This is a genomic window from Pseudomonas sp. P7758 (assembly GCF_013386485.1).
Classification (GTDB): Bacteria; Pseudomonadota; Gammaproteobacteria; order Pseudomonadales; family Pseudomonadaceae; genus Aquipseudomonas.
Map to the genome: position 1 here is coordinate 1 of NZ_JACARS010000011.1, position 57,671 is coordinate 57,671.

General features: G+C 61.4%; 44 protein-coding genes and 1 pseudogene (1 of these 45 running past the window's edge). 25 read left to right on the plus strand and 20 right to left on the minus strand.

Annotation, left to right across the window (positions count from 1 at the left end; all coding sequences use genetic code 11):
* The 5 genes from HX873_RS02125 to HX873_RS02145 all read left to right on the plus strand — a co-directional run.
* Nucleotides 1–2,232 (plus strand): BapA/Bap/LapF family large adhesin (locus tag HX873_RS02125; protein WP_256349553.1); only part of this gene is annotated, 2,232 nt, incomplete at its 5' end.
* Nucleotides 2,233–2,414: 182 nt separating this feature from the next.
* Nucleotides 2,415–3,812, plus strand: coding sequence for a TolC family outer membrane protein (locus tag HX873_RS02130; protein ID WP_177122299.1), 1,398 nt, complete (start codon nucleotides 2,415–2,417; stop codon nucleotides 3,810–3,812).
* Entirely contained in the window at nucleotides 3,809–5,992 is a 2,184-nt protein-coding gene (locus HX873_RS02135; RefSeq protein WP_177122300.1) for a type I secretion system permease/ATPase, read from the plus strand. Before HX873_RS02130 ends, HX873_RS02135 begins: the two co-directional genes overlap by 4 nt.
* 26 nt (nucleotides 5,993–6,018) lie before the next feature.
* A complete protein-coding gene (locus HX873_RS02140) occupies nucleotides 6,019–7,209 on the plus strand; it encodes an HlyD family efflux transporter periplasmic adaptor subunit (RefSeq protein ID WP_087693464.1) in 1,191 nt (396 codons plus the stop codon).
* Between the two features lie 35 nt (nucleotides 7,210–7,244).
* Nucleotides 7,245–8,108, plus strand: coding sequence for a S9 family peptidase (locus tag HX873_RS02145; protein ID WP_102368030.1), 864 nt, complete (start codon nucleotides 7,245–7,247; stop codon nucleotides 8,106–8,108).
* Here HX873_RS02145 and HX873_RS02150 read toward each other — a convergent pair.
* The 3 genes from HX873_RS02150 to HX873_RS02160 all read right to left on the minus strand — a co-directional run bounded on the left by HX873_RS02150 (nucleotide 8,105) and on the right by HX873_RS02160 (nucleotide 12,499).
* On the minus strand, nucleotides 8,105–11,158 hold the full coding sequence (locus HX873_RS02150) for a UDP-N-acetylmuramoyl-tripeptide--D-alanyl-D-alanine ligase (RefSeq protein ID WP_177122301.1): 3,054 nt from the start codon (nucleotides 11,156–11,158) through the stop codon (nucleotides 8,105–8,107). The two genes, HX873_RS02145 and HX873_RS02150, sit on opposite strands and share 4 nt — an antisense overlap.
* A 238-nt stretch (nucleotides 11,159–11,396) precedes the next feature.
* The gene (locus HX873_RS02155) at nucleotides 11,397–11,597 is read right to left on the minus strand and encodes a hypothetical protein (protein WP_003212332.1); all 201 of its coding nucleotides are present in this window, start codon (nucleotides 11,595–11,597) and stop codon (nucleotides 11,397–11,399) included.
* A gap of 557 nt (nucleotides 11,598–12,154) precedes the next feature.
* Nucleotides 12,155–12,499 carry a cupin domain-containing protein gene (locus tag HX873_RS02160; protein WP_003212331.1) on the minus strand — a complete coding sequence of 115 codons (345 nt, stop codon included), beginning with the start codon at nucleotides 12,497–12,499 and terminating at the stop codon, nucleotides 12,155–12,157.
* Between the two features lie 389 nt (nucleotides 12,500–12,888).
* Between HX873_RS02160 and kynB the strand changes: the two genes are divergently transcribed.
* Both kynB and kynA read left to right on the plus strand, forming a co-directional pair.
* Nucleotides 12,889–13,539 (plus strand): arylformamidase, encoded by a 651-nt coding sequence (kynB, locus tag HX873_RS02165; RefSeq protein ID WP_087693454.1) that lies wholly within the window; start codon nucleotides 12,889–12,891, stop codon nucleotides 13,537–13,539.
* On the plus strand, nucleotides 13,536–14,393 hold the full coding sequence (gene kynA, locus HX873_RS02170) for a tryptophan 2,3-dioxygenase (RefSeq protein WP_008436669.1): 858 nt from the start codon (nucleotides 13,536–13,538) through the stop codon (nucleotides 14,391–14,393). The genes kynB and kynA overlap by 4 nt, the downstream gene beginning before the upstream one ends.
* Nucleotides 14,394–14,570: 177 nt before the next feature.
* Here the strand turns inward: kynA and HX873_RS02175 are convergent, their stop codons facing one another.
* From HX873_RS02175 to antA, 4 genes are all read right to left on the minus strand, one after another.
* Nucleotides 14,571–15,971: an amino acid permease gene (locus tag HX873_RS02175; RefSeq protein ID WP_177122302.1), complete on the minus strand. Its 1,401-nt coding sequence runs from the start codon at nucleotides 15,969–15,971 to the stop codon at nucleotides 14,571–14,573.
* Between the two features lie 71 nt (nucleotides 15,972–16,042).
* Nucleotides 16,043–17,050 carry an anthranilate 1,2-dioxygenase electron transfer component AntC gene (gene antC / locus HX873_RS02180; protein ID WP_087693453.1) on the minus strand — a complete coding sequence of 336 codons (1,008 nt, stop codon included), beginning with the start codon at nucleotides 17,048–17,050 and terminating at the stop codon, nucleotides 16,043–16,045.
* Between the two features lie 170 nt (nucleotides 17,051–17,220).
* Nucleotides 17,221–17,712 carry an anthranilate 1,2-dioxygenase small subunit gene (gene antB / locus HX873_RS02185; protein ID WP_003212320.1) on the minus strand — a complete coding sequence of 164 codons (492 nt, stop codon included), beginning with the start codon at nucleotides 17,710–17,712 and terminating at the stop codon, nucleotides 17,221–17,223.
* Complete coding sequence (antA, locus tag HX873_RS02190; RefSeq protein ID WP_003212318.1) at nucleotides 17,712–19,103, minus strand: anthranilate 1,2-dioxygenase large subunit; 1,392 nt, start codon at nucleotides 19,101–19,103, stop codon at nucleotides 17,712–17,714. Before antA ends, antB begins: the two co-directional genes overlap by 1 nt.
* Before the next feature lie 313 nt (nucleotides 19,104–19,416).
* On the opposite strand from antA, the gene HX873_RS02195 reads away from it, so the two are divergent.
* Nucleotides 19,417–20,415 (plus strand): helix-turn-helix domain-containing protein, encoded by a 999-nt coding sequence (locus HX873_RS02195; protein ID WP_008436676.1) that lies wholly within the window; start codon nucleotides 19,417–19,419, stop codon nucleotides 20,413–20,415.
* Between the two features lie 139 nt (nucleotides 20,416–20,554).
* On the opposite strand, the gene HX873_RS02200 is transcribed toward HX873_RS02195, so the two are convergent.
* Nucleotides 20,555–21,430 carry a LysR family transcriptional regulator gene (locus HX873_RS02200; RefSeq protein WP_177122303.1) on the minus strand — a complete coding sequence of 292 codons (876 nt, stop codon included), beginning with the start codon at nucleotides 21,428–21,430 and terminating at the stop codon, nucleotides 20,555–20,557.
* Nucleotides 21,431–21,544: 114 nt separating this feature from the next.
* Between HX873_RS02200 and HX873_RS02205 the strand changes: the two genes are divergently transcribed.
* The 3 genes from HX873_RS02205 to catA are packed head-to-tail and all read left to right on the plus strand — an operon-like array spanning nucleotide 21,545 to nucleotide 23,948.
* Nucleotides 21,545–22,669, plus strand: coding sequence for a muconate cycloisomerase family protein (locus HX873_RS02205; protein WP_177122304.1), 1,125 nt, complete (start codon nucleotides 21,545–21,547; stop codon nucleotides 22,667–22,669).
* Nucleotides 22,670–22,685: 16 nt separating this feature from the next.
* Nucleotides 22,686–22,976: a muconolactone Delta-isomerase gene (catC, locus tag HX873_RS02210; RefSeq protein WP_003212310.1), complete on the plus strand. Its 291-nt coding sequence runs from the start codon at nucleotides 22,686–22,688 to the stop codon at nucleotides 22,974–22,976.
* 42 nt (nucleotides 22,977–23,018) lie between these two features.
* Nucleotides 23,019–23,948: a catechol 1,2-dioxygenase gene (catA, locus tag HX873_RS02215; RefSeq protein ID WP_003212307.1), complete on the plus strand. Its 930-nt coding sequence runs from the start codon at nucleotides 23,019–23,021 to the stop codon at nucleotides 23,946–23,948.
* A gap of 124 nt (nucleotides 23,949–24,072) precedes the next feature.
* On the opposite strand, the gene HX873_RS02220 is transcribed toward catA, so the two are convergent.
* Nucleotides 24,073–24,546 (minus strand): Lrp/AsnC family transcriptional regulator, encoded by a 474-nt coding sequence (locus tag HX873_RS02220; protein ID WP_003212305.1) that lies wholly within the window; start codon nucleotides 24,544–24,546, stop codon nucleotides 24,073–24,075.
* Between the two features lie 142 nt (nucleotides 24,547–24,688).
* On the opposite strand from HX873_RS02220, the gene kynU reads away from it, so the two are divergent.
* Together kynU and HX873_RS02230 are read left to right on the plus strand one after the other, a co-directional pair.
* Entirely contained in the window at nucleotides 24,689–25,939 is a 1,251-nt protein-coding gene (gene kynU, locus HX873_RS02225) for a kynureninase (RefSeq protein ID WP_134325689.1), read from the plus strand.
* 165 nt (nucleotides 25,940–26,104) lie between these two features.
* The gene (locus tag HX873_RS02230; protein WP_177122305.1) at nucleotides 26,105–27,511 is read left to right on the plus strand and encodes an amino acid permease; all 1,407 of its coding nucleotides are present in this window, start codon (nucleotides 26,105–26,107) and stop codon (nucleotides 27,509–27,511) included.
* Here HX873_RS02230 and HX873_RS02235 read toward each other — a convergent pair.
* Complete coding sequence (locus tag HX873_RS02235) at nucleotides 27,457–28,353, minus strand: LysR substrate-binding domain-containing protein (protein WP_177021608.1); 897 nt, start codon at nucleotides 28,351–28,353, stop codon at nucleotides 27,457–27,459. The genes HX873_RS02230 and HX873_RS02235 overlap by 55 nt on opposite strands.
* 190 nt (nucleotides 28,354–28,543) lie before the next feature.
* On the opposite strand from HX873_RS02235, the gene HX873_RS02240 reads away from it, so the two are divergent.
* The 5 genes from HX873_RS02240 to HX873_RS02260 all read left to right on the plus strand — a co-directional run bounded on the left by HX873_RS02240 (nucleotide 28,544) and on the right by HX873_RS02260 (nucleotide 33,605).
* Nucleotides 28,544–29,308, plus strand: a complete 765-nt coding sequence (locus HX873_RS02240) for a sulfite exporter TauE/SafE family protein (RefSeq protein WP_177122306.1) — start codon at nucleotides 28,544–28,546, stop codon at nucleotides 29,306–29,308.
* A gap of 117 nt (nucleotides 29,309–29,425) precedes the next feature.
* Nucleotides 29,426–30,016 carry an NAD(P)H-dependent oxidoreductase gene (locus HX873_RS02245; RefSeq protein ID WP_008436691.1) on the plus strand — a complete coding sequence of 197 codons (591 nt, stop codon included), beginning with the start codon at nucleotides 29,426–29,428 and terminating at the stop codon, nucleotides 30,014–30,016.
* 41 nt (nucleotides 30,017–30,057) lie between these two features.
* The gene (locus HX873_RS02250) at nucleotides 30,058–30,954 is read left to right on the plus strand and encodes a LysR family transcriptional regulator (RefSeq protein WP_017478506.1); all 897 of its coding nucleotides are present in this window, start codon (nucleotides 30,058–30,060) and stop codon (nucleotides 30,952–30,954) included.
* Between the two features lie 104 nt (nucleotides 30,955–31,058).
* Entirely contained in the window at nucleotides 31,059–31,952 is an 894-nt protein-coding gene (locus HX873_RS02255) for an NAD-dependent epimerase/dehydratase family protein (RefSeq protein ID WP_177122307.1), read from the plus strand.
* A gap of 207 nt (nucleotides 31,953–32,159) precedes the next feature.
* Complete coding sequence (locus HX873_RS02260) at nucleotides 32,160–33,605, plus strand: SulP family inorganic anion transporter (RefSeq protein ID WP_177021606.1); 1,446 nt, start codon at nucleotides 32,160–32,162, stop codon at nucleotides 33,603–33,605.
* A 129-nt stretch (nucleotides 33,606–33,734) separates the two neighbouring features.
* Here the strand turns inward: HX873_RS02260 and HX873_RS02265 are convergent, their stop codons facing one another.
* The gene (locus HX873_RS02265) at nucleotides 33,735–34,127 is read right to left on the minus strand and encodes a lysozyme inhibitor LprI family protein (RefSeq protein ID WP_003212286.1); all 393 of its coding nucleotides are present in this window, start codon (nucleotides 34,125–34,127) and stop codon (nucleotides 33,735–33,737) included.
* A gap of 193 nt (nucleotides 34,128–34,320) precedes the next feature.
* On the opposite strand from HX873_RS02265, the gene HX873_RS02270 reads away from it, so the two are divergent.
* From HX873_RS02270 to HX873_RS02285, 4 genes are read left to right on the plus strand one after another with little or no spacing between them, the layout of a single operon-like run.
* Nucleotides 34,321–35,724: a gluconate:H+ symporter gene (locus HX873_RS02270; RefSeq protein ID WP_177122308.1), complete on the plus strand. Its 1,404-nt coding sequence runs from the start codon at nucleotides 34,321–34,323 to the stop codon at nucleotides 35,722–35,724.
* Nucleotides 35,725–35,739: 15 nt separating this feature from the next.
* Nucleotides 35,740–36,600, plus strand: coding sequence for a MurR/RpiR family transcriptional regulator (locus HX873_RS02275; protein WP_102604479.1), 861 nt, complete (start codon nucleotides 35,740–35,742; stop codon nucleotides 36,598–36,600).
* A gap of 1 nt (nucleotide 36,601) precedes the next feature.
* The gene (locus HX873_RS02280) at nucleotides 36,602–38,065 is read left to right on the plus strand and encodes an amidohydrolase family protein (RefSeq protein ID WP_177067897.1); all 1,464 of its coding nucleotides are present in this window, start codon (nucleotides 36,602–36,604) and stop codon (nucleotides 38,063–38,065) included.
* 29 nt (nucleotides 38,066–38,094) lie between these two features.
* Nucleotides 38,095–38,463 (plus strand): glyoxalase superfamily protein, encoded by a 369-nt coding sequence (locus tag HX873_RS02285; protein WP_087693433.1) that lies wholly within the window; start codon nucleotides 38,095–38,097, stop codon nucleotides 38,461–38,463.
* A gap of 651 nt (nucleotides 38,464–39,114) precedes the next feature.
* Here HX873_RS02285 and HX873_RS31995 read toward each other — a convergent pair.
* The 6 genes and pseudogenes from HX873_RS31995 to HX873_RS02310 form a co-directional block, all read right to left on the minus strand.
* Nucleotides 39,115–39,978 (minus strand): methyl-accepting chemotaxis protein, encoded by an 864-nt coding sequence (locus HX873_RS31995; RefSeq protein WP_371132985.1) that lies wholly within the window; start codon nucleotides 39,976–39,978, stop codon nucleotides 39,115–39,117.
* Nucleotides 39,970–41,067 (minus strand): annotated as a pseudogene (locus tag HX873_RS32000) (methyl-accepting chemotaxis protein); the annotation flags it as partial. The gene HX873_RS31995 and the pseudogene HX873_RS32000, both read right to left, overlap by 9 nt.
* A gap of 151 nt (nucleotides 41,068–41,218) precedes the next feature.
* The gene (locus tag HX873_RS02295; protein WP_177122309.1) at nucleotides 41,219–46,963 is read right to left on the minus strand and encodes a membrane-targeted effector domain-containing toxin; all 5,745 of its coding nucleotides are present in this window, start codon (nucleotides 46,961–46,963) and stop codon (nucleotides 41,219–41,221) included.
* 64 nt (nucleotides 46,964–47,027) lie between these two features.
* Nucleotides 47,028–48,830 carry a CocE/NonD family hydrolase gene (locus tag HX873_RS02300; RefSeq protein ID WP_177122343.1) on the minus strand — a complete coding sequence of 601 codons (1,803 nt, stop codon included), beginning with the start codon at nucleotides 48,828–48,830 and terminating at the stop codon, nucleotides 47,028–47,030.
* Between the two features lie 19 nt (nucleotides 48,831–48,849).
* Nucleotides 48,850–50,289 (minus strand): YfcC family protein, encoded by a 1,440-nt coding sequence (locus HX873_RS02305; RefSeq protein ID WP_177122310.1) that lies wholly within the window; start codon nucleotides 50,287–50,289, stop codon nucleotides 48,850–48,852.
* A gap of 108 nt (nucleotides 50,290–50,397) precedes the next feature.
* Complete coding sequence (locus HX873_RS02310; RefSeq protein WP_177122311.1) at nucleotides 50,398–51,294, minus strand: LysR family transcriptional regulator; 897 nt, start codon at nucleotides 51,292–51,294, stop codon at nucleotides 50,398–50,400.
* Between the two features lie 172 nt (nucleotides 51,295–51,466).
* Here HX873_RS02310 and HX873_RS02315 point away from each other — a divergent pair, with 172 nt between their 5' ends.
* Nucleotides 51,467–52,690, plus strand: a complete 1,224-nt coding sequence (locus HX873_RS02315; protein WP_177122312.1) for an OprD family porin — start codon at nucleotides 51,467–51,469, stop codon at nucleotides 52,688–52,690.
* 6 nt (nucleotides 52,691–52,696) lie between these two features.
* Here the strand turns inward: HX873_RS02315 and HX873_RS02320 are convergent, their stop codons facing one another.
* From HX873_RS02320 to HX873_RS02330, 3 genes are all read right to left on the minus strand, one after another.
* Complete coding sequence (locus tag HX873_RS02320; protein ID WP_177122313.1) at nucleotides 52,697–54,154, minus strand: glycosyltransferase family 39 protein; 1,458 nt, start codon at nucleotides 54,152–54,154, stop codon at nucleotides 52,697–52,699.
* Between the two features lie 111 nt (nucleotides 54,155–54,265).
* Entirely contained in the window at nucleotides 54,266–54,820 is a 555-nt protein-coding gene (locus tag HX873_RS02325) for a nucleotidyltransferase family protein (protein ID WP_177122314.1), read from the minus strand.
* Entirely contained in the window at nucleotides 54,821–55,849 is a 1,029-nt protein-coding gene (locus tag HX873_RS02330) for a hypothetical protein (protein WP_177122315.1), read from the minus strand.
* A 428-nt stretch (nucleotides 55,850–56,277) separates the two neighbouring features.
* Between HX873_RS02330 and HX873_RS02335 the strand changes: the two genes are divergently transcribed.
* Nucleotides 56,278–57,024, plus strand: coding sequence for an SDR family oxidoreductase (locus HX873_RS02335; protein WP_003212263.1), 747 nt, complete (start codon nucleotides 56,278–56,280; stop codon nucleotides 57,022–57,024).
* A gap of 149 nt (nucleotides 57,025–57,173) precedes the next feature.
* Nucleotides 57,174–57,671: the 5' portion of a DJ-1/PfpI family protein gene (locus tag HX873_RS02340; RefSeq protein WP_003212262.1), read on the plus strand. The gene runs 357 nt beyond the window's last position; 498 of the gene's 855 nt are visible here — the first part of the coding sequence; its start codon is at nucleotides 57,174–57,176; its stop codon lies off the right edge, out of view.

The window sequence follows — 57,671 nt, forward strand, 5'->3', positions numbered from 1 at the left end:
GATGCCGATGCTGATGCGGACGCCGATGCTGATGCCGATGCTGATGCCGATGCCGATGCCGATGCCGATGCCGACGCGGATGCGGATGCGGATGCGGATGCTGACGCCGATGCCGATGCCGATGCCGATGCCGATGCTGACGCTGATGCGGATGCGGATGCGGATGCGGACGCCGACGCCGACCTCGAAGCCTTCGACGACCTCGCTACCGGCGAAGTAACCATCAAACCCGTAACATCCAACACCGGCCTGGCCGATATGCGCGTGTTCACCCTGTTGGGTGTCGGCGGCATCATTCTGGGCGATCACACCAAGCAGCAGGAGTTCTCGGTTGCCGAGGGTTCCAGCGGAACGCTGAACCTGCAGTTTGCCCAGGCCGACCTGGTCTCGCTGTTGGGCGGTGGCTTCACTGCCACGCTGGAAGTGAGCGACGGTGCCGGTGGATGGTTGCCGGTGCAACAAGGCAGCAACGGTTCGGGCTTGCTCGACCTGTTGGGGCTGTTCGGACAAAGCTCCAGCGCCAAAATCGAAGGCCTGGAAGCCGGGCAGTATCGCTTTACCCTCAAGCTCGACCCCAACCTGGTCAGCGTTGGTGCAGGGGCCACGGCCAAGTTGAGCGTCACCAATGACAGCCTCACCGACTTCACCGGGGAAGCAGGGCCGGATGTCACCGGCAACGTCATCACCGACCCGGGCATTGGCGGTAAACCGGATGAACCGGGAACCGGCGGGCCAGTGAAGGTGCAGGTCGAGGTCAACGGCGAATTCGTCGATGCCGACGCCACCACCGGCACGGTGCTGCAGGGTCAATATGGTCAGCTGACCATCTTCGCCAACGGCGAGTACAAGTACACCCCGAACGGCGATGTCGCCAGCATCGGCAAGGTGGATGCCTTCGAGTATCACCTGGTCAATGGTGCCGGTGCTTCGGCCTCGGCAACCTTGTATGTGCGTATCGACAGCCCGAGTGTCAACGTGGACTGGAGCGCTACCGATCCATCTGCGCCCGGCGTGATCAACACGGTTGCCAATGATGACCTGGGTTCGGCACAGATCGACATCGTCAACCTGGTCACCCAGGCCGACCTGGCGACCCTGAGCTACAACCTGGCACTGCTCGGCAGCAGTTCGGGTACGGGTGCCGAGATCAACGTTGCCACGGGCACGACCGCAGAGCTTGCGATCAACGTCACCGTCACCGGCATTGCGTTGTTGCCAGGCACGACCGTCAATCTGCAGAAGTTCATCGGTAACGAATGGGTCACGCAGCAGACCACTACCCAGGCGAACCACACGTTCCAAGGGTTGGATGCCGGGACCTATCGCGTGATCGGGACGACCGGGGCCGTGCTGTCGCTGAGTGCGCTGCACATTGCGCAGAAGCTCACTACCACCTCCCTCACGGAGTTCGTGACCGGTGCAATGAGCAATGCGACTGGCAACCTGCTGTCCGACAGCTTGTCCGGGCCGGATGTCCTCGGTTCGCCGCTGACGGTACTCAGTGTGCTGGTCAACGGGGTCTATGTGATTCCTGGGCAAACGGGGACGAAAATCAACGGTGACCACGGCACATTGACCGTGTTTGCCGATGGTAAGTACGTCTACACCCCGCATGCCGGGCTGACGCTGGACGAGATTGGCCAGGTGGATAAATTCACCTACAAGCTCACCACGCCAACCGGCCAGGAAGACACCGCCGACCTCTACGTGCGCATCGACTCGCCGGATCGCGACCTGGTCTGGGACGACGCCAACCCGGGTGCGCCAGCCACTGAAGGTGCCGGCATTGCCGCTGCCCACAGTGCGGTGGACCAGGCGGCGGATGACGGCGCCAACGTTGACGGCGATCACCACGATGCCGTGGTGACCGACGACACCGACTTCACCCATGTCGATGCTGGCGCGGGTGCAGACGGGTTGTTGTGGGAAGGCGGCGATGCAGCCATCAACCTCACCGACCTGATTGGCACAGTCAGCGGGGTGCACAGCATCGACCTGAACGATGTCAGCGCCGTCGACCTGACCCTGAGCCTCGAAGACCTGGTGTCCATCACCGGGCCTGAGTCGGATCGCTTGATGATCCAGGGCGACGATCAGGACAGCGTGCACCTGACAGGTGACTGGAGCGCCGGTGCGACCCAGGTAGAGAACGGTCTTGAGTACGTGATCTACACCAGTCCGGAAGATGAAACCCATCAGCTCTGGGTACAGAGCGGCATCAGCGTGGTGTAACGCCACCCTTGCCGGCCGGGCCGCAAGGCCCGGTTTTCCCTACCAACGGTAATGCAGCGATGGGCCGTGACGTCAGTCACGGTCCGTTGTTGTACTCATCAGGTTTGACAACAGTCAGGTGACTAGCAGTGAGGCAAAAGAGTTTGGCCAAGCAGCTGTCTGCCGTAATTCTGGCAGTCGCAATGATCGCGCCCGAGCGTGCGCCGGTCATGGCAGCGTCGTATATCGACGATGAAGAACGCGTCAACATCATCAGCCCGAGCAACCTGGGCACACATTTACCCGGCGGGCCAACGGGCGTCAGCGCACCGGTGGCACCCGAGCACGTCATACCGAGCAACCTTGACCTGACACGCGCCATTCAACTGGCGGTGGAATGGCACCCGGCAATTTCCGAGGCGATCGGCCAGCTGTACCAACAAAACGAGAACGTGAACATCGCCCGTTCCGGTTATTACCCGCAAGTCAGCGGCGGCTTCAACTCCGGCTACGACAGCGGCCTGAGGGGCAACGGCCAGAGCCGTGCGTTTTCGTTGTCGGCGTCGCAGATGCTCTACGACTTCGGCAAGGTCTCAAGTTCTGTCGACAGTGCGCTGGCGCGGGTCAGTGCCAGCCAGGCGTCGGTGTTGCTGTCGATCGATCAGGTGGCGCGCGATACCTCGTTCGCCGTGATCGAACTGCAGCGCTCGCAGTTGCTGGTGCAACTGGCTCGCGAGCAAATCGACGGCATTTCGGCGATTGCAGAGCTGGCCAAAAAGCGCAGCGACATGGGCGCCAGCACCCGTTCGGACCTGATCCAGGCCCGCTCGCGGGTCGAGGCCTCGGTGGCGACGCAATTGCAATTCACCGCGCAATTCAATCGCTGGCGCAGCACGTTGAGCAGCCTGCTTGGGTCGCAGGCGCCAGTGAGCGTGGCGCATGGTTTTCCGGCAAGCCTGGAGCAATCCTGCGTGGGCGTGGTACCCGATGCGGCAGTCACGCCGACCCTGCTGATCGCCCAGGCGCAGCGCGTCGATGCGCTGGCGCTGATTGCGCAAGCCCGTGCCGAGGCGTTGCCGACCGTGTCGCTGGACCCGTCCATCACGCACTACCTGGACAACAACGACGACAGCAACGTCCCCGGCGGCCGCGACCGTACCCGTTATGGCGTATTTCTCAACGTGAAAATGCCGCTGTACCAGGGCGGCGCAATCACCGCTCGCAAATCCGCCGCGCAACAGGCCCTGCGTTCCGCCGATGCCGCCAACGACGCCGCGCGCCTTGCGGTTCGCCAGGGGTTGCTGGAGGCGCGGGATCAAATCTCAAGCCTCAGCCAGCGGCTATCCACCCTGGATTTTCGTGAGCGCAGCATCTCCGAAACCCGCGACCTGTATCGCCAGCAGTACCTCGAACTGGGCACACGGCCGTTGCTCGACCTGCTGAATGCCGAGCAGGAAATTCACCAGGCACGCATGGACCGGGAAAACACCGCCGCTGACCTGCGCCGCCTGAAAATCGATTGCCTCTACAACACGGGCGCACTGCGCACGGCGTTCCACCTGGACAACAGCACCCTGCAAGGTGTGGAGATTCGGCCATGAATGATGCTGTGATGCTTGCGGACGAAACCAACGCAGTACAAACACCGCTGAACCCGGCGCCCGCAGTGGATTATGAAGTGTGGCTGGAGGCCGTCCTGAGCGTGGCCCGGCATTACCGCCTGGAATGCTCGGCCCAAAGCGTGCGCATCGCTGCACAATGGACCGAAGGCGCCTCGGTGGAAGAGGTGGTACGGCAGATGGCCCGCCAGGCGGGGTTGAACTGCGTGATTGCCGACTTCAGCGAAACCACGCTGATGCAGCGCCAATTACCGGTGGTGCTGCAATTTGCCGACGGCCAGGTGGGTGTGCTCGAAACCCTCGGCGACGGCGACAACCTGGGCATCGCCTACAGCGGCGACGGCGGCCTGCAAAGCCGGCTCACCCGCCAGGACCTGTTGGAGCAAGCGCGCAAGAGCGTGATTCTGCGACCCATGGCGGCAGTGCGTGACCGGCGTGTCGACGACTACATCAAGCCTTACGAGAAGGCGTGGTTCAAAAACATCGTGCTGCGCGACCTGCGGCCCTATGGCTATGTGATGCTCGCTTCGCTGGTCACCAGCGTGCTGGGGTTGGCCGGGGTACTGTTTTCGATGCAGGTGTACGACCGGGTGATCCCGGCCGAATCCATGCCCACCCTGTATGTGCTGTTTGGCGGGGTGATGCTGGCGCTGGTGTTTGATTTCATCATGCGCATCACCCGTGTGCGCATCACCGACATGCTCGGCAAACGCGCGGATCTGCGCGTTTCCGACCTGGTGTTCGGGCATGCCATTCGCTTGCGTAACAGCGCCCGGCCGAAGTCCACCGGCTCGTTCATTTCGCAGCTCAAGGAGCTGGAGCAACTGCGTGAGCTGATCACCTCCAGCACCGCCACGGCGCTGGCCGATCTGCCGTTCTTCCTGCTGTTTCTGGTGATCTACTGGTTGATCGCCGGCCCGCTGGTGGCGGTGCCAATGGTGGCTGTGCTGTTCCTGATAGTGCCCGGGCTGTTGGCGCAGAAAAAACTCGCGGCACTGGCGAATGAGTCGATGCGTGAAAGCTCGTTGCGCAGCGCCATGCTGGTGGAGACCATACAAGGCCTGGACGACATCAAGGCGTTGCAGGCCGAACAGCGCTTCCAGCAACAATGGAATCACTACAACGCCACCTGCGGCGACGCCAGCCTGCGCCTGCGCATGCTCACCAACAAACTGGTGGCCTGGAGCAACAATGTGCAGGGCTCGGTGTTTGCCGTGGTGGTGGTGTTCGGTGCGCCCATGGTCATGGCCAGCGACATGACCACCGGTAGCCTTGTCGCGGCGTCGATCCTGGCGTCGCGGATGATGGCGCCGATGTCCCAGATCACCCAGGTGCTGACGCGCTGGCAGCAGGCCAAGGTTGCGCTGCAAGGCCTGAACCGGATCATGGAATTGCCGGTGGACCATCCCGAGGGCAGCAAGCGCGTGCACCTGCCGGTGATCAAAGGCCAATACGCGCTGAGCCAGGCCACATTCCAGTATTCCGACGATGCCCCCGTGCCGGCGCTGCGTGTGGCCGACCTGAAGATCCAGCCGGGCGAGCGCATCGCGATTCTGGGGCGTAACGGCGCGGGTAAATCCACGCTGTTGCAGGCATTGGCCGGGATGCTCGACCTCAAGGCTGGCACCATCAGCCTGGATAGCGTTGCCCTCAGCCACATCGACCCCGCCGACGTGCGCCGCGACGTGGGGCTGATGACACAAAACTCGCGGCTGTTCCACGGCACGCTGCGCGACAACCTGATCATGGGGGCGCCGCATGCCAGCGATCAGGAAATCCTCCAGTCCCTGGCGCTGACCGGTGCGGGCGACTTCATCGGCAAGTTCGCCGACGGCCTGGACCACATGATCCTGGAAGGTGGCCTGGGCCTGTCGGGCGGGCAGCGTCAGTCGCTGCTGCTGTCGCGGCTGATGATTCGCCAGCCGCATATCGTGTTGCTCGACGAGCCCACCGCGTCCCTGGATGAAGCGACCGAGCGCCAGTTGATCCACAACCTCGACCGCTGGGCGGCCCATCGCACGCTGATTATCGCCACGCACCGCATGAGTGTATTGAGCCTGGTGAATCGGGTGATCGTGGTCGACAACGGCCAGATCATCGTCGATGACAGCAAAGCCAACGCGATTGCGCGCCTGTCCAAACCGAAGGGGAAAACCCAGTGAAAAGCCCTGCGCCGAAAACCATACCCCTGCTCGCCACCGAAGACGAAGGCGCCCGGCATACCCACGACGGCGTGGATGAACGCACCGTGGTGCGCGCCACGCGCGTGGTGGGTTGGGTGTTTGTCATGCTGATTGCGTTTGGTGCCTGGGCCTACTTTTTTGAAGTGGACGAAGTCTCGACGGGCAGCGGCAAAGTCATCCCGACCTCGCGTGAGCAAATCATCCAGTCGCTGGAAGGCGGCATCGTCACGGAATTGAATGTGGGGGAGGGCGATATCGTCAAAAATGGCCAGACGTTGGCCAGGCTTGACCCGACCAAGACCGAATCCAACTTTGATGAAAGTGCCGCCAAGTACCGGGCGTCGCTGGCCAGCGTCGCGCGTTTGCAGGCCGAGGTAGACGGCAAACCGTTACTGTTCCCCCCGGAACTTGAGCGTTACCCCGCACTGGTGCGCGCCGAAACCGACCTGTTCAACACTCGGCGCAAGGGCCTCGAAGAATCGTTGGCAGGCGTGCGATCGTCGCTCGGGCTGGTGCGTAGCGAGCTGGAAATCACCGAAAACCTGGCCAAGGTCGGCGCCGCCAGCAACGTTGAGGTGTTGCGCCTCAAGCGCCAAAAGGCCGAGCTGGAGTTGAAACTGACCCAGGCCCGCTCCGAGTATATGGTGCGGGCCGGTGAGGACCTGGCGAAGGTCAATGCCGACGTCGAGACGCTGTCGTCAGTCATGCGCGGGCGCTCCGACTCGGTGACTCGCCTGACCCTGCGCTCGCCGGTGCGCGGTATCGTCAAGGGGATCGAGGTCACCACCATCGGCGGGGTTATCCCGCCCAACGGGCGCCTGATGCAGATTGTGCCCCTGGATGAGCAGTTGTTGATCGAGGCGCGTATCTCCCCGCGAGACATCGCCTTTATCCATCCCGACCAGGTGGCCAAGGTCAAGATCACCGCCTACGACTACGCCATTTATGGCGGCATGGACGGCAAGGTCGTGACCATTTCTCCGGACACTATCCAGGACGAGGTCAAGCCAGAAGTCTTTTACTACCGAGTGTTCATTCGCACCGACGCTGACACCTTGAAAAACAAGGCCGGCAAGTCGTTTTCGATTGTGCCTGGGATGATTGCCTCGGTGGATATCAAGACCGGCCAGAAAACCGTGCTCGACTATTTGATCAAGCCCATGAACCGTGCGCGGGAGGCCTTGCGCGAGCGTTAGGCGAGGTGGCTGTGGCCAGGTTTGCGTTGTGGTGGATGCTGTTGTGGGCCGGCGTACCGGGCGCGTGGGCCCTGAGTGAGGGTTCGACACCGTTGCTTTGGAACACCCCGGCCGACCAGTCGACCTGCAACCAGGTCGACTCTTCACTTTGGGTCGAGTTGGCCGGGGGCGATGAGTGCATTCGCTATTTTTCCGGGGCGGTGCTGAGCCGTGCGCCCGTGGTAATCGTGATGTTTCATGGCGACCGCAACGTGGAAATGCACCGCTCGCCCGAGTCGATCCGTGGCAATACCCTGGCCGCCAAGGCCAGGCAGGCCAAGGCCCTGAGCCGGCGTGCGGGCGTACCGGTGGTGATTGTGGCGCGACCTGGCACCTACGGTTCCAGCGGCAACCATGGGCAGCGGCGCCAGGCGCGGGAATTCATTGTGCTGGACGCTGCGCTCAACGAGCTGCGCAAGCGTTACGGCATCGGGCAGTTTGTGTTGCTGGGGCACAGCGGCGGCGCCACGGTGGCCGCGGCGTTGTTGACCTTGGGGCGTACCGATGTGAAGTGTGCAGTGATGACTTCCGGCGCGTTTGCCCTGGTGCAGCGCGCGCAGATGTTGCGTCAAAGCAAAGGCCTGCCTTCGCGTCCGGGACGTGACACCAATGGTTTATTGCACCCCTACGATCCCCTGGAGCACATGGCCGGCATTGCCGTTGCGCCTGCGCGGCAGTTGTTCGTGATTGGCAGCGTGGATGACCAGGTAACCCCATTTGTGTTGCAGGAGCGTTTTTACCGGGCGTTGATTCGCGCCGGGCATCAGGCGCAGTTGGTCAAGGCGCAGGGTGTGCCTGCGATGTTTCACCAACTGCGCAATGACATTGGCCTGAAGACAGCAGCGGGCTGCGCGGGCTAACCCGCCGGCACCGCCTGTTCGGTCGTGTTCAGCCAATCACAGATCTGCGACAACCCGGTACCACCGGAGCTTTTCACCAGTACCCAATCCCCCGCCTGGAACCACTGGCCGGGGTGGCGCGCCAACGCCTGGCCTAATGCCGTGGCATCCTCGAACCACTGCACTGACAGCTCACTGCGCAGCACCCGGTACACCTCATGCATCAGCGGCCCGCACAGCACCAAATGCCGGGGCGCCGCCGCGCGCAGCGAGTCAGCCAGTTCCAGGTGGTAGCGCTGGGCGTCGGGGCCCAGTTCCAGCATGTCGCCCAACACTACTACCCGGTGCCGCGAGGCCACGGGCAGGTCGGCCATCGAGCGCAAGGCCGCAGCCATCGAGCCGGGGTTGGCGTTGTACGCATCGTTGATCAGCTGGAAATGCCCGTCGGTGCATTTGATCGAGCGGATATTGCCGCGACCTTCCACCGGTTGGAAGCCGGTCAGCACTTCCAGTGCCTGGTCGGCGTCAAGCCCCGCGGCGAACAGCGACGCCAGCACCCCCAGCGCGTTGAGCACCATGTGTCGGCCGCGAGCACTCAGGCTGAAATCCAGCCGTTGCGTGTCACGTTGCGCGGTGACGTAGACCCGGTCGGCCTCGCTGCACACGTCGAGCAGGCGCACATCGGCATCAGCGTGTTCGCCATAGCTGGTCACGTGCAAGCGCGCGACTTCGGCGGCCTGGGCGAACACCTCGTAGTGCGGCATATCGCGGCACAGCACCGCGTGCCCACCCGGTGCCATCGAGCGGAAGATCGCGCTCTTTTTACGCGCCAGGTTTTCCAGGGTGCCATGGTATTCCAGGTGCGCCGGAGCCAGCCCGGTCACGATAGCAATGTGTGGGCGCACCAGCTCCGAGTTAATCGGCATGCGGCCCACGGCCATTTCCAGTACCCAGAATTTGGCCGGCCGGGGCATGCTCGCCAGGTTCCAGGCGATCCCATGGGGCAGGTTGGCGTTGGCCTCGGTGTGGCCCACTTCGCCCCAGTGTTTCAGGGCGTGGCCGAGCATGGCGACCACGGTGGTTTTACCGAAGCTGCCGGTGACGCCGAACACCTGGCCAGTGAATTGCTGCCTGGCGTATCGACCCATTTGCAGCATGGCCTCGCTGGTATCGGCGACCTGTAACACCGGCAGGCCGCTGTCCAGGTAGGGCGTCGGGTCTACACACAAGAACGCCGAGGGGCGCCGCTCAGGACTGGCCTGGGCCCAGCGCAGCGCCGACTGCACTTCGTTCGGTCCCACCTTGCTGGGGTGCCGATTGAGCATGCGCTGGGGTTTGAAAAACTGCATGGACGGCGTCAAACCCGACGTGTACCAACCGGGCGGCGGCTGTTTGGCCCAGGTGCCGTGTGTCACCCGAGCCAGGGTGTTGGCGTCCCAGACCCAGCCGAGGGGCGCTGCGTCCTGGGCCAGGCTCACTTGCGGCGCGCCGTCGAGCAGGTAGCGGTGGTAGGCAATCAGCCCCGAGAGGTAATGCTCCACGTCGTCGATGCGCACCCTGAACGCGTGGTGACGGATAAAAAACGAACCGGCAATGCGCGCAGGATTGGCGAAATACATCGCCGTTTCCGGCCAGAAATACCCGTTGAACAGATAGCGCGCACGATGATGCAGGGCGCGGTAAAACGCGTGCAGGTCGATCTCGGTGAGCAGGTGGCGCAATTGCGCTTGCTGGGCGATGCGTTCGAGCATCTGCTGCGCAGCCATCATCAATTCCAGTAGCGTCGGAAAGGTGGTGATGCGCTGTTGCACGAACCCCAGATAACCGGCGACGTTATTCAGGCCGAAGCGGAAATACTTTTCGTCAGGTCGGTAGCGGGTCAGTTCGTTCACGCAATAGCTGAGCCAGTGATCGTGCTCGCGCCAGTGCTGTTTTTCGATGAAGTAGTCGAAGGCTTTTTCCACCACGGTTAACCAGCGCTCATCGCCGGTGAGGCCGTAGAGGCGGATCAACCCGAACGCGGCCTCGCCGTCATAGTAGATGATCCGGAACGCCTCTTTGACGGTAAGGTCACGGCCATGCAAGACGTGCACGAAGGCGCCGGTGGTCGCGTCCTGCATCCAGGCCATGCCATTGGCCAGGGCTTCCAGCACGGGTAGGTAGTGGCGGGTGCCGGTGACTTCGCTGTATTTGACCAGCGCCAACAAACACACGGCATTGCCGCCCAGTTTGATCTCGTCACCGGTGTCCAGCAGATACGCCGCCACACTGCCGTCGGGCAGCACGTAGGACTTGATCAGTTCCTGGGTAAGGTAGGCCAGCGAGCGGTCGATGGCGGATTTAAGCGCCTCATCGCCGGTCAGTGCCCAGGCCTCGATCATCGAATAGGTGGTACTGGCGTGGCGCAGGGTGTTGTAGTTTTTTATCGCCCGGTCAAAGCACGGGAAGTAGCCGTAGACGAACTGGCCGCTGCCCTGCACCTGAGTGCTCAGGTAGCTTGCGGCGCTGATGATGCTCGCCTTTACCATGCCGGGCTCCAGCGCTGCGAGGGTGCGCCAGCCGGTTTCTGTCGGGCCAGGGTTCAGCGGGTGGGGCACGCCGTCTTCGGCACAAAAAACGCCCTTGGTGTCGAACAGGAACACGGGGGTCTCGGGTTCAAGTGTGGCGATCAGGTCGGCTGTATTGAGCCCGGTAAAACGGCGCCTGGCGTACACCGAAAAATTGCCGGCATTGAAGCTCGCGTGATTGATAGCGTTGCCGCCATACAGGATCGCGTTGGCGTTCAGTTCCTGTTCGGTGATCGCGATGTGCAGCGCCGCATCGAAGGCGATGCCGCGCCGGAAGTAATTACGCTTGTGGCGCTTGAAGCGCGCATTGAGTTCGGCCCAGGTGATGGCGGTTACGTTGATCGCGCATTCGACGCGTATCCATGAACGTTCGACGATGTTGCCTGACTGCGCACGGTCTCGTTCGTAGGCTCCCTGCAAGCGCTGCACACCGGTTTGCCAGGCGGCTTCGAAGTTATCTGCCGTGATATGAAAAACATGCGCGCGCTGGGTGCCGTCGCTCATGGAGAAAAACAAGGTACAGGGCTGCGCGGTGTCTGATGATACAGCAGGCCCATTCATTTCTTTGCTTAGATGAGCATAACAAGCAAGCCATTGCTGTTTCACAGGCATAGTTCATCACCAGTTTTTAACTTGGAGAGGGGGGCGCGCAGTGTTCATGATTAAACTGCGCGCCAGCTGATAAATAAGCAGAAAGTTATGCCGCACAGTTTTATAAAGGCAAATTAACCAGGCTTATATATCAAGAGCAGAGCGATGAATCCTCTTTCTCCGGCTCCAGCACGGAGGGCGGGACTTGGCTCTCGTATTGCTGGAGATGGTCACGAATCAGCTTGCGAATAACCTGAGAAATAGTAAGGTCAACTTCCTCGGACAGCGACTCCAGACGCTGCTTGGTCGGGAAGTCGATGAGAATGGTCAGACGTGTTGTTTTTTCAGGCATTTTCTTGATCCTTTTGCAAAAGCGCGGTCTCGACTGCCGCGTGCAGTAAGTGCTGGAAGACGTGTGGAGTCCTTAGAACAAACCAATGGGGTAATCAACTGATTCATTGGAGTCTAATTCAAATCGCTGCGCGTTTTCCATCAATGTGCAGTGAAGGTTGCGATTATGTGAAGTTCTGCACCTTCTCCGTACCTCTTATTATCATCGGGTTATAATGCTATGAGATTCGAGTATAGACCGGTTGCAAGAAAGCTATCTTAAAGTGTAGGGGGTGTCAAAAGTCAATCTTATCTATAACTAAAGTAGTGGTTGTACTGTTTGGTGAGTTTGACTATGTATTTTGCGCATTACGTCATGAGATTTTTTCAAGAACTTGGTGCTCTCAATATTCTGTCACAAAATACTAATTGATTGTTTTCGAATATCAAGGGTTGTTGTCACGAATAACAGCGATTGTTATTGGAAGAGGGGCAGGGAGGTGCTGCTTTTATCAGAAGGGCGCGACGGTCGTCGTTGAGGTAAAAGGGGCCAGGGCGACCCCTTTCCAGGAGGTGGGATCAGGCAAACACAAAATACTTACGCACCGTCTCGACCACTTCCCACGTCCCCTTCATCCCCGGCTCCACCACAAAGATATCCCCAGCCCGCAAATGGATCGGCTCCAGGCCGTCCGGGGTGATCACGCAGTAGCCTTCCTGGAAGTGACAGTATTCCCACTTCACATACTCCACCCGCCATTTGCCGGGGGTGCAGATCCAGGTGCCCATGATCTTGCTGCCGTCCTCGCTGGTGTAGGCGTTGAGGTTGACGGTGTGCGGGTCGCCTTCGAGTTTTTCCCATTTGCAGGCGTCCAGCACCGGCAGTGGATGGGTGTCGCGCAGTACGGTGATTGGCTTGGACATGATGATTCCGAGGCAGTGGAAGGTAAGTCCGAACCCTATCGCCTTGGGCGGCCCGCCAGTGGTCTGGACTCGACATCGGGATGCCCAGAAGCGCAGTCATTTGCACAGCCGTGAGTCACCGCCAACCTCTGTGGGAGCCGGGCTTGCCCGCGATGGCGGAGTGTCAGGCGATGGAAGGGCACGCTGTGCCGACCTCATCGCGGGCAAGCCCGGCTCCCACAGGGGATATTTGTTGTTTGAAGGATTGAGTCAGTACGAAATATCTGTGCGCCAATCAGCCATTTCCTCGCAGTAAGTGCGAAAGATTTCCCGCTTTGCGCTGGAATTCGCAAGAATATTTACAGCCGGCCCTCGTATCATTCACCCCAGTAACGACCGAGAGCCTTGAAATGAATCCAATAAAAACGTGGTGGGACATCAGCCCGCCCTTGAGCACCGCGACCCCGACCTGGCCGGGTGATACGCCGTTTCAGGAAGAGCGGGTCTGGCAGTTCGGCCCCGAGTGCCCGGTGAATGTCGGACGCATCACCCTGTCGCCCCACACCGGCGCCCATGTGGACGCGCCGTTGCACTACAGCGCGGACGGCGCGCCGATTGGCGAAGTGTCTCTGGATGTGTACATGGGCCCGTGCCGGGTGCTGCATTGCCTGGGCAGCGGCGCGCTGGTGCAGCCGCATCAGTTGGAAGGCCGCCTGGAAAACCTGCCGGAGCGTGTACTGTTGCGCACTTATCAACAGGCGCCGCTGGATGCCTGGGATTCGAATTTCACCGCCGTCGCCCCGCAAACGGTCGAGTTGCTGTTCAGCCTCGGTGTGCGCCTGATCGGTATCGACACACCGTCCCTGGACCCGCAGCAGTCCAAGACCATGGACTCCCACAACGCCGTCGCTCGGCATGGCATGGCAATTCTCGAAGGCATCGTCCTCGACGACGTGCCGGAGGGCGATTACGAGTTGATCGCGCTGCCGCTGCGTTTTGCCAACCTCGATGCCAGCCCGGTACGAGCCATTCTCCGCCCGCTCAAGGAGCCCACGCGATGAGCCAGTGTCCTTTCTCCCCTGACTACCAGCCGCCGGAAGAATGGCATAACGCCGAGCTGAATTTTTCCGAGTCCATGAGCTACGGCGACTACCTGGACCTGGGCAAAGTGCTCAGCGCCCAGCACCCGCTGTCGCCGGACCACAACGAGATGCTGTTCATCATCCAGCACCAGACCTCGGAGCTGTGGATGAAGTTGATGCTCCACGAACTCAAGGCCGCCCGCGAACACGTGCGCCTGGGTGAGCTGCCGCCGGCGTTCAAGATGCTGGCGCGGGTGTCGCGGATCTTTGACCAGTTGGTGCACGCCTGGGCGGTACTGGCGACCATGACGCCGTCGGAGTACAAGTCGATCCGCCCGTACCTGGGGCAGTCGTCGGGTTTCCAGTCGTTCCAGTACCGGGAAATCGAATTCATCCTCGGCAACAAAAGCGCGGCGCTGTTGCGGCCTCATGCCCACCGGCCGGAGTTGTTGAAGGAGCTGCAGGTGGCGATTGCCACGCCGTCGCTGTATGACGAGGCGATCAACCTGATGACCAAGGCCGGGCTGGCGATCGACCCCAAGCGCGCCGAACGCGACCCGACGGCGCCAACGGTTCACGATGATTCCGTGGAGGCGGCGTGGCGCGAGGTTTATCGCGATCCGAGCCGGTATTGGGACCTGTACCAATTGGCCGAAAAGTTTATCGACCTGGAAGATTCCTTCCGCCAGTGGCGCTTCCGCCATGTCACCACCGTGGAGCGGATCATCGGCTTCCAGCCTGGTACGGGCGGCACCGAAGGCGTGGGCTACCTGCGCAAGATGCTCGACACCGTATTGTTCCCCGAGCTGTGGCGAGTGCGTTCTACGCTGTAATCAAGGCCCAACAAAAAGCCCCGGTACTCATCAGTACCGGGGCTTTTCATTTGGAATACGATCAAAATGTGGGAGCGGGCTTGCTCGCGAAAGCGGTGTGTCAGTCAATATATCAGGTGACTGACACGACGCCTTCGCGAGCAAGCCCGCTCCCACACAAGCCTGCTCCCACATGGGTTATTGCGATGTTACTGCCTTCGCGTTATTCAACCGCAACCGGTACGCCACATAGATGATCCCGACCCAGACCGGAATCGCATACACCGACGCCCGTACACCCGGAATCGCCAGCATCACGCAGATGATCATCAGCATGAACGCCAGGCACAGGTAGTTGCTGAACGGGAACCAGAAGGTCTTGAACGACGGCACCACGCCTTGCTCGCCCATGGCCTTGCGGAACTTGATGTGGGTCAGGCTGATCAGCGCCCAGTTGATCATCAACGAGGCAACCACCAGCGCAAACAACAGCTCCAGTGCGTCATGCGGCGCGACGTAGTTGATCACCACACACAGCAGCGTCACCAGGGCCGAGATGCCCAGGGCACGCAGCGGCACGCCTTGCTTGTTCAACTTCATCAGCGCTTTCGGCGCGTCGCCCTGCTCGGCCAGGCCGAACAGCATGCGGCTGTTGCAGTACACGCCGCTGTTGTACACCGACAGTGCCGCGGTCAGGACCACGAAGTTGAGGATGTGGGCGGCGGTGTCGTTACCGATCAAGGAAAAGATCTGCACGAACGGACTGCCGCTGTAGGCATCGCCCGACGCGCCGAGGGTTTGCAGCAGTTGATCCCATGGGTACAACGACAGCAGCACGGTAAGGGCGCCGACGTAGAAAATCAGGATCCGGTACACCACCTGGTTGATCGCCTTCGGGATCACCTTGCGGGGTTCGCTGGCTTCGGCGGCGGTAATACCCACCAGCTCCAGGCCGCCGAACGAGAACATGATGAACGCCATGGACATCAACAGCCCCATGCCGCCATTCGGGAAGAACCCGCCGTGGCTCCACAGGTTGCTCACCGAGGCCTGCGGGCCGCCGGTGCCGCTGAACAGCAGGTAGCAGCCGAGCACGATCATGCCGACAATCGCCACCACCTTGATGATCGCGAACCAGAACTCGGTCTCACCGAAGAACTTCACGTTGAGGGTGTTGATCAGGTTGACCAGCACAAAGAACACCACCGCACTGACCCAGGTCGGAATTTCCGGCCACCAGAACTGGATGTACTTGCCCACCGCTGTCAGCTCGGCCATGCCCACCAGCACGTAGAGTACCCAGTAGTTCCAGCCGGCGAGGAAGCCTGCGTAACCGCCCCAGTACTTGTGGGCGAAGTGGCTGAAGGAGCCGGCCACCGGTTCCTCGACGATCATTTCGCCCAGCTGGCGCATGATCAGGAACGCGATGAACCCGGCTACCGCATAGCCCAGGATCATCGACGGCCCCGCCGACTTGAGCACGCCCGCCGAGCCGAGGAACAGCCCGGTCCCGATCGCCCCTCCCAAGGCAATCAGCTGAATATGCCGGTTCTTCAGGCCACGCTTGAGGCCCACCGGGTTAACCATGTCATCCGCCATTAACATTCCCTTCTACTTGTTTTTTTCAGGGTTGATCGCACACCGAACCAGCCCCTCATACCGCTGAGGGGTCAGATATTACTCTCGGTAAACTTTTCGTAATACAGCTGAACGCCATCAAGTGCCTGATCCAGCAGCCATTGTTTGATGGATTCGACCATCGGAGGGGGGCCGCAGACGTACATATCTGCCGATTGATCCCGCAATTCGGCCAGGTCGAAATGCTCGGTGAGGTAGCCGCGTTTGCCGGCCCAGTCCGAAGGTGGGTCGCTGAGTACCTCGGTGTAGCGAAACCCCGGGATCGTATCGGCGTAGGCTTTTATGCGTGTTGCCTCGCATAAATCGGCCGCACCCCGCACGCCGTAATACAGGTGCACCGGCTGTTGGCAGGTGCTGGCGGCCAGGTCGTCAAGCATGCCCAGCAGCGCCGATAAGCCGGTGCCACCGGCCACCAACACCAGCGGTTGGGTGACGTGCCTGAGGTAGAAGGCGCCCAGTGGCGCTTCCAGCAGCAGTTCATCGCCGACCTGGCAGCGTTCGCGGATGTAGTTGCTCATCACGCCATCGGGCAGCAGGCGGATCAGGAACTGCAACTGATTGCCCGGGCGGTTGGCGAAAGAGTAGGAGCGCCAACTGTCGGTGCCGGGAATCGACAGGCGGGCATATTGGCCCGGCAAAAAGTCCAATGGGCGTTCAAGCTGCAGGTGCAGGATCGCGGTGCTGGCCGAGACCTGTTGCACTTGGCTCACCGTACTGCGGATTTGTACTGGCCCCGGCGCGTTGCACAGGCTGGAATCAAAATCGAAGTAGAACGCCGCATCGGATTGGACCCGGGTCTGGCAGCTGAGCATTTTGCGTTGTTGCAGATCGAGGCTGGAGAGGGCTTCCTCGTCTACGTAGTCCTGGGTGAAATCGCCGGACTCGCAGCGGCCCTGGCAGGTGCCGCATACGCCTTCGCGGCAGTCGAGCGGGATCTTGATGCCATTGCGCAGGGCTGCATCCAACAGGATCTCATTGGCGCCCACCGGGAAAAACAGGGTCTTGCCGTCGGCAAAACTGAAGGCCACTTTGTGATTCATTCGCAGAACTCCGCGAGTTTGATTTTCTATGCCTGCGATTTACCTGTGGCGAGGGAGCTTGCTCCCGCTGGGCTGCGCAGCAGCCCCAAAAAGCCGGGAGCGCTACGCACTGGAGCGCCAACCCGGTCCAGCGGGAGCAAGCTCCCTCGCCACAGGTGTAATGCATCAGGTCACAGGTGATAGAAATCCAGCACCGAGTTGATGGTGTCGTTGAGCAGCAGCGCATGCTTGCGGGTGATCAACCAACTGTCGCCATCGGGCTTGAGGCTGTAAGTGGCGCTGCCGTAGAACTGCTCCGACGTCGCCAGCCGATAGAACAACGTATGCCAGTTCAACTTCACCTCCAGCAGCCCGTCCGGTTGCTCGGCAATCCGCACGTTGTTGATCAAATGCAGCGTCCTCGGCATCGGCGTGGCCGACGCGGCCTTGCCCGTGCGCAGGCGAAACACCCGATCCTCCAGCCCCGAGCGGTTGGCGTAGTAGATCAACGACATTTCGCGCTTCGGGTCGCGGGTGTAGACATGTTCCGAATCCCACTGCGGCAGGTGGAATTCACTCTGCGGGTCGAACAACTGCACGTAGGCGTCCCAATCCTGGGCATCGCACAGCTCGGATTTACGATAGAAAAACTGCTCGATCCGGTACTGCAATTGCGCATTCATCATTCCACCTCCCGCAGTTTCAGGGCTTGCTGGTCGAGTCCGTCCAGCAGGAATTTCTGCCAGTTGCGGTGCTGGTTGACGTACAGCCCTTCGTGGGTGAATTCGGTGCCGGTCATCGCCGGCTGGATACCGATGGATTCGCTGTTGGGTGTCGGCCCGGTTTCCCAGCGATGGCTGCCGCGGGAGATATCGCTCCAGCGTTCCAGGCGGCCCTGGAAGCCGCGCTGGGCTTCGCGAAATTCCACCAGGTCATCCGGCGTGCCCATGCCCGAGACGTTGAAGAAATCCTCGAACTGGCGAATGCGGTTTTCTCGGTCGGCGTCAGACTCGTTCTTCACCCCCAGGCACTGGCTGATGATTTCGGTCTTGTTCCACGCGATGGGCCGGATGATCCGCAGCTGCGAGCTGATCTGGTCGAGGAAGAACAGGCTTGGGTAGATGTTCAGGTTGCGCAGGCGGTGCATCATCCATTCGGCTTTTTGCTGGCCGTGTTCTTCGATCAGGCGCGGCATGATGGTGGCGTAGCCCGAACGCACGGTGGGGTTGGGCATGTCGCTGAACAACAGGCTGTGGCCATTGTTGAAGGCGAACCAGCCGTCATCGGTGTTCGCGTCGCCGGCGCCGAGTTTGCTGTAGTCCAGTGTCGTGCCCGAGCCGGTGCCGTTTTCCGTATTGACCTGCTGGCGATGCTGCACCGTGGCCACGTAGTTGTAGTGCACGGTGCTGACGTGATAACCGTCCAGGCCGTTCTCGTTTTGCAGTTTCCAGTTACCGTCGTAGGTGTAGGCGGACTTGCCCGGCAGCACTTCCAGCTCACCGGTGGCCGATTGGGCGACCATCATGTCGAAGAACACTTTGGCGTCGCCGAGGAAATCTTCCAGGCTGTTGGTGCCGTTCACGTCGAGGCTGATGAAGACGAAACCCTTGTAGCTCTCGATCCGCGCCTTTTTCAGGCCGCGAGTGGCCTTGTCGAAGCCTTCCGGGTATTCCCCCGGCGCCTTGACCTTCACCAGCCGGCCATCGCTCTTGTAGCACCAGGCATGGAACGGGCAGGTAAACGTGGACTGGTTGCCCTTGCCAACCCGGGTCAGGGTGGTGCCCCGGTGCTGGCAGGCGTTGATCAGCGCGTTGAGCTGGCCTTCGCCGTCGCGGGTGATGATCATCGGCTGGCGCCCGGCGCGCATCGTCACGAAGTCGTGCTTGTTGGCCAGTTCGCTCTCGTGACAGGCATAGATCCAGTTTTTTTCGAAGATCAGCTCCATTTCCAGCTCGAACAACTCCGGCTCGGTGAACATGTCCCGGGCGATGCGGAACACCTCATCCACCGGACGGAAGTCCAGGCAGCCTTCGATAAAGCTTTTCCACTGCTCGACGCTTCTTGCACCACTCATGGGAGGCACCTTTTTTGATAATGGCTAGACGGGTAAGCCATTAAGAGGCTGCGGCGGGGCACCGGGCTATCCGGTTAATGGGGGAAGGTGGGCCACTTAGTTGGGCACGAAATACCCACGGCGGTGCAGGACGGTGGCGGAATGCGCTACTGTCTTGCAAGGCGATTGTCGGAAAAGTCTGCTTGTTATCCACTTAGTCGACGGTTGCTATCCACCCAGTGGCAATGCCGCTGGCGTGGCGCAAAACTTGCTGTCGATCTACCAGGACGCGCCGTCAGAGCGCGCCGGCCACAATTGCCGTGGGTGCCCCGTGATGAGTAGCAATACACGCGATATACGTATCGAGCGCTTCGACCTTGAAGGCGCCTGCAGCTGGATGTCCGGCATTTGCGGGCCGCACCGCCTGCAAACCGCGACGCCGGAGCGCATCCGCTTTCACCACAGCGCCAATGTGTTCAAGTCCCGCGCCACGACGCTGGGGATTATCGAATACGGCACCGATGTCACCATCGACATTGAAGACGCCGAGCACTTCAGCAGCTACAGCCTGACCCTGCCGCTGGTGGGCGAGCAGGAACTGAGCAAGAACGGCGTACGGCTCAGCTCCAACCGTGACCAGGGGGTGATCATTTCGCCCAACGAACATCAGGTGCTGGAGATCTCGGGCGACTGCCGCAAGTTGCAGGTGGTGATCACCCGCGCGGCGATGAGCGAATCCCTGGAAGGCCTGCTGCAGCGGCCGATTGAAGCGCCGCTGCGCTTCGAGTCGGCGATGGACGCGGTGGACGGCGCTTCCGCGTCGTGGTGGCGCATGGCGCGGTATTTCATCGCCGAACTGGAGCGCAGCAGCGAGCTGTATGACCAGGTGGCGTTTACCCGGGACCTGGAAAGCTCGCTGATCAAGGGCCTGATCCTGGCCCAGCCGAACAACTATTCCGAAGAATTGCGGGACGTGCTGGGGGTGAAACTGCCGCACTATTTGATTCGTGCCCGACAGTACATCCACGACAACGCCCGGGAAGCGGTGCACCTGGAGGATCTGGAGGCGGCGGCGGGCGTGTCGCGCTTCAAGCTGTTCGATGCCTTCCGCAAATACTTCGCCCTGTCGCCCATGGCCTATCTGAAGAAATACCGCCTGGGTGCCGTGCGCCAGCAAATCCTCGAACATGGCTCCACGCGCACCATCTCCGAAATCGCCCTGGGCTGGGGCTTTACTCATCTGGGGCGATTCTCGGCCGAATACCGCAAGCTGTTCGACGAATCCCCCAGCCAGACCCTGCAACGCAACGACGCCCGGCGCATGCGGGGGTGAACACCTTACGCAAAAACAACGGAGATCAACTGTGGGAGCGGGCTTGCTCGCGAATGCGGTGCATCAGCCAACTCATTCGGTGACTGACACTGCGCATTCGCGAGCAAGCCCGCTCCCACATTGGATGTGTGGTGTTCTTTTAAATCAACTCTTCCACCAGTTGCAGGCAATGACTGAGCCCCGGCGACTGGTCATTGATTCGCCGGCTGAGAATGATCGGCGACGTGGCGGTGGCCTCCACCACCGGTGTGTAGCCAATGTCTGCGCGGTGCAGCACCTGCACCGAGGCGGGTACCAGGGTCACGCCCATGCCTGCGCCGACCAGACCAATGGCGGTCTGCAATTCGTTGGTCCACTGCGAAACCTTCAGGCTCAAGCCATGGGTATCGAACAGCGCGATCACATGGTCGGCGTAGCTCGGGCGCGGGTTGCCGGGATACAGCACGAAGGGTTCAGCGGCCAATTGCGCCAGGGTGGCCGGGGCGCCCAGCAGGGGATGCCCGGCGGGCAACACCGCCACCAACCGGTCCTCCACCAACACCCGCTGCACAATGGCCGGGTCGTCGATGCGAATCCGCCCGAAGCCCACGTCAATCCGCCCGGCCTTGAGGGCTTCGACCTGTTGCAGCGTGGTCATCTCCGACAGGCCCAACTCCAGCTCCAGGCCATCGTGGCTGCGCAGCCGGCGAATCAACTCCGGCAGCACGCCGTACAGCGTCGACGGCGCAAAACCGATGCCCAGCCAGGTTTTCTGCCCAAGGCCGATGCGCCGGGTGTTGTCACACACCTTGCCCAGTTGCTCCAGCAGCACATTGGCGTGCTCATAGAAAAACCGCCCGGCTTCGGTCAGGCGCAACGGGCGCCCGCGCTCCAGCAGCACCACACCCAGTTCGTCCTCCAATTGCTGGATCTGCCGGCTCAGCGGCGGCTGGGCAATGTGCAGGCGTTCGGCGGCGCGGGTGAAGTTGAGGGTTTCCCCCAGCACCTGGAAGTAACGCAGATGGCGCAGTTCCATAAGGACTCCATTCATACCTTAAGGGTATTGTTCGAGACTCATTCTATATTGGAAGCCAGCAGAGATCCGGAACAGAATCAGGCCAAATCTATAAAGAACCCAACGGGTATTGCCATGCCGATTTGCGCCATCGAGTCGATCGAGACCATCATCGTCGATCTCCCTACCATCCGCCCGCACAAACTGGCGATGCACACGATGCAGAACCAGACCCTGGTGATCATCCGCGTGCGCTGCGCCGACGGTATCGAAGGCATTGGTGAATCCACCACCATCGGCGGCCTGAGCTACGGCAATGAAAGCCCCGACAGCATCAAGATCAACATCGACCGGCACTTCGCGCCGCTGCTGCTCGGCCAGGACGCGAGCAACATCAATGCCGCCATGTTGCGCCTGGAGCGCAGCATCCGGGGCAACACCTTTGCCAAGTCGGGTATCGAAAGCGCCTTGCTCGACGCCCTCGGCAAACGCCTGAACCTGCCGGTCAGCGAATTGCTCGGCGGCCGCGTGCGGGACGCCTTGCCGGTGGCCTGGACCCTGGCCAGCGGCAACACCGAAAAAGACATCGCCGAGGCCGAGAAGATGCTCGACCTGCGCCGCCACCGCATTTTCAAATTGAAGATCGGCGCCGGTGAAATCAGCCAGGACCTGGCCCACGTCATCGCGATCAAAAAAGCCCTGGGCGACCGCGCCAGTGTGCGGGTCGACGTCAACCAGGCCTGGGACGAAGCCGTGGCCCTGCGCGCCTGCAAGGTGCTGGGGGACAACGGTATCGACCTGATCGAACAACCGATCTCGCGCAACAACCGTAGTGGCATGGTGCGGCTCAACCTGTCGAGCCCGGCGCCGATCATGGCCGACGAGTCCATCGAATGCGTGGAAGATGCCTTCAACCTGGCCCGCGAAGGCGCGGCCTCGGTGTTCGCCCTGAAGATCGCCAAAAACGGCGGGCCGCGTGCGGTATTGCGCACCGCTGCGATTGCCGAGGCGGCGGGTATCGGCCTGTACGGCGGCACCATGCTCGAAGGCGGTATCGGTACCCTGGCTTCGGCCCACGCGTTCCTCACCTTGAACAAACTGGCGTGGGACACCGAGCTGTTCGGCCCGCTGCTGCTCACCGAAGACATCCTCGCCGAGCCGCTGGTGTACCGCGATTTCCACCTGCATGTCTCCACCGCTCCGGGCCTGGGCCTGGCCATCGATGAAGAGCGCCTGGCGTTCTTCCGTCGCGATAAATAACAAGAGGACACCTGCGATGTTGTTCCACGTAAAAATGACCGTGAACCTGCCCGTCGACATGAACCCCGAGCGCGCTGCCGGCCTCAAGGCTGAAGAAAAAGCCTTCTCCCAGCGGCTGCAGGAGCAAGGCAAATGGCGCCACCTGTGGCGCATCGCCGGGCTGTACGCCAACTACAGCGTGTTCGATGTCGACAGCGTGCAGGAACTGCATGACCTGTTGATGCAACTGCCGCTTTATCCTTACATGGCCATCGAAGTGAATGCCCTGTGCCGGCATCCATCGTCGATCCGTGAGGATGATCGCTGAGTCTGTTTTTTCACCTAATAATTACAAGATGAGGATTGCACCATGTCCATCCGACTTTCCCAGACTGCTCATGCCCAACAGTTTCTCGAAGAAGCCAGCGGCAACCTTAACGACGGCGGCAACCCACGGGCCAAGGCGCTGATCTACCGGATCCTGCGGGACACGGTGAACATCATCGAAGACCTGGAAGTGACTCCGGAAGAGTTCTGGAAGGCGGTCAACTACCTCAACGAACTGGGCAAGAACCAGGAAGCCGGCTTGCTCGCGGCAGGCCTGGGCCTGGAGCATTACCTGGACATGCTGATGGACGCGGCGGACGAGGAAGCCGGCAAGTCCGGCGGCACCCCGCGCACCATCGAAGGCCCGCTGTATGTGGCCGGTGCGCCGCTGTCCAAGTTCGAGGCGCGGCTGGACGACGGGCAGGACCCGGGCGTGCCGCTGTTCATGCAGGGCCAGGTGCGCGACACCAATGGCAAGCCGTTGGCGGGGGCGATTGTCGATGTATGGCAGGCCAATACCGGTGGTACGTATTCGTGGTTTGACAGCACGCAGTCGGAGTTCAACCTGCGTCGGCGAATCGAGACCGATGCCCAGGGCAACTACCGTTTTCGCAGCATCGTGCCGTCGGGGTATGGCTGCCCGCCGACCGGCCCGACCCAGCAGTTGCTGGACCAGTTGGGGCGCCATGGCCAGCGGCCGGCGCATATCCACTTCTTCATCTCGGCGCCGGGCCATCGGCACCTGACCACGCAGATCAACCTGTCGGATGATCCGTACCTGCATGATGATTTTGCCTATGCGACGCGGGATGAATTGATCGCCGAAATTCGCTTCAGCGAGGACGCAAACCTGGCGAAGGAATTTGGTGTGGAAGGGCAGTTTGCGCAGATTGATTTTGACTTCGAGTTGCAGCCTGCGGCGGCGCCTGTCGAACAGAAACGTATGCAGCGAGTTCGCGCGCTCGAAGACTGAACGCGGTAAAAAAATGTGGGAGCGGGCTTGCTCGCGAATGCGGTGGATCAGTCAATATTTCCGGTGACTGACACTCCGCCTTCGCGAGCAAGCCCGCTCCCACATTGGCTCTGTATCGTTTGGCCTATTTGCGAACAACCAGATCGAGCAGATCATCCCGATCCTTGATCTTCTGCAACACGATCTCCGAGCGAATATCCATCACCCCCGCCGTGCGGTTCAGGTGGTTCACAATGAAATCCGAAAAGTGCTTGAGGTTGCGCGCCTGCACCCGCAGCACATAATTGCTCGCCCCGGTAATCACATACGCACTGGCCACCTCCGGCCACCCTTGCACCTTCTTGATAAACGTCTCGTGCCAATCCTCCACATCCTGGCGTAACGACAGGTGGACGATGGCCTCCAGCTCGATCCCCAGTTGCTCGGCGTTCAACACCGCCCGATAACCACTGATGATTCCCTCGCTTTCCAGCAGGCGCAAACGCCGCAGGCAGGCCGACGGCGACAGGGCGACTTTCTCCGCCAGTTCCTGGTTACTGATACGGCCATCCTGTTGCAGGAAATGCAGAAGGCGCAGGTCGGTGGCGTCGAGAATCATGGTTAGAATAAATCCGCGTGTTTGGGGGTTAAATTCGAATTTCCTACAGCTTAATTAGCCTGTTGCCCACCACTTTGCACGAAAATTCTCTAAAGCTTCGTTCATTATTTGGCTCATTGTTACTACAACAACAGGACTGACCATGACCACCCGCACCCATTGCCTGACCCTCGACGCCCAGGATCCGCTGGCGCCATTGCGCAACCAATTCGCCTTGCCGGCCGGGGTCATCTACCTCGACGGCAACTCCCTCGGTGCGCGCCCGGTAGCGGCACTGGAACGGGCGCAAGCGGTTATTGCCGAGGAGTGGGGCAATGGGCTGATTCGCAGTTGGAACAGTGCCGGCTGGGCCGACCTGTCCCAGCGCCTGGGCAATCGCCTGGCACCGCTGATCGGTGCCCGCGACGGTGAAGTGGTGATCACCGATACCACCTCCATCAACCTGTTCAAAGTGCTCAGCGCCGCGCTGACCGTGCAACGCGAACGCGCGCCAAGCCGCAAGGTGATCGTCAGCGAAGCGAGCAATTTCCCCACCGACCTGTACATCGCCGAAGGCCTCACCGAACTGCTGCAACAGGGCTACTCCCTGCGCCTGGTCAACAGCCCGGACGAACTGCCGAAAGCCATCGACCAGGACACGGCCGTGGTGATGCTCACCCACGTCAACTACAAGACCGGCTACATGTACGACATGCAGGCCCAGACTGCCTTGAGCCATGAATGTGGCGCGCTGGCGATCTGGGACCTGGCGCATTCGGCGGGCGCGGTGCCGATCGACCTGCATCAGGCCGGTGCCGATTATGCGATTGGTTGCACTTACAAATACCTCAACGGCGGGCCCGGCTCCCAGGCGTTTGTGTGGGTCAACCCGGCGCTGGTGGATGTGGTTACGCAGCCGCTGTCGGGCTGGTTCGGGCATACCCGACAGTTCGCCATGGAATCGCGTTATGCGCCGAGCCAGGGCATCGCCCGCTACCTGTGCGGCACCCAGCCGATTACCTCGCTGGCGATGGTGGAGTGTGGCCTGGATATTTTCGCCCAGACCGATATGGCCAGCTTGCGCTCTAAATCCCTGGCGTTGACCGACCTGTTTATCGAGTTGGTGGAAAGCCGTTGCGCCGCCCACGACCTGACCCTGATCACCCCGCGTGAGCATGCCCGACGGGGTAGCCACGTCAGCTTCGAACACCCGGAAGGCTACGCGGTTATCCAGGCCTTGATCGCTCGCGGCGTGATTGGTGATTATCGCGAGCCGCGCATCATGCGTTTCGGGTTTACCCCGCTGTACACCAGCTTTGCTGAAGTGTGGGATGCGGTGGAAATCCTGGGTGAGATTCTCGATCAGAAAACCTGGGACCAGCCGCAGTTCAAGGTTCGTCACAGCGTCACCTGAGTAAACGCAGAGCAAAAACTGTGGGAGCGGGCTTGCTCGCGAATACGGTCCATCAGTCTCTGATGTATTGACTGGCACACCGCATTCGCGAGCAAGCCCGCTCCCACAGGGGACAGTGTTTCAACCAGAAAGCAGTGCAATCACAATAATAAAGGGGCACGCCACGTGACCACGCCAGACCAAGGCTTTGCCGAAATCACCAATCGCGAACTGGGCCTCAGGCGCCAGCTCACTTCCGGCCAGATGAGCATGATCGCCATCGGTGGCGCAATCGGCACCGGGCTGTTCATGGGCAGCGCCTACGCCATCGGCTATGCCGGGCCCAGCGTGCTGGTCAGCTATGCCATCGGTGCGCTGATCACTTTGCTGTTGATGGGCTGCCTGGCGGAGATGACCGTGGCGCATTCCACCTCGGGCTCCTTCGGCGCGTATGCCGAATTTTACGTCAGCCCGCTGGCCGGTTTCCTGGTGCGCTATGCGTACTGGGCGGCGATTGTGCTGGCGGTGGGCGCCGAGGTCACGGCGGTGGCGATGTACATGAAGTACTGGTTTGCCAACGTGCCGGAATGGGTGTGGATCGTCTCGTTTTCCAGCGTGCTGATCGTACTCAACGCCATCAGCGTCAAGACCTTCGGCAACTTCGAGTACTGGTTCTCCACGATCAAGATCAGCGCCATCGTTGGCTTCATCATCCTCGCGGTGTACGTGGTGTTCGGCTCCGGCAATCCGGATTACGGCGTGCAGAACTACGCGGCCCACGGCGGCTTTTTCCCGAACGGGTTGAGCGGCATGTGGATCGCGGTGATCGTCTCGATCTTCAGTTACCTGAGCGTGGAAATGATCGCGGTGGCCGCCGGTGAAGCGGCCGACCCGGAGCAGGCGGTGAAAAAAGCCTTCCGCGCGACCATCGTGCGGCTGGTGGTGTTCTACCTGCTGACCCTGGCGCTGATGTTGGCCATCGTGCCGTGGAACCAGGCCGGCCACGCCCAGAGCCCGTTCGTCACGGTGATGCAGACCATCGGCATTCCCGGCGCCACCGGGGTGATGAACTTCGTGATCCTGATCGCTGCGCTGTCGGCGATGAACAGCCAGCTCTACATCACCACCCGCATGATGTTCAGCCTGTCCCGCGCCGGTTTTGCGCCCAAGTCCATGGGCGCCTTGAGCAAGAGCGGGATCCCGTTGAACGCCTTGTTGCTGTCCAGCTCGGGCATTGCCCTGGCGACCCTGCTGAACGTGGTGTACCCGGAAAGCTCGTTCACCCTGATGATGGCGATCTCGATGTTTGGCGCGATCTTCACCTGGTTCATGATCTTCCTCACGCACCTGTTTTTCCGCCGCTACCGCAAGCGTCACGGCGGGGCGAAGCTGTCGTTCCAGCTGGCGCTGTTTCCCTACAGCACACTGCTGGGCCTGGTGCTGATGGGCGCGGTGATGATCACCACGTTCTTCACCGATGCATTCAAGATGACGCTGGTGTTCGGGGTGCCGTTCCTGCTGATTCTGTCGGCGGTGTACTACGTATTCTTCCGCAAGGGCGCGGCCAAGGCATCGAACAAGGCTTTGGCATAACCCGGCAATTGCTCGAACTCGCGGGCGCATAACAGCAGTTTGCGGCAGGCCCAATCCTCGCTCAGGGGTTGGGCCTTGAAGCGCCGCTCCAACGGCCAGCGTTCCAGCGCGGCCAGGGGCACGATCCCCAGCCCGGCGCCCCGGGCGACCATGCGAATCAGCCCGTCAAACCCATCAGCGCGGATGCGTGTCTGCAAGCGAAAGCCTGCGTGCAATGCCTGTTCCTCCAGGTACACCGCCAGCGCGCTGTCGGCGGCCAGGCCCACGTAGTCGTGCTGCAAGCTGTCGATAAAACTCACGGTGCGCCCGGTCAGCGGGTGATCCAGCGGCATGATCAGCACCAGCGGGTCGTCGCGAAAGGGCAGGGTTTGCAGGCCGTGGGTGTCTACTGCGTCGGAAATAATCCCCAGGTCTGCCGCGCCCTGGCGCAAGGCGTGGGTGATGCGCAGGCTTGGCAGTTCCTGCAGGTCGATGTCGAGGTTGGGGTGCTCGTGCAGAAAGTCCGCCAACAGTTCCGGCAGGTATTCGCTCAGGGCGGTGGTGTTGCACAGCAGGCGCACCTGGCCCTTGACGCCGTTGGCGTATTCCGCGAGGTCTTGCTGCAGGTGATCGGCTTGCTGCAACAGCAGGCGGGCGTGACGGGCGAGGGCTTTACCCGCAGCAGTCGGGGTGACGCCACGGCGGCCACGTTCAAGAAACTCGATGCCCAGGGAGGCTTCCATCGCCCGGATCCGTGCACTCGCCGCCGCCAGGGACAAATGGCTGCGGCTGGCGCCGGCGGTGATATTGCCGGTGTCGAGGATGTGCAGGTACAGGCGCAGGTCGATCAGGTCAAAGTGCATGGGCTGGGGATCTCAGTGTCTGTACGGGCCTCTTCGCGAGCAAGCCCGCTCCCACATTTTGAAAGGGTTCACAGATCTAAATGTGGGAGCGGGCTTGCTCGCGAAGAGGCCATCTGCCTCATGCAAAACAAGAGGCTGCCTCAGTATATGGCGAATTTTCAGATATCACCCAAACCTGCAAAATCGACCCATGAATACCTTACTCGCGTTCTACCAAAACCTCGGCCCGGCCCTGACATTGCTGGTGATCGGCACCTTCCTGCTGGCCGGTACGGTCAAGGGCGTCATCGGCCTGGGCCTGCCCACCGTCGCCATGGGCATGCTCGGCCTGGCTATGTTGCCGGCGCAGGCTGCGGCGTTGCTGATCATCCCGTCCACCGTCACCAACCTCTGGCAACTGGCCTTCGGCGGTCACCTGAGCGCGTTGATCAAACGCCTGTGGCCGATGCTCCTGCTGATTTTCCTCGGCACCGGGCTGGGCTCGGTGTGGCTGGGCATGGATGGCGGGCATTGGGTGGTGCGGGCGTTGGGCGGCGCGCTGCTGGTGTATGCCTTGAGCGGGCTGTTGCTGCCGACGTTCAAGGTCAGCCCGGACACCGAGCGCTGGCTGGGCCCGCTGTGCGGCGTGCTGACCGGGGTCATCACCTCGGCCACTGGGGTGTTCGTGATACCGGCGGTGCCGTATCTGCAAGCGTTGGGCTTGAACCGCGATCAGCTGGTGCAGGCGTTGGGGCTGTCGTTCACCGTGTCGACCCTGGCGCTGGCAGCCGGGCTGTTCTGGCGTGGCAGCCTGGGCGGCGGCGAATTGAACGCCTCGTTGCTGGCGCTGGTTCCCGCGCTGCTCGGGATGTGGCTGGGCCAGGCCCTGCGCCAGCGCATCAGTGCCGTGCTGTTCAAGCGGGTGTTCTTTATCGGCATGGCCGCGCTGGGAGGTCATCTGCTGATCATCGGTTAAGAATCAGCTGTTGATTCGTGCTTTTTAATCAAATGTATTTTGCCTTTCCGACGCTTATTCCAAAGCACCGACCCCGTTACCCTGCCTTCAGACATTTTTAATCTTTAGGCACCCCCTATGAAAAAAGTACTCCTGCTCAACGGCGGTAAGAAATTCGCCCATTCCGACGGTCGCTACAACAGCACCCTGCATGAAGCCGCCCTGGCGGTACTGGACCGTGGCGGCATCGACGTCAAGGAAACCCACATCGACGCCGGCTACGACGTGGCCGAAGAAGTCGCCAAATTCCTCTGGGCCGACGTGATCATCTACCAGATGCCCGGCTGGTGGATGGGCGCCCCGTGGATCGTCAAGAAGTACATCGATGAAGTCTTCACCGAAGGCCATGGCAGCCTGTACGCCAGCGACGGCCGCACCCGCTCCGACTCGTCGCAGAAATACGGCAGCGGCGGCCTGATCCAGGGCAAGCAATACATGCTGTCCCTGACCTGGAACGCTCCTCAGCAAGCGTTCGACGACCCCACCGACTTCTTCGAAGCCAAGGGCGTGGACGCGGTGTATTTCCCGTTCCACAAGGCCAACGAGTTCCTCGGCATGACCGGCCTGCCGACCTTCCTGTGCGTGGACGTGATGAAACGCCCGGCCATCGAAGCCGACGTGGCGCGTTATGAACAGCATCTGGCACAGGTGTTTAACCTGAGTCTGTAATGCGGCTAGTATCCGTGCAGCCGCTATAAAGAGGATTCACGTTGAAAGCCCGATCCGATGAGCTACAGATCTTCGTCTGCGTGATTGAATGCGGGTCGATTTCCGCCGCAGCCGAGCAGGTCGGGCAGACGCCGTCGGCGGTCAGCCGCACCTTGTCGCGCCTGGAAGCCAAGCTCGACACCACCCTGATCAATCGCACCACCCGGCGCATGGACCTGACCGAAGAGGGCAAGTATTTCTTCGAGCGGGCCAAGGTGATCCTCGAGCAGATGGACGACCTGGAAGAACGCCTGTCGTCGCGCCAGCAAACCCCGTCGGGGCGCCTGCGGATCAACGCGGCGTCGCCGTTCATGCTGCATGCGATCGTGCCGTACATCGCCGAGTTTCGTGGCCTGTACCCGGATATCCAGCTGGAACTGAACAGCAACGACCTGATCATCGACCTGCTGGAACAGAGCACCGACATCGCGATCCGTATCGGTGCCCTGGCCGACTCGACGTTGCACGCCCGCTCACTGGGGTGCAGCCCGCTGCATATCCTCGCCAGCCCGGCGTACCTGAAACAGCACGGCACGCCCACCACCGTTGCCGAACTGGCCGAACACACGTTGCTCGGCTTCACCCAGACCGAAACCCTCAACCACTGGCCGTTGCGCCATGTGCACGGCGATCGCTGGCAAATCCAGCCTGGCGTTGCCGCTTCCAGCGGTGAAACCTTGCGCCAGCTGGCGCTGGAAGGGCAGGGCATCACCTGTTTATCGGACTTCATGACCGCCCAGGACATCAAGACCGGGCGCCTGATACCGGTGCTGGCCGAGTTCAACAGCGGCTATCGTCAACCGATCAATGCGGTGTACTACCGCAACTCGCAATTGGCCTTGCGCATCCAGTGCTTCCTGGACTTTATCCAGGGCAAGCTGGCCAGCTACGCCAGCTGATTCGTGACCTCTGCGCAAGATTGAATTGGGCAATACGGACTTATTCGGAATGGATAGGTCCGCAATACTGAGTCCATCAATTACTCACGCAGGGAGACACCTCCATGAACGTATTCATCACCGGCGCTGCCGGTTTTATCGGCGGTTCCATCGCCACTGGCCTGGTCAAGGCCGGCCATAACGTCACCGGCCTGGTGCGCAGCACCGAACAGGCTGCGGAAATGACGGCACTGGGTATCACGCCGGTGATCGGTACGCTGGATGACAGCGCGCTGTTGACCGAGCAGGCGAAGAAAGCTGACGCGGTGATCAACGCCGCCAGCAGCGACCATCGCGGCGCCGTGGAAACCTTGCTGGCCGCGCTGCGCGGTTCCAACAAAACCTTCCTGCACACCAGCGGTTCGAGCATCGTTGGCGATGCGTCGGGCGGTAAGTCCAGCGATGTCATCTACTTTGAAGACAACCTGCCGGCGCCGACTGTCGACAAGGCTGCTCGCGTGGCCATCGACAACCTGATCCTGGCTGCCGCCAAAGATGGCGTGAACTCGGCAGTGATCTGCAACACCCTGATCTACGGTCACAGCCTGGGCGTCAAGCGCGACAGCGTGCAGTTGCCACGCTTGCTCAAGCAGGCACGCAAAAGCGGTGTAGTGCGGCATGTGGGCACCGGGCAGAACATCTGGTCCAACGTGCACATTGAAGACGTGGTTGCGTTGTACGTGCTGGCGCTGGAAAAGAATGTGCCGGGCACTTTCTACTTTGTGGAGAGTGGCGAAGCGGCGTTTGTCGACATGACCACCGCGATTGCCGAAGCGCTGAAGCTGGGTAAACCACAGGATTGGCCATTGGCGGATGCCGAGGCCGAGTGGGGTTATGAAATGGCCAACTATGGCCTGGGCTCCAACAGCCGGGTTCGCGGCAAGCATGCCCGGGAATTGCTGGGATGGGCGCCGAAGCGGACCTCCGTAGTGGAGTGGATTCGCAACGAGATGGTGTGATGTTCGCTTGAGACCGAGGCGAGCTCTTCGCGAGCAAGCCCGCTCCCACACTTAACCGAGTTCCAACTTTGGAATGCGGTCAAATGTGGGAGCGGGCTTGCTCGCGAAAGGGGCGACTCGGTCCAACGGTCTTACCCAACACTAGCCCCACCCCGCCCAATTCCGTACCATCCCCAGCCTTATCCCCCGCAACTCCCCGGTACTTCAATGAACCTCACCCGTCTGCGCGCCGACGCCCTGGCCGGACTCACCACGTCTTTTGCCTTGCTGCCCGAATGCATCGCCTTTGCCCTGGTGGCTCATCTCAACCCGCTGATGGGCCTCTACGGCGCATTCATCATCTGCACCCTCACCGCGCTGTTCGGCGGCCGGCCCGGCATGGTCTCCGGGGCCGCCGGCTCGATGGCGGTGGTGATCGTCGCGCTGGTGGTGCAGCACGGCGTGCAGTATCTGTTGGCCACGGTATTACTGGGCGGGTTGATCATGGTCGCCTTCGGCCTGTTGCGCCTGGGCAAGCTGGTGCGCATGGTGCCGCACCCGGTGATGCTCGGGTTCGTCAACGGCCTGGCGATCATCATTGCCTTGGCGCAGCTGGAGCATTTCAAAAGCGGTGACACCTGGCTCAGCGGCACGCCGCTGTACGTAATGACCGGGCTGGTCGCGGCAACCATGGCCACCGTCTACCTGCTGCCGCGCCTGACCCGCGCCGTACCGCCAGCCCTGGTGGCGATCCTCGGCGTAGGCCTGGCGGTGTACCTGCTCGGCCTGCCGACCCGCACCCTGGGCGACATGGCCCACATCGCCGGCGGCCTGCCGACCTTCGCGCTGCCACAGATTCCCTGGACCCTCGAAACCCTGCACATCATCGCGCCCTACGCGATCCTGATGGCCATGGTCGGCCTGCTGGAAACCCTGCTGACCCTCAACCTCACCGACGAAATCACCGAAACCCGCGGCTACCCGGACCGCGAAAGCGTGGCCTTGGGTGCCGCCAACATGGTCTCGGGCCTGTTCGGCGGCATGGGCGGCTGCGCGATGATCGGGCAAACCGTGATCAACCTCAGCTCCGGCGGGCGCGGGCGTTTCTCCGGGGTATTTGCCGGGGTGATGATCCTGTTGTTCATTCTGTTTCTGTCACCGCTGATCGAGCGCATTCCGCTGGCGGCGCTGGTGGGGGTGATGTTTGTGGTGTCCCAGCAGACCTTTGCCTGGGCGTCCCTGCGGGTGATCAACAAGGTGCCGCTCAACGACGTGCTGGTGATCATGGCGGTGACGGTGATTACCGTGTTCACCGACCTGGCGACGGCGGTGCTGTGCGGGATTGTGATTGCGGCGCTGAACTTCGCCTGGCAGCAGGCGCGCGAGCTGTACGCGGATGAGCATATGGAAGCGGACGGCAGCAAACTCTATCGGGTGCACGGCACGCTGTTTTTTGCCTCGACCACGCCGTTTTTGAATCGCTTCGATCCGGCCAACGACCCGGCCCAGGTGACGCTGGATTGCCGTCACTTGAGCTTCGTCGACTATTCGGCGATTGCTGCGTTGATGACCTTGCGCGAGCGCTACACCAAGGCCGGCAAGCATTTGCGGGTACTGCACCTGTCCGAGCGCTGCCGCAAACTGCTCAAGCGCGCCCGGGTGCAGCACGACTGACCGTTGTTGAAGTGCGATGATCGTTCCCACGCTCTGCGTGGGAACGCCGCTTTGGACGCTCCGCGTCCGCTCTTAAAATCGTGACGCGGAGCGTCACAGGATGCATTCCCACGCAGAGCGTGGGAACGATCATGGTCCGACCAGGTTTTCCAGTTCCTGGGCGCGGGTCTGGGTCATGTCCAGCACGCAGCCGGAGCCGTTGACCTGATCAATGGTGCCGCCGGTGGCCGAGCCGATGAAGCCGCAATTGGCATCGCGAAACTTGAGCCACTGGCGTTGTACGTCCTGCAGCTGCTGCTTGCGGTTGCCTTCCATCGCGGTCATCGCGGTTTTGTAGGCGGTATTCAGGCGCGCGTCCTGCACCTTGGTTTCCTTGGCGTTGCAATCGACCATGTCGGCGGTGGTGTTAGCGCCGTCCATGCATTTTTTCAGGGCCGGGTTCTCATCGGCCGAGGCCGTGCCGCACAAGGCCAGCAACAGTGCGCCGGCGGCGAAAGGAACAAGCAGGGGGTTACGATTCATTCTGGGTTTTCCTGGTCATGAGTCGGTGTGCAGTCTAAGACTCGGCCTGCGCAGTTGAGTTTCCAGCCCCGGCGATCTTCATGTAAAAACGCCCCCCGAATTTTCATCCACTGACCCTGGGCATATCCCTGCGCGACAGGGCTTGTCTGTGGGCGAAAATTACTTTCATAAAAATTGAAAATACACCTCGGTAATGATTTATGAATTTCACAACCTATTCGACGTGACCCTTTCCGAGGAGTACCGCATGGCCGCATCACCGGGGTATTGGCTGTTGATCTACGCCGCCATCGCCATCATTGCATTGATCGTATTGATCGCGCGTTACCGGCTCAACCCGTTTATCGTCATCACCCTGGTGTCTATCGGCCTGGCGCTGTTGGCCGGAATGCCGGCGGATACGATCATGGGCTCCTACGAGGCCGGCGTCGGCAAGACGCTGGGGCATATTGCGCTGGTGGTCGCGCTGGGCACCATGCTCGGCAAGATGATGGCCGAGTCCGGTGGCGCCGAGCAGGTGGCGCGCACGCTGATCAACCGGTTCGGCGAGCGTAACGCGCACTGGGCAATGGTCTGTATCGCGTTCCTGGTGGGGCTGCCGCTGTTTTTCGAGGTCGGTTTTGTGTTGCTGGTGCCGATCGCGTTTACCGTGGCGCGGCGGGTGGGCGTGTCGATCCTGATGGTCGGCCTGCCGATGGTGGCCGGCTTGTCGGTGGTGCATGCGCTGGTGCCGCCGCATCCGGCGGCGATGATGGCGGTGCTGGCCTATAACGCCTCGGTCGGGCAGACGGTGCTGTATGCGATTTTGATCGGCATACCCACCGCGATCATTGCCGGCCCGCTGTACGCCAAATTTATCGTGCCGCACATTCACCTGCCGGCGGAAAACCCGCTGGAACGCCAGTTCATCGACCGCGAGCCGCGCACCCGCCTGCCGAGTTTCGCCCTGACCATGGGCACCATCCTGTTACCGGTGGTGCTGATGATGATCGGCGGCTGGGCCAACCTGATTTCCACACCGGGCACCGCCTTTAACCAGTTCCTGTTGTTTATCGGTAACTCGGTGATTGCGCTGCTGGTGGCGACCCTGGTGAGCTTCTGGACGCTGGGCCTGGCCCAGGGTTTCAACCGCGAATCGATCCTCAAGTTCACCAACGAATGCCTGGCACCGACCGCCAGCATCACCTTGCTGGTGGGCGCGGGCGGTGGTTTGAACCGGATTCTGGTGGACGCCGGGGTCACCAATGAGATCCTCGGCCTGGCCCACGCCTTCAACCTGTCGCCTTTGGTGATGGGCTGGCTGTTCGCCGCGCTGATGCGCATCGCCACCGGCTCGGCCACCGTGGCCATGACCACGGCCTCAGGCGTGGTTGCACCGGTTGCGATGGGCCTGGGTTATCCCCACCCGGAATTGCTGGTGCTGGCCACTGGTGCGGGTTCGGTAATCTTTTCCCACGTGAACGACGGCGGCTTCTGGCTGATCAAGGAATACTTCAATATGACGGTGATCCAGACCTTCAAGACCTGGACCGTGCTGGAAACCCTGATTTCGGTGGTCGCCTTCGGTCTGACTTATGGTTTGTCCTGCATCTTGTAACCCGGAGCCGAACCGATGGACATCCTCTACCAGATCCGCGCCCGCCAGGATTCCTTCAGCGCCGGCGAAGGGCGTATCGCCAGGCTGATGCTCGATGATGTCGGCTTTGCAGCGTCCGCCAGCCTGGAAGAGTTGTCCCAACGGGCCGAGGTCAGCACCGCCACCTTGTCGCGTTTTGCCCGCAGCGTCGGCTGCCGCGACCTGCGTGATCTGCGCCTGCAACTGGCCCAGGCCAGCGGTGTCGGCAGCCGTTTCCTCGACCCGGCGGGCCTGCCGGAGCAGTCGGCGTTTCACAGGCAGATTCTCAGCGATATCGAGGCGACGTTGCGCCGGCACCTGTCCGGTTTCAACCAGCGCAGTTTTGTCGACGCCGTGAGCCTGCTGGGCAATGCGCGGATGATCCACGCGTTCGGCATGGGCGGGCCGTCGAGCCTGTGCAGCGACGAGTTGCAAGTGCGCCTGGTGCGCCTGGGCTACGCGATCAACGCCTGCCACGACCCGGTGATGATGCGCGTGACCGCCGCCACCCTGGGCCCGGAGCATGCGCTGATCGTCTGCTCGCTGACCGGCATCACCCCGGAGGTATTGGGCGTGGTGGCGCTGGCACGCAACTACGGCGCAAAAATCATCGCCATCACCCTGCCGGACTCCCCGCTGGCGCAGTTGGCCGACGTGCTGCTGCCGCTGCAACCGGCCGAAACCAGTTTTATCTACAAGCCAACGGCGGCGCGCTACGGAATGCTGTTGGCCATCGATGTGCTCGCTACCGAGCTGGCCTTGGCCATGCCGGACGACAACCAGGAACGCCTGCGACGGATCAAGCTGGCCCTGGACGATTATCGCGGTGGCCCTGACAGCCTGCCGCTTGGAGATTGAGATGAAGTACCACACGCTGATCCGCCAGGCGCTGATCATTGATGGCAGCAACACCCCCGGCTATGTCGCCGATGTGGCGGTGCACGAGGGGCGTATCGAGAAGATCGGCGACCTGTCCCGGGACAGCGCCGAGCATGAAATCGACGCCACCGGGCGCGTATTGGCGCCGGGGTTTATCGACGTGCACACCCACGACGACACGGTGGTGATCCGTCACCCGCAGATGCTGCCCAAGCTGAGCCAAGGCGTGACCACGGTGATTGTCGGCAACTGCGGCATCAGCGCCTCGCCCGTGAGCTTGCAGGCTGATCCGCCGGACCCGATGAACCTGCTGGGCACCGCCGAGGCCTTTGCCTACCCACGGTTCAGCGATTACCGCGCGGCGGTGGAAAACGCCCACCCGGCCGTCAATGTGGCGGCGCTGATCGGCCACACCGCGCTGCGCAGCAACCATATGGACGACCTGCACCGTACCGCCACGCCGGGTGAAATCACCGCGATGCGCGTGCAGTTGCAGGAGAGTCTGGCGGACGGTGCCCTGGGTTTATCCACCGGGCTTGCATACGCGAGCGCCTTCAACGCCGAGACCGATGAAGTGCTGCAGTTGAGTGAAGAACTGACGGCGTATGGCGCGGTGTACACCACCCATTTGCGCAGCGAATTCGAACCGGTGCTGGAGGCGATGGACGAGGCTTTTCTGATCGGCCGGCATGCCAAGGCGCCGGTGATCATTTCCCACCTCAAGTGCGCGGGCGCCGGTAACTGGGGGCGCAGTCCGCAGTTGTTGGCCTCGCTGGAACACGCGGCGAAGACCCACCCGGTGGGCTGCGATTGCTACCCGTATGCGGCCAGCTCTTCGACCCTGGACCTCAAGCAAGTCACCGATGCGTTTCGCATCACCATCACCTGGTCTGCGCCGCATCCGGAAATGGGCGGGCGGGATCTGCAGGATATCGCCGCCGAGTGGGCGGTGCCGCTGATGGACGCCGCCCGCCGCCTGCAACCCGCCGGGGCGGTGTATTACGGGATGGACGAGACCGACGTGCAGCGCATCCTGGCACATCCGCTGTCGATGATTGGCTCGGATGGTTTGCCGGAAGATCCGTTTCCTCATCCACGTCTGTGGGGCGCGTTTCCCCGGGTACTGGGGCATTTCAGCCGGGACCTTGGCTTGTTCCCGCTGCACACCGCCGTGCACAAGATGACTGGCTTGTCGGCAGCGCGCTTTGGCTTGGCCGAGCGCGGTGAAATCCGTGAAGGACACTGGGCCGATCTGGTGCTGTTTGATCCGTTGCGGGTGCGGGATGTGGCGGACTTCAAAGAGCCGCAGCGCGCGGCGGAAGGGATTGACGGTGTGTGGGTCAATGGCGTGCTCAGCTACAGAGACGGGCAGGCCAACGGGCAGCGTCCCGGACGATTCCTGGCGCGCAGTGGGGATTTGCGAAAGGGATTTGCGGCCGTATAGTGGCCGCTCTCAAATACGGAGCAATCGCCATGCACTTAGGAAAAGTCACCCCCATCTTGCGCAGTTTCGACGAGGCCAAAACGTTGGAGTTCTACGTCGACTTCCTGGGGTTCAAGGTCGATTGGCAGCACCGGTTTGAAGACAACTTTCCGCTGTACCTGCAGGTGTCGCTGGGGGACTGCGTGCTGCACTTGTCCGAGCACCATGGCGATTGCACGCCAGGTGCGGCGGTGCGGATTCAGGCTCAAGGGCTGGAAGCGTACCAGCAACAGTTGCTGGCCAAGCATTACCGCAACGCCAAGCCGGGGATTGAAGACACGCCATGGGGCAGCCGCGAGATGAGCATCAGCGACCCGTCGGGGAACCGGTTGGTGTTTGTTGAAGAAGTCAGCAGATGAGGCTGCGCGCATAAATCGCAGGCAATAAAAAACCGCCTTAGTAGGGCGGTTTTTTATTGCAATCCCAGTTCGCGGCTGGGGTTGCGCCTCACCGGAAGCATTGACCTGCTGACCGGATACTACTGTCGGTTCAGGCATCACGCAAGGCCTGGTGACACTCGGTGTTTTCAGTTCTTTGAGATCTACGCTATTTAAGGGCGACTGCAAAAACTGGCAATAAATTCTTGGAGCGTTACCGGTGGATTAGTTCTCCCAGGTCACACCTTTGAGCGGGATGTTGGTTAGTATCGCCCCCGTTCTGTGTATGTCGTTTGTAGGTGGGCTGGGTACGCGCGCGAATTTATGGACCGAACGCCACGGGCTAGTAATCCGTGCCGGATTCATGCGGGAGGACCCAAAGCCCGGCCGCCTCACTGGAAGCATTGACCTGCGTCCGAAGGCTCACGTGTTCCGGTAAGTGCGCTGGAGGTAGGCCCAACTGATAGAGGGCCGAGTATGTCCAAGTTTGCACGACGTACGTGGGACCTCGTAGTGAACTCCCTGCGTGTTTATCACGTGTGGAAATTCCTGCGGGACAGCTTTGATGACCGTTAAGGTCTGAGAAGTGGGCCGCCCCGGTTTCGACCGGGGCGGCTTTTTTGTGCCTGGGATTTACACCCGGAAATGGCTGACCATCTGCTGCAACTGCCCGCCCAAACGCGCCAGTTCCACACTTGACTTGGCCGTCTCGTCACTGGCCGCTGCAGTCTGCTCCGACACGTCCCGCACATTCACGATGCTGCGGCTGATCTCTTCCGCCACGGCACTCTGCTGCTCGGCGGCTGCGGCGATCTGCTGGTTCATCGACTGGATATTCGACACCGTACGGGTGATGTTTTCCAGTGACACACCGGCCTTGCGCGTCAGTTCGACGCTGCTGTCGGTGAGGCTGCGGCTGTTGTTCATCACGGCGGCCACTTGCTGGGTGCCGTTCTGCAAACCGGCCACCAGGCCTTCGATTTCTTCGGTGGATTTCTGGGTGCGCTGGGCCAGGCCGCGCACCTCATCGGCGACCACCGCAAAACCGCGACCGGCTTCACCGGCACGGGCGGCTTCGATGGCGGCGTTGAGCGCCAGCAGGTTGGTCTGCTCGGCCACGGCCTTGATCACGTCCATCACGCTGCCGATCTTGTTGCTCTCTTGTTGCAGGTGCGTCATGGCGTCGGTGGAGCGTGCCACTTCGGCAGCCAGACGTTCGATCTGGGCGATGGCTTCGGCCACCACCTTGTCACCGGCACGGGCTTCACCGTCGGCGGCCGAGGCAGCCTGGGACGCTTGTTCGGCGTTGCGTGCGACTTCCTGCACGGTGGCAGTCATTTCGTGCATGGCGGTGGCCACTTGATCGGTCTCGATCTTCTGGCTGTTGACCCCGGCACTGGTCTGTTCGGTCACGGCCGACAGCTCTTCGGCGGCGCTGGCGATCTGGGTCACGCCGTCACGGATGCCGCTGATCAGTTCACGCAGGGTAGTGCCCATGCGCTGGATGCCCTGTTGCAACACGCCGAGTTCGTCGCGGCGGGTCACCTGGATGTTGTGGCTCAGGTCGCCGGAAGCGATGCGCTCCACCACGGCGAGGGTCTCGCGCAGTGGGCGGGTGATCTGGCGGGTGATGATCACGGCCGCCACGATGCCCACCAGCAAGGCCAGCAATGTGCTGATCAGTTGCAGGCTGCGGGCCTGGGCGCTTTCGGCGTCGCGGCGTTGCAGCTGGATGTCGTACAGCTTGTCGCTGATGGTGACAATGTCGGTGCCCTGGGTGGTCATTTCTGCCCGGGCCGAGACGATGTTGGCGTTGGCCGCCTTGTAGTTCTGCACCGCGCTGCGATAGGCGCCGAGGGCGGTTTCCAGGGCTGTCAGTGCAGGCTGTTGGCTGGCGCCAAACGCTGCGTGCAGGCCTTTCAGACCGTCGATGGCTTTCTCGATCTGCGCGGCGGCACGGGCTTCAGTCTCGGCGTTGACGTTGCCGGTGTAGCCGCGCACTTCGTAGCGGGCCAACTGGAACTGTTCCTTGGCGCTGGTCACGGCCTCGAACTGGGCAAAGCGCTCGGCGCTATCGGGCATCTGCCGCACGCTGGCGTCCAGGGCACTGATCTGCGCATTGGCGATGTCAGCCTTGTCGCCCATGACCTGGCGCGCGGCGTTACCGTTGCGGTAGGCCTCGCGCATTTTGTTCAAGGACTGCTGGTAAGCGGTGATGATCGCTTTTTGCTCATTGAGCAGCTTGAGGTTGTCCGGGCTCTTGAAGCTGTCCAGCAGCTTCTGTTGCTGGGCCACAAAACTGTCGAGGTTGGTCTGCACGTTTTGCGCCACGGCTTCGTCGCCGTTGGCCAACATGTATTGCAGGCGCACGATGCGCAGTTTGGTCAGTGAAGCGTTGAGCTGGGTGATGTCGCTCATCCAGTTGCTGCGGTCGATCAGGCCGCCCAGGCTGGTCCAGCCGGTGAGCGCGAGGATCGAGGTGAGGACCAGTACCAGGCCGAAGCCCAGGCCCAGTTTCATATTGACGCTGATGTTGCCGAACCAACTATTCATCGCATTCCTCCAGGAACAGATTTGCGGGTACATCCGGTTGCTGGAAGTAGCGACCAGCCGATGGGTAGTCAGGAGGTATCGGCAGCCCTGGCGAGAGCTGAAACGGTTTTTTCGTGAGGGCAGGATTTATGGAACGTGAGCGACGAGCGGTCGCACCGCCCTCATGCAGAGGGCGGTGCGAGAATCAGTGGACTTGGCGCATTCTTTTGCTGGTGGTGATGATGTTGATCAACGCTTCCCTGCTGCTGAAACGGCGGTCATCCAGGTTCCAGCGATTGACGAAGTGCCCCCTGGCATCCTGCTGCAACGCGGTGTGGACCAGTACGCCGTCGCGGTTTTTATGGACCATCTCCAACCCGTCGTCCAGGGTGCGCTGAAGCAGGTAGTCGCCTTTGCGCCGCAGGCGTTGTTCGAGGCTGAGGGGTGGTGCGGGCGTGGCAGGTAGCGGCAATGGCGCACCGGCGACTTCGACGTTTTTCTTGAAGTCGTAGCGCACCAATGGCCATTGCTGCTCGCGCGGCAGCGCCTGGACGCTGGCGGGCTCACGCACAAAGCCGCTGGCCGAGCCGGGAGGCACATCGTCCAGCAGTAGACTGATGCCGTTGTTGAGCTCGGCAATGCCCGGCACGCCGCGATGGGTATTGGCGTGCGTTTCGCCTACCAGTGCGACCCACTTGTGTGGCCCCTGTTGAAGCTGGTCGGCGCGGATCACCTGGGTCGCAAAGTAGTTGAACATTGATGTCCTGGAGGCGGGCATGCCGTCCACCCGCAAGCTGGCGACACAGTCGAGTGCGCGGATCCGCACGTTATGCTTCATCGCCACCTGCACCAGGCTGACAAAACCGTAGGGGCTGTCGGCCGGTACGCCGTGGCCTTTGTCCAATGCGTTGAGGTAGCTCCACAGTTCATCTGGCATAAAGCCCAGGCTGTGGACGATATCCAGGTCGGCCTGATGCAGCTCGGTGGTGAGTTGCTCCATGTACAGGGTTTTTACTTCTCGCGGGCCCTTCAGGTATTCCATGTGCCGGCTGAGGAAGCCTTTGCTCGATGTACCGGCGTGGGCTTCGCCGACTACCAGGCCATCGGCGGTGTCCAGCAGTTGATCGATAAATTTCGCCTCATCCAGGGTCGGGTCGACCGCAGGCAGTGCTCCCCGAGCAGGCGGTGTGTGTTCGGTAAAAAACGCCTGGGCCTGATCCTGAAGTTTTTTGCGGGTCTGGTCGAAGGTGGTTTGCGCCGCGCGACGGCTGCTGGCGGTCTCCCTGTAGGCGGTGGCGAAGAGCGCTTCACGCGTGCCTATCGGCAAGGTGATTTCCTCGCTGATCAGGCCCAGGTGTTCATGGGGCAGGTCAAAGGTGCTGAAGTGGCGCGGCGCCTCAACAGGCAGAGGGCGCGTTGGCCGTAGCGCGTGTGAGCGCTCCACCGAGGGGCCCGGGTGCGGCGCCGGTTGGCGTGCCGTGTGCAACGACAGCTTCAGGTCGCCCTTGGCCAGGGCATCGCCGGGAATGCCGCCGGCCACATCCGCGATGACTCGGGTGGGTTGGTCGAAGGCGTCGTCGACCCGCAGGGCAATGCTCTTTTGCAGGTCGGCCAGGCCCGGCGTGCCGCGATAGGTGCTCATGCGTTTTTGATCAACCAACGCGATCCAGCGCTCGCCCGGTTTTTTCGCCTGGTCATCGTTGATGAGGGTGTGAGAGTAAAAGTTGGTCAGCCGGTTGGCGCGAATCGGGGCCGGGCGTGAATCAAACAGGCACAGGGTGTTTTCCAGGTCGTAGGAGCTTGAGGCGTTCAACGGTCTGACCTCAATTCCGTGCTGTTGGGCGGTGTTTACCAGCATCCAGTGGCCGTGCAACCCGTCGGGGTCGCGGTAATTTTCCTTGTCGATGGATTTGAGCTGGCCCTCGGCCCGTTTGGAGAAACCACTGGAAAACCGTGAGTGGGTTTTCAAGTGATGAATGTCGCGCCACAGCGGCTCGATATAGAGAACCGTCACGTTCAGTTCGCGCAGGTACTGCATGTTTTCGATCAGCACCTGTTTAGCCACGGTGGAAAACGGTGCCTCGCCTACCACCAGGTTGTGCGCGTCATCGATCAGCAGCTTAAGCAAATCACGCAGGGCGATGTCTGGCGCCGGGTTCAGGGTTTCGGCCCGGGGAACCACGGCGGGCAACCGTGCAAAAAACGCGTCGGCGTCATCCGTCAGGGCCCTGACATTGTCCAGGTGCTGTTTGAGTGCCGGGGCGAGTTGCCGACGCGAGATCCAGATGCTGTGGGTATTGAGGTCTCGATCCAGGTAGGCGATTTGCAGGAACAGCGCCGACCGGTCCTCGGGGGCGATGACAGCCGATACGTCGCGACGAAACTTTTCCGACAACTCATAGGGCTGGCCGAGTCTTTCAGGGCCAGGCATGCCACCGATGACACCGGAGCGCTGCCACTGGCCGTCCACCGTCTGGTTCACCAGCTTGCCGGTGGAGCGCAATTGCCCGCTGGTGTTGTCGTAGCGAAACAACAGGAATCGCCCCAGGCTGTCCGGGGTGTGCGAGGCCCACAGGCTGTCGCCGGCAAACAGCACAGGCTGCATGCCCTGGGGCAATGGGGGCTGCGGTTGCAGTTGCTTGATCAAGCTCATGGCCTGTTGGTCCTTGGTCACCCGGGCAATATGGCGTAACGGCGGACGGGCGAGCTTGACGGGGGCGAACAGCAGGGGTCGCAGGTCGGTCAACAACGTCCCGCCGGCATTGAGCAGCGCACCCAGATAGTGTCCCAGCGCGGCGGCGGTGTCGTTGCGGCTGTAGGCATGCAGGGCGAGCATCGAATCCTTGAACACCAGCAAGCCGCCCAAGGCCAGGCTCAGTGCCGGGAAGGGCGCGGTCAGCACGGCAATGGTGATTTCGCCGATCACGCTGACCAGCTCCATGATCATCTGCAAGCGCCCGGTGGTGGTGCTTTTGACTTCGTCGATACGGTGACGCAGCTTTTTGTCGTAGGTGTGGTAATGCAGGTTCTTCAGCGGCAGTGCGGTGCGAGGCACTTCGTCGAACACCGGCTTGGAATACACCCCCTTGAGCTGTGCCGGCAGGCCGGCCACCAACGCATGCAACCTCGGCTCGAACGCCGCGCGCTCAACGCTGGCGACCCGGCTGATGTAGTAGGTGTCCATGCCTTCAAGGTTTTTCAGGCGTTCGTTGAATTCCCGTTGCGGCCTGAAGGCGATGCCATCCGGTGCGTGCGGGGTGTAGAGCAGGGGCAGGTCGTTGGCGTGGTGGAACAGGTAGCAGCCATCGATCACTTGGCCGCTGATGTGCAGGGGATAGAGCCGATACCGATTGCGCACGGCATCGCTGTTATCGGCCAGGCTGTCGATGCTTTTTTCCAGCCAGGCCAGGTCGCTTGTTGCCAGGCAGCCTTGCAGGCAGCACTCAAGCGCAGCGACGTGCATGTGCAGTTGGGCAACCTCCAGGGCCATATTGCGGCGCCATGCATAGTGGGGGCCTTGCGGGTCCAGCAGGGTTTTCTCGACCTCGGCGACATAGCGGTCACCGATCCAGGTGCCTCTGACCGAGTTGCTCACCGTTTGCGCGGTGAGTCGACTCAGGTCGACGCCGGGCGGTCCCTTGAACTGCGCGGTGGTGCTGGCGTCGGGGTTGATAAAGCCCAGGCTGGCGTCGTAGCCATTGCGGTACAGCGTGGTGTAGCTGACGCGTTCGCGCGGGGTGATCACGCCCACGAGGTTTGGGTCTACCGCCGGGATCGGGTTGCCGAGCAGTTGGTTGAGGGCGGCTTTTGCCGCCTTGTGCAAGTAACTGTCGAAGTCGGGAAACTGTTGTGGGCTACCCGGGCTTGCGGCGTAGGCCTGTGCCGCGCCCAGTGCCTGTTCCTTGAGATCGGCGAGTTTCTGTCGGTCGGCTGCCGATGCCTGGCTCAGCCACTTGGGCATCTGATACAGGTATTCATCGGCCTGCATGGCCAGCGTCGTGGTGCTCATTTCCACCAGGCAGGCCTCATAGGTGGAGGGCGCGCCGAAACTGATCATCAAATACTCAAGGCTGGCCGGGGTAAAACCCAGGGCGGAAAGCATCGCGCTGTATTTGGGCCGGATCCGGCTGACCAACTGTTCAAGCAGGTAGTCTTTCATGCTGCGCGAACCGGGAGCGGACGCTATCTCCTGGCTCCAGCCGAGGATATGCGCCTGCAATTCCCGCTCGCTGCCAAAGGCCTGGAACTGTTCGGCGCGTGGCGCGTGAGGCGTGCACAGCAGCAAGCGTTTGACCGCGCCCGTTGCATCGGTCTGGCGCAGCACCCACAGGTCCTTGAGCGGAGCCTTGTGCAGGAACAGACAGCAGGCAGTGAGTGTGGGCGAGGGGCCTTCACTCAGGGTTTGCAGCAGTGCGTAGTCGTCCGCGCTGATATGGTTTTGCAACGATGCACTGTAGGCCAGCGCGTGCAGGCGGCTGTCGAGCATCTGCTGCATGGCTTCCTGTACGGCGGGCAAACTGTGGGCGCGCTTTTGTTCTTCGGCGAAGCTCAGGCTTGGTTGAACCTTGGCCAGCAGGTCGGCGAGGTAAGCCGGGGTGACGTCCTGGAACTCGGGCGGCAATGGCTGCTGGGCGTAGGTCAGTTGGGTGTGCTCGAGAAACTCGGAATCGGCGTGTTCATCGCCACGGTGCAAGCCACGTACCGCCAGTTGCACCAGGTTGTTGTGCTGGTTGTACGAGTTGCCTGACTTCAGGGTGCGCTCGGTGCTGATCTGCAGTTGCTCGGGGATCAGGCCCTGGATATCCAGGTCGTCGTCCAGGTGCTCAAGCAATTGCAGGCGCGCCATGGCCTCCGGCGAGGCCGCCGGGCCGAGCAGCGCCAGCACTTGCAGGCTGAGGTGTTCATAGGTGCGCAGGTGCTCGGCGAGGGTTTTGCGCTGGGCCTCATTGGCGCTGCGGTACCAGTCGGGAGCGGATTCGTGCAGCAGTTTTTCCAGTAACTGCTGCGCGCGCAGTTCCAGGCGCGAGGACAGGTCCCAAGGCGAGCAGCGCAGCGCCTGGTCCAGTTCGAGGGTCATTCTGGCGACGTCTGTCGGCGCGGGGTGGCCGTCCAGGCCAAGGGCAAACGCGATGTCCTGATGTTGTTTGTCCTGCAGGGCATTGTAGGTGTGTTCGTTCAGCGGGAGGCTGTCGATAGGCTCTGGCACCAGCGGCCAGATACTCGCCGCGCGCAAGTGCTGGTAACGGCGCGGCAAGTGTTGCAGCAGTTCCTGACGCCAGGCCGACTGCTTCATGCGCTCTTGCAGCGTGCGATCCAGATGCTTGAGCGAGGTGAAAGCCTCCAGGCCTCTGGAAGGGGTGAACAGCAACACATCACCGTCCTCGATCTCCAGATGGGTGGCCGGTGTCTGGCTGCGCGTGAGGACGAACGCCCCGGCGAACTCGATGGTCTGCTGGCGGTAGCGAAACGTCAGGCGATGGATACCCGGGCGCAGCTCGGGGCCGCTGACGATATTCGTCACCAGCAGCTGGTCGGCAGGGCTGAGCAGGCGATCCTTGACCTTCAGCCTGGCCTCGGCCTCCAGCATCGGCTGGTGGCTGTCGAGTATCCAGTTCTTGCGTAGATGGCCGTTGGGCCGCCGTTCGATTTCCAGGGCGGCCAGCTTCTTGTGCAATGCCTGGCTGATGCGCGTGCGGTTCAACCGGCCGGGCTCGCCCTGGATCAGCCAGTCGCCGGGGACGGTGTAATGCACTTGTGCGTTCTGCAGGCTCCAGCGGCTTTCTTCTGCCAGGGCGGCGTGCAATGCCTGCACCTCCAGCAACTCGGTAGAAGACTGCGCTGCCGGTGCGTGGCCGTTGGGGAAAATCTGTAGACGATGACCGATTTGCAGCAGGTAGCCGTTCAGTTGTTCCGGGGTAAGTGGTGATGTGTTCGGGGGCTGGGCGGGCATGGCCGGTCCTCAGGGAGTCAATGGTCCCTGAGGGTGCGCAGTCTCGGCGTGTGAATGGCGGTAGTTAGTTACTCAAGGCCTCGACCACGGTCAGTATCAGGCGTGACGGGCAATCGGTACTCAGGTGTAGCGTGTTGCGCGCCACCCTGGGATGTTCTGCCTGGCCGGGTGCTTCGCCGCTGTTGGGGTTGACGTCAAAGCGCGGGAAGTTGCTGCTGGCGATATCCAGGCGCAACCGGTGGCCGCGCTGGAATAGATTGCAGGTGGCGAAGGGTTCGATCACCACCTTGACCCGCTCACCCGGGGTCAGCAGGGTGGGGTGCTCCCAGGTGTTTCGGTAGCGGGCCCGCAGGATGCCGTCGGTGATGTTCATGGCGTAGCCGTCCGGGTAGACGTCGACCAGTTTGGCGGTGAAGTCGGTGTCGGGCGCATCGCTGTCGATCCACAGTTCCACGCGCAGCGGGCCTGCGACGATCAGGTCGTGGCTGAGTGGCTCGGTCTGGAAGCTTAAGACATCGCTGCGCTCGGCCAGAAGGCGCTGGTCGCCACGGGTACCGAAGAAGTCCGCCCGCTCGCGTTGGTCGAAAGCGCCGCCGACAAAAATCGGCGCGCCGGAGGTCAGGGCGCCACCGATGGTCGGCACCGGATCGGCCGGGTCGGCGCAGTAGCTGAGCTGGCCCTCGGTGGTCGGCGGTTCAGGTTGCAGTTGGCGTTGTGCGGTGAGGTGCAGGGTGAGTTGCCGGCTATCCGGTAGCGGCCATTGATGACTGTCGATCCAGTGCCCGCCATGTTGCAAGCGCCCCTGTTGATCGCGCTCACCGGTGCCACCGCCCATCAAGAACACCTTCACCGCCGCGGGGGCGGGCAGCGGCGAACCCTTGAGGGTGCGTTCAAACCAGTCCAGGCGGCAGCTCAGCCAGTCTTTCGCCACCTGCCCGTCGAAGGCCGCTGGTGCACCAAATTGCGCATCGCCACTGTGAGTGATATTGCGATCACCATGCAGCCAGGGGCCCATGATCAACTGATGCTGCGCCGTACTGCCGGCGCAAAACGCCGCGTAGTTGGCGAGGGTCGAACTGACATAGGCGTCGTACCAACTGGACATGAACAGCACCGGGATATCCGGCAGATCGTGGTAATGCCCCTCGGCGTAGATGCCCGGCGCTTGCCAGTACGGGCCGAAGTCGCCCTGGGCCCACTGCTCCAGCAGATAGGCTTCGTACTCCGGCACATGCCGCAGGGGCGATTGCCCGGCGTGCCACGGCATGCGCTTGAACCACTGGTGGATGTCTTCCTGTTCGAGGGCTTCGAGGATCTTCGGATCCGCCAGTGCCGCCGGGCTTTCCTTGGCCTGGCGAAACGCCCAGGTGGCCTGCTTGAGCTCCAGCGCGCCGCCCTGGCGAATCCCGCATTGGTAGGCGTTGGCGAAGCCGCCGCTGTCCAGCACCATGCTGGCGAGGCCCGGCGGATGCAGGCAGGCCATCGCCAGTTGCGTGTGGGCGGCGTAGGACAGGCCCATGCTGCCAATCTTGCCGTTGCACCACGGCTGCTCGACGATCCAGGCCAGGGTGTCGCAACCGTCTTCGCCCTCGGCGGTGTATTTGGTGAACACGCCTTCGGAGGCATAGCGCCCGCGGCAATCCTGGAAGATCGCGACAAAGCCCTGGGCCGTGAACCGCGCGGCCATTTGCTCGCGGGAAATATGCTGGCCGTCGAGCTGGATTTCCGAGCGCGATGGTTTGCTCTTGTCGTACGGGGTGCGTTCGATCACCACCGGAAAAGGGCCTGGACCGTGGGGCAAGTAGATATCGGTGGCCAGGTGGATGCCGTCGCGCATGGCGATCATCTGGTTGTGCAACGTCTGCATGGGGAAAACACTCATGGGGTCAGTACCCGGTGCCTACGGCAATGGCCAACAACACCATCGCCAGCACCGCATAGATCAGAAACAGCGGCAGGATGTAGCGTGCCCACTGGCCCCAGCCGACGTTGGCGGTGGCCAGCAATACCAACAGGCCGCTGGAGGTCGGGGTGATCATGTTGGTCAGGCCGTTGCCCATCAAAAACGCGAACACCGTGGTTTGCGGGCTGACGCCGGAGAGCTGTCCCAGCGGCCCGAAGATCGGCATGGTCACCGCCGCCTGCCCCGAGGTGGACGGGATCAGTACATCCAGGCCCAGTTGTGCGAAGAACATGCCGTAGGCCGAGACCACCGGGCCATGATCGCCCACCAGATTGGCGAGGCTGTTGACGATGGTGTCGAGCACCTGGCCGGTGCTGAGGATGATTTCCACGGCGGTCGCCAGGCCGATCAACACACCGGCGATCAGCACCTTTTTCATGCCGTCGACAAAGGCGCTGGCGGCGGTGCTGGCGCCAAGCCCGGCGATTACGCTGAACGCCACGGTCAGCAGCAGGTAGAACGCCGACAGCTCGTGGTATTTCCACTCCCAGCGGTTAGAGGCGTACACCAGGAAACCAATGCCGGCCCCCAGCACGATCAGGTTCAGCAGATGGCGCAGGGACAGCGGTTTGCGTTCGAAGGTGATCTGCGCGCTGGCATCAAACCCATGCTTGCGGATACTCCACAGTACGAACGCGATGCCCACCAGCAGGAACGTGCAGTAGGCCAGGACGCGCATGCTCAGGCCGCTGAAAATCGGCAGCCCCACCATCGGCTGCGCCACGGACAGCGCTACCGGGTTGGAGATGGAGGCCAGGTAGCCGATCTTCACCGAGATGGCCACGATGGCCAGGCCGATCAGGTTCGACAGCCCCAGGCGGTTGGCCATGGCCACCATCAACGGCACGATCAGGATGAATTCCTTGGCCAGGCCCATGAAGGTGCTGCCGGCGGAAAACACCAGCATCAGGCTGGGCACCAGCACGTAGATATTGCCCCGGGTCAGCCCCAGCAGGCGTTCAAGACCGGCATCAATCACACCGGCCTTGTTCAACACGCCGAACATCCCACCGATGAACAGCACCATAAAAATCAGCGCAGCGCGTTTTTCGATGCCTTGGGGAATGGCCATGAAGCCCTCGACCAACGATACCGGCCGAGCGACCGTATCGCTGGCCTTGCGCGGTTCGAGGGAGAACAGTTGGCCCAGGGAGTCGTGCTTTTCCAGCACCTGATAGGAGCCCGGAACCACCAGGCCGTTCTGGCGCTGGAACTTGCCCGAGTTCACCGCGTAGGTGAAGGCGACAGCCAGCAGCACGATGCTCAGCAGAATGATGGCCGGGTTGATCTGCTTGCGCTGCGCGGGTTTTTCCACCGGCGTTTCAGTGGGCGAGTGGGTACGGACGATCTGCGGTTCGGTCATGCTGGTTGCCCCGGTGTGCGCTGTTATTGTTGTGTCGGGTGACACTTGTGGAGCGGACACTAGGGCAAAGTTTTAACGGCGACAACGTTATGCGCGGGCTGGGTTGGGCTATGCGTTTTGTGCGGCCAGGCGGTGCTTGAGGTGCTCGGCAAACGCCGTCACCACCTTGGACCTGGGTTCATCCGCGCGAAACGCCAGGCCGAATGCATAGGGCAATGCCGGTCGAAACGGGCGGGCCACAATCGGCAAATGCATGAAGTGGCTGGCCAGCAAACCATTGACGATCGACACCCCCAACCCCTCGGCGACAAAGCTGCACGCGGCGCCCACCGAGTGCACTTCCACCCGCACCTGGGGCGTCAGGTTGGCTGCGCGAAACACCTGGTTCAACTCCGCCCGCAGGGCCCGTTGCCGGCCCAGCATTACCAGCGGCACGTCCCGCAAGTGTTGCACTTCGATGCAGGCGTGGCGGGTCAGCGGATGCTCAGCGGGCATCACGCACACGCCTTCGGTTTCCAGCACCGGTTCAATCTCGAAGTCGGGAATCTCGGTAGGCAAGCGCACAAAACCTAGGTCGGCGGAACGGTCGAGCACGGCCCGTTCGATCATGTCGTAGGAACCGGTCAGCAGCTCGACCACGATGTCTTCCCGGCCCTTGAGAAACTCGGCGACGATTCGCGGCAGCAGCTCCTGGGTCATGCTGGTGGGCACCCCGACCTTGATCAGGCTCTTGCGCGAACGGCCCACGCGCATCTCATCTGCCAGGCGCTGGATACGCTGCATGCCGTCCACCAGGCCAGCCACTTCGGCAAGCAGTTCTTCAGCCTCCGGGGTCGCCATCAAACGACCCTTTTTGCGCAGGAACAACGCGAAACCCAATGCCTCTTCCAGCTGGCTCAACAACCGGCTGACCGCGGATTGCGACAGGCCCATGCGGGTCGCCGCACCGATGGTCGAACCGGTGGACATGATCGCCTTGAAGGCTTCGAGCTGCTTGAGATTCACCGTGATTTTCCTGTGGTTTGAGGGCTTTGCGCATAGCCTGATGCGCTTCTCGCATAACGTTGCCGGGCGTTCGAGGAGCCGTTAGTGTCCGCCGCAATGCGACGCGCCGTCCAGCGTGTCGCAGGCAGCAACTGCCCATAAAAAACCACAATACGGCATTCGGGAGACGGTTATGCGTGAGCTTTTCACGAGGGGAGGAGTGGTGTGCACGGGCTTGCTGGCGAGCCTGTCACCGGCACTGATGGCCCAGGGTTTCTGGGAGGATTCCCACGGCAAATTGACCTTGCGCAATTACTATTTCAACGACGGTTACCGCGACGGCGGCGAGGACCGCAAGGAGTGGGCCCAGGGCTTTTTGCTCAACCTGCAATCGGGTTATACCGAAGGCACGGTGGGTTTTGGCCTGGATGCGCTGGGGTTGTCGGGGATCAGGCTCGACTCCAGCCGCGCCCATGCCGGCACCGGCTTATTGCCCGTGCACGACGATGGCCGCGCGGCCAGCGAATTCTCAAGCCTGGGCGTGACCGCGAAGATGCGCATCGGTGAAGCCGTGGTGAAAACCGGCACGCTGCTGCCGAAGATTCCAGTGCTGGTGTACAACGATGGCCGGCTGCTGCCGCAAACATTCCAGGGCACTCAGGTCGAGTACAGCGGCGTCCGTAACCTGTACGTGCACGCCGGGCATCTGGACAAGTTCAAGCTGCGAAACTCTACCGACAGCGTGGATATTTATCCCCAGGGCTACAGCGGCAAAAAGGGCAGCGACTTTGATTTTGCCGGCGCTACCTACGCCTTCACGCCCAAGCTGAGCGGCACCTGGTACTACGGCGAAATGCGTGAATTCTATCGCCAGCAGTTCTTTGGCCTGGTGCATAAACAGCCAGTGGGTGCCGGCAGCCTGACCAGCGACTTGCGTTACTTCATCAGCAACGAAGCGGGCGAGGCACGCAATGGCAAGGTCGACAGCGACATGTTCAGCGGGTTGTTCACCTACCGGCTAGGGCCGCAGGCGCTGGGCGTGGGTTATCAGAAAGTCACCGGCGATACCGCGTTGCCCTACGCCAGCGTGTCGACGGTGTATTCCTTCAGCAACGCCGGCGTCGGCAAATTCATCCAGGCCGGTGAGCAAACCTGGATGCTGCGCTATGACTACGACTTTGCCGCCGTGCTGCCGGGCCTGACCTTCATGACCCGCTACTACAAGGGCCAGAACGGTGACTACAAGGGCCGCGAAGCCCGTGAGTGGGAGTCGGACACCAACCTGCGCTACGTGATCCAGGACAGCACCTTCAAAGGCGTAGGCATCGAGTTGCGCAAGGCCACGTATCGCTCGACCTATGCGAGCGATCGTGACAACTACCGGGTCTACCTCACGTACGACCTGGCGCTGTGGTGACAGGCCCTACTGCTCGACGAAATAGTACGGCTGACGGTTGATCGCCATCTCCTTGACCACCGTCACCGGGACGTTCAGCCGGTCAGTATTGTCCACCAGGGCCACGTTGCCGGGTTTGGCCGCGAGGTAACTCTTGAGTTCCTCCGGCGTCTGCAGAATCGTCAAATAGCCCTGCATGTAGAACACCCCGGCGCCGGCGATTCGCTCGTTGGCCTGATACAGCACCACCTCTTTGCCCTGCGCCTGCATCGCCTGGATCTGGCTGATTATCGGCACAAACGACTGGCGCACATCCGCCTTGGGCGCGAACCAAAAGGCGGCAATCAGGTAGCAGGCCACCACCACGGTGAAGAAGCCACCTACCAGACCCCGTCGGTTTTCATAAACGTGTTCGGCAATGTTGGAAACCTGCCCGCGACTTTTCAGCCAGCCCAGCAACACGCCGCCATACTCGGCGGCCAGCACGGCGGCGGCGGGTGTCAGCGCCATCAGGTACACCGTGCGCTTGCTGGAGGCGAACGTCAGCAGGGTGAACTGCGCCACCAGCCACACGCTGAAAAATAGCCGGTAGCGGTTGCGCACCAGGCTTTTGCGGAAATGCCACAGCCCCAGGTACACCAGGATGTTCCACGGCAAAAACGCTTCGGGCAACTTGACGATGTAGTAATAGAACGGCTCGTAGTGACCGGCTTCGACAAACGAGCCGCTGAAACGCCCGACGCTGTTGGTCAGCAGCACTTCACGTACCCCCTGCAACCCGTCGCGCTGGTAGAGGAAACCCAGCCAGATCATCAGCGGTACCAGGGCCAGCAGCGTGAACAGCCCGGGCTTGACCCAATCGCCGAGCTTGAAGCGTTTATCCATCAGGCTGGTACTGGCCAGATAGACGAAGATCACCACGCCAGGCATGGCCAGGCCCAGAACCCCTTTGCTCAAGGTGGCGATCACCATCCCGAGGGTGAACAGCAACCAGGTGCCCAGGTTGGAACTGTCGCGCTCCGATGCTGGGCGGTTGGCCTGATAGAACGCCAGCAGCGCCATGGTAACCCCGAGGGTGAGCAGCGAATCCTCACCCACGCCGCGCACGTTGCTCCAGTAACTGGCCATGGTCGCCAGCATCAGGCCCGCGACAAACGCCAGCGCCTTGGGCCGGCCAAACTTGCGCAGCATCCCGTACAGCAGCATCACGCTGAACAGCCCGGCAAATGCGGACGCCAGACGCACTGCCCAAGTGGTACCGCCAAACAGCCGGATCGCACCGGCGTCGAGCCACAGGCTCAGCGGCGGTTTCTCCAGGAAGGGTTCACGGAACAGTCGCGGCACCACCCAATCGTTATCCAGGTGCATGGCCATGGCGATCCCGGCCACACGGGCCTCGGTCGAGCCTTGCAACTCGTGATTGCCAAGGGAGAAGAAGAACAACAGCGCAGCGAGCAGGAGCAGCAGAGGAGCGGAACGCGTCATGGATTCTGGCTACCGGGGCAGGGGGCCGTTCGGGGGAACGGTCCGGGCGATCAGCGAGTATACGAGGGCGATTCTTAATAATTCGTGAATGAATGTGAGGTTTTTGTGGGGTCAGGGTTGTTTCAGCAGTGGCCATTGGGTTAGCCAGCGTTTGGAGGTGATGCGTTGTTGGTAGATGGCGTGTTTTTCCTGGGTGAAGCGGGGCGTGGGTTTGAGTTGGAGATTGAACAGGTCCTCCAGGCCGAGAGGGGCTGAAACTTCGCATACGTCCACTGCGGTTCTTCTGACGGCTACTGCGGTGGCGGTTTCGGGCCAGAAGCGCATGGCGTCGCTGGCGTTGCGGTAAGGCGCGTCGCCGTTTCGCAGGTGCATGCGGGCCTGGTTTTTGACGGACCAGTCGATGGAGGGTTCGGCTGCGTGTAAGAGGGCTTCGAGGCGGCGGTCTTCGTCGGGGCGGGTGCAGGTGGCGTCGAACCACAGTACGTCGACGTCACCGGTCAGTGGAGACAGTGGGCGACCGTGCAGGTGATCCCATACCGCGTTGCGTACGAAGCCGGCGCCGATCCAGCAGTCGGGGAGGGCGAGGGAGCGGACGACGGCCAGTAGGTGCCAGCGTAAAGGATCGCTGCTGATCAGTGTCTGAACCGTCGTGCGATGCTCACGCATTCAAGGTGTCTTCAGACTGGCAAGTGCGGCCTTGCCCTTGGCTGACAAAACAGGCTCCAACTGCTCCCAGGTGAAGCTCAGGTCATTGTCGCAACCGTCGCCATTGGCCGGTGTCGACAGCTTCATGCCTTGAGTGTCGAAGCTCAGGTCGAAGCTCGAGTAACTGGTGATTGCCGGGCAACCTTCATCGGTGGTGGTTTGCTTCTCCAGCCAGGCGCTGAATGTGGCGGGCAGTTTCAGATGGCCGGAGTAAGCGTCATACCATTCCTGGTGCCCGCCGAGCCAAGTCCATGGGTCAACGCTTTCGCCGGTTTGCAGGTTCCAGGAATGCAGCCCCCAACTGATACCCCTGGCGCCCGTGCCGGCGGCCCATCGGTAAAACCTGACAGTGATCCACTGGGATGACCAGTACGTGGGTTCGACGCTGATTTCGCTGGTATAGGCCGCACCGTTGCGTCCAAGGTATTCCCGTCGTTCGCTGAAGTAGTCGGCTTGACCATCAGCGCTGATGGCCAGGCTCGCCAATTGCCGGTTGATCTTCTGAATTGCCGGGCTGTCGCCCTCAAGCTTGAGCGTGACCTGGGCGCCTTGGGTCTTTAGCTGGTAGCTGTGCCCGGCGAAGGATTGCTTCTGCGTCTTGACCGGCAGGGGCGAGGTTTCCATGGGCGTGTTGTACGCATCGCTGGCGCAACCTTCGGGCGGCGTTGCCATGCGCTGCAATGCCAGGGGTAGTGGATTGCTGCCCTTGGTTTTGCGCCAGGTGCCTTTCAGGGAATCGCCCTGTGGCGCCTCCAATTGCCAGACGCCGCTGTTGCCTTCTTCGGCCCAGGGAGCATCGGGTGTTTCCTGGGTAAGTTGAATTGGTGTCAAGAAGCGCTGGTAGTAGTAACTACCGCCTGTATTGGGCGAGGTGTTGAAGCATGCGGTGATCGGCGTCTTGCCGAGTGTGCCCTGCCAGACGCCTGCGAGGTCGGCGTTGGCGAGGGTGGAGAGCGTGGCGAGGGCCAGAAATAGAGAGGGCTTGAGCATGGATATCGGACTTCCGGTTGTCTGATAGAAGGGAGCCAAGTTGAAAAGTTGCGCTCAAAATATCACGGCGCCTTCTATTACGACTCCCTGACCTTGTCGGTTTTACCCATTCTCGCGGGATGGCAAATCCTGATTGCTTATCCAGCTCCGCGTCGTAGACGTAAACGCCACTGCCACTATTGAGCGCGTTCAGCGAGGCGAGGGTTTCGCAGGCTTGTACCCACCCGTGCAGGCAGGGCGCGACGCTGAATTTTCCACATGCTCGGATGCCTCTTGGTGTGGCGTTTTTTGAGGGTTATACGACCTTTACGCCATCAGGGTCTGTTTCCATAATTTGCCCAGGAAATCAAGCGCGCGCCATGCGCACAAACGTGTTTGTGCAATGAGCGAGGGCCTGATCAATCACGAAGCAAAGAGAGGCACAGAAGATGAGGCTTAAGAACAAGACAGCTTTGATCACCGGCGGTACCAGTGGCATTGGCCTCGCGACCGCGAAGCTCTTCATTGGAGAAGGCGCCCGGGTAGCCGTTACGGGGCGCGATGATGCCGTATTTGAGCAAGTGAAAGCCGAGCTTGGTGAGAATGCGCTCGTTCTCAAGGGCGACGTACGTTCGATCAAGGACATGCGCAGGATTGCCGCCGAGATCAAGGAAACGTTCGGTGGCCTGGATGTCGTGTTTGCCAATGCGGGCCGAGCGTTCCCATCAGCAATCAACGATATCGACGAAGCACTCTACGACGAGATCATGGACATTAACGTCAAGGGCGTGGTGTTCACACTTCAGGCGGTGCTGCCGGACTTGCGGGAGGGCGCCTCATTTATTCTGAATACATCGTTTGTTGCACAGACGGGCAAGCACAACATTTCCCTGACTGCTGCTGCCAAGGCCGCCGTGCGGTCTCTCGCCCGGAGTTGGTCATTCGAATTCCTGGACCGGAAGATCCGCTTCAACGCAATCGCACCGGGCGGGATAAACACACCGCTGCTCGGTAAATGGGGAATGTCAGAGCACGATCTTCAGCACTTCAAGAATGAGTTCGCGAAATTCGTCCCGGTAGGCCACATGGGTAAGGCCGAGGACATTGCCTACGCGGCGCTCTATCTCGCCAGCGACGAATCCTGCTACGTCGTCGGCACTGAATTGGTCGTCGATGGCGGTGCCTCGCAACTGTGAGACCTTGGTTTCCTGCTCGGGGGGCCTAGACGTATTTTCGGCTAGTCCGCTCTCAATCACACCCAGCCACGCTTTTCGTCGTGGTGGTTCTTCAGTCCAGCCCAACTTCATCTGCGACCGCGGGAAGGGCTGGCGCAAGGAGAAATATCTTGACCGACAATAATGAAAACAACACAACTGGCAAGCGGCCTATCAATGTGGGCAGTTCCCGACGCGATGTTCTCAAGTTCGGAAGTATTGCAACGCTCGGCTCGATCCTGGGGGGCGGTGCCTTGCTCGGCAATGCCACGTCCGCTTTTGCCCAGGCTGACAGCAAGGGGCTACTTGCCCCAGATGAGCCTTTCAATATTTTGATCGTAAATTATGACGGCGGTACGCTTCTCGATTTCGCTGGCCCTAGCGAGATTTTTCACCGGCTGCCCAATACAAATGTTCGCTATGCAAGCCTCAATGGGGGCAACGTGACCCTCGAATTTGGGGTCGTGTACGGCAACACCGAACGACTGGCTGATATCAAGCAGACAGACTTAATCCTGGTTCCCGGCGGGTCTGATTTATCGGCGCCGATGCAACCGGAGTACCTGGCGCAGATCCGGCGGCTGGCTGAAGGGGCCAAGCACATTACGTCGGTTTGCAATGGATCGCTC

Coding starts and splice junctions, on each gene's coding strand:
- HX873_RS02130 (WP_177122299.1), top strand. CDS start 2,415: ATGATCGCGCCCGAGCGTGCGCCGGTCATGGCAGCGTCGTATATCGAC.
- HX873_RS02135 (WP_177122300.1), top strand. CDS start 3,809: ATGAATGATGCTGTGATGCTTGCGGACGAAACCAACGCAGTACAAACA.
- HX873_RS02145 (WP_102368030.1), top strand. CDS start 7,245: ATGCTGTTGTGGGCCGGCGTACCGGGCGCGTGGGCCCTGAGTGAGGGT.
- HX873_RS02150 (WP_177122301.1), bottom strand. CDS start 11,158: ATGAGCGACGGCACCCAGCGCGCGCATGTTTTTCATATCACGGCAGAT.
- HX873_RS02155 (WP_003212332.1), bottom strand. CDS start 11,597: ATGCCTGAAAAAACAACACGTCTGACCATTCTCATCGACTTCCCGACC.
- HX873_RS02160 (WP_003212331.1), bottom strand. CDS start 12,499: ATGTCCAAGCCAATCACCGTACTGCGCGACACCCATCCACTGCCGGTG.
- kynB (WP_087693454.1), top strand. CDS start 12,889: ATGAATCCAATAAAAACGTGGTGGGACATCAGCCCGCCCTTGAGCACC.
- kynA (WP_008436669.1), top strand. CDS start 13,536: ATGAGCCAGTGTCCTTTCTCCCCTGACTACCAGCCGCCGGAAGAATGG.
- HX873_RS02175 (WP_177122302.1), bottom strand. CDS start 15,971: ATGGCGGATGACATGGTTAACCCGGTGGGCCTCAAGCGTGGCCTGAAG.
- antC (WP_087693453.1), bottom strand. CDS start 17,050: ATGAATCACAAAGTGGCCTTCAGTTTTGCCGACGGCAAGACCCTGTTT.
- antB (WP_003212320.1), bottom strand. CDS start 17,712: ATGAATGCGCAATTGCAGTACCGGATCGAGCAGTTTTTCTATCGTAAA.
- antA (WP_003212318.1), bottom strand. CDS start 19,103: ATGAGTGGTGCAAGAAGCGTCGAGCAGTGGAAAAGCTTTATCGAAGGC.
- HX873_RS02195 (WP_008436676.1), top strand. CDS start 19,417: ATGAGTAGCAATACACGCGATATACGTATCGAGCGCTTCGACCTTGAA.
- HX873_RS02200 (WP_177122303.1), bottom strand. CDS start 21,430: ATGGAACTGCGCCATCTGCGTTACTTCCAGGTGCTGGGGGAAACCCTC.
- HX873_RS02205 (WP_177122304.1), top strand. CDS start 21,545: ATGCCGATTTGCGCCATCGAGTCGATCGAGACCATCATCGTCGATCTC.
- catC (WP_003212310.1), top strand. CDS start 22,686: ATGTTGTTCCACGTAAAAATGACCGTGAACCTGCCCGTCGACATGAAC.
- catA (WP_003212307.1), top strand. CDS start 23,019: ATGTCCATCCGACTTTCCCAGACTGCTCATGCCCAACAGTTTCTCGAA.
- HX873_RS02220 (WP_003212305.1), bottom strand. CDS start 24,546: ATGATTCTCGACGCCACCGACCTGCGCCTTCTGCATTTCCTGCAACAG.
- kynU (WP_134325689.1), top strand. CDS start 24,689: ATGACCACCCGCACCCATTGCCTGACCCTCGACGCCCAGGATCCGCTG.
- HX873_RS02235 (WP_177021608.1), bottom strand. CDS start 28,353: ATGCACTTTGACCTGATCGACCTGCGCCTGTACCTGCACATCCTCGAC.
- HX873_RS02240 (WP_177122306.1), top strand. CDS start 28,544: ATGAATACCTTACTCGCGTTCTACCAAAACCTCGGCCCGGCCCTGACA.
- HX873_RS02245 (WP_008436691.1), top strand. CDS start 29,426: ATGAAAAAAGTACTCCTGCTCAACGGCGGTAAGAAATTCGCCCATTCC.
- HX873_RS02255 (WP_177122307.1), top strand. CDS start 31,059: ATGAACGTATTCATCACCGGCGCTGCCGGTTTTATCGGCGGTTCCATC.
- HX873_RS02260 (WP_177021606.1), top strand. CDS start 32,160: ATGAACCTCACCCGTCTGCGCGCCGACGCCCTGGCCGGACTCACCACG.
- HX873_RS02265 (WP_003212286.1), bottom strand. CDS start 34,127: ATGAATCGTAACCCCCTGCTTGTTCCTTTCGCCGCCGGCGCACTGTTG.
- HX873_RS02270 (WP_177122308.1), top strand. CDS start 34,321: ATGATTTATGAATTTCACAACCTATTCGACGTGACCCTTTCCGAGGAG.
- HX873_RS02275 (WP_102604479.1), top strand. CDS start 35,740: ATGGACATCCTCTACCAGATCCGCGCCCGCCAGGATTCCTTCAGCGCC.
- HX873_RS02280 (WP_177067897.1), top strand. CDS start 36,602: ATGAAGTACCACACGCTGATCCGCCAGGCGCTGATCATTGATGGCAGC.
- HX873_RS02285 (WP_087693433.1), top strand. CDS start 38,095: ATGCACTTAGGAAAAGTCACCCCCATCTTGCGCAGTTTCGACGAGGCC.
- HX873_RS31995 (WP_371132985.1), bottom strand. CDS start 39,978: ATGGGCACTACCCTGCGTGAACTGATCAGCGGCATCCGTGACGGCGTG.
- HX873_RS02295 (WP_177122309.1), bottom strand. CDS start 46,963: ATGCCCGCCCAGCCCCCGAACACATCACCACTTACCCCGGAACAACTG.
- HX873_RS02300 (WP_177122343.1), bottom strand. CDS start 48,830: ATGCAGACGTTGCACAACCAGATGATCGCCATGCGCGACGGCATCCAC.
- HX873_RS02305 (WP_177122310.1), bottom strand. CDS start 50,289: ATGACCGAACCGCAGATCGTCCGTACCCACTCGCCCACTGAAACGCCG.
- HX873_RS02315 (WP_177122312.1), top strand. CDS start 51,467: ATGCGTGAGCTTTTCACGAGGGGAGGAGTGGTGTGCACGGGCTTGCTG.
- HX873_RS02320 (WP_177122313.1), bottom strand. CDS start 54,154: ATGACGCGTTCCGCTCCTCTGCTGCTCCTGCTCGCTGCGCTGTTGTTC.
- HX873_RS02325 (WP_177122314.1), bottom strand. CDS start 54,820: ATGCGTGAGCATCGCACGACGGTTCAGACACTGATCAGCAGCGATCCT.
- HX873_RS02330 (WP_177122315.1), bottom strand. CDS start 55,849: ATGCTCAAGCCCTCTCTATTTCTGGCCCTCGCCACGCTCTCCACCCTC.
- HX873_RS02335 (WP_003212263.1), top strand. CDS start 56,278: ATGAGGCTTAAGAACAAGACAGCTTTGATCACCGGCGGTACCAGTGGC.